This is a genomic window from Dysgonomonas hofstadii, from assembly GCF_014196915.1.
Classification (GTDB): Bacteria; Bacteroidota; Bacteroidia; order Bacteroidales; family Dysgonomonadaceae; genus Dysgonomonas; species Dysgonomonas hofstadii.
Map to the genome: position 1 here is coordinate 173,014 of NZ_JACIEP010000002.1, position 57,671 is coordinate 230,684.

A 57,671-nucleotide genomic window follows, 5' to 3' on the forward strand; every position below is an offset into this window, starting at 1 on the left:
TGCGAAATATATAAGGTAGTTCCACGTTCATACAGGGATCTGCCTTTGCGCCTTGCCGAATTCGGAACTGTGTACCGCTATGAACAAAGCGGGGAACTTCATGGACTGACCCGTGTTCGTGGATTCACTCAGGATGATGCGCATATTTTCTGTACTCCTGAACAGTTGAAAGCCGAATTCCTGAAAGTAATGGATATCGTATTCATAATTTTCAAAGCGCTCGATTTTGAGAACTTCGAAGCTCAAATTTCACTGAGAGATCCCGAAAATAAAGAAAAATACATCGGTAGCGATGAAAACTGGGAAAAAGCAGAACGTGCCATTGTAGAAGCCTGTGCAGAAAAAGGTCTTCCTGCTAAAGTTGAGCTTGGCGAAGCAGCCTTCTACGGGCCGAAACTGGATTTCATGGTAAAGGATGCGCTTGGCCGCCGTTGGCAGCTGGGAACCATACAGGTTGACTACAACCTGCCCGAACGTTTCGAACTTGAATATACCGGTGCAGATAACCAGAAACACCGCCCGGTAATGATACACCGTGCACCGTTCGGATCGATGGAACGCTTTATAGCTGTCCTTATCGAACACACTGCCGGCAAATTCCCGTTGTGGCTGGCTCCCGACCAGGTCGTTGTATTGCCTATCAGCGAAAAGTTCAACGATTATGCATACCGGGTATCAGGTTATCTGAAACAACATGGAATAAGCTCGCAAGTTGACGACCGGAACGAAAAAATCGGACGTAAAATACGTGATAATGAATTGAAACGCATCCCTTATTTGCTGGTTGTAGGCGAAAAAGAAGCAGAAACTGAAGAAGTTTCTGTAAGAAAACAGGGCGAAGGTGATACAGGTTCAATGAAATTTATTAACTTTGCTGCCCGATTGAATGAAGAAATGGAAAAAATGATGAATGCATGGGAACATGAATCCTAAGTGTTCGTTATTTATATATTTGAAATTTAAAAATTTAAAATAAAAGATAAAGGAAAAGATTCTAACAGTTTTTGAATGAGGAACAACAGATTTAATCAACAAAAAAAAGAAGATTTACACAGAATCAACGGTAATATCCGTGCGAGAGAAGTCCGCTTGGTGGGCGATAATGTAGAACAAGGTGTTTATACAGTCCAGGAAGCCCTTCGCATGGCAGACGAACTGGAACTCGACCTGGTGGAAATATCACCGACAGCTGTTCCCCCTGTTGTTAAAATAATGGATTATCAAAAATTCCTTTATCAACAAAAGAAAAAACAGAAAGAAGCCAAAGCCAAATCGGTGAAAGTAGTGGTGAAGGAAATCCGTTTCGGACCGCAGACTGACGACCACGATTTCAACTTCAAGCTGAAACATGCTAAAAGCTTCCTTGAAGAAGGATCGAAAGTAAAGGCCTATGTATTCTTTAAAGGACGTTCTATCCTGTTCAAAGAACAAGGGGAAGTCCTGCTTCTTCGCTTCGCTACCGAATTGGAGGATCTTGCAAAAGTAGATCAGCTACCTCAATTGGAAGGAAAGAAGATGATCATGATGATGTCTCCGAAAAAAGCTCCTGTAAAACCGGCGGTAAAACCAAAGGAAGTTGAGAAGAAAACAGAAGCAGTAAAGAAGAATGAAGAAACCCAATCAGAAGAATAATCTATTACATATATTATTCGTGTATTAAACAAATTAATTAATTAACTGAGATGCCAAAACAAAAGACTAATTCCGGTGCCAAAAAGAGGTTCGCCCTTACCGGATCAGGAAAAATCAAAAGAAAACATGCTTTCAAAAGTCACATTCTGACTAAGAAAACGAAAAAACAAAAAAGAAATCTGACTCACACATCTACTGTAAGCAAAGTAGACGAAAAAGCAGTAAAACAATTGTTAGCGATGAAATAATCGCCTTTCGTTTCAAACAAAAGCAAGTTTTAAAAGATTTATTAACCGGATGTACGCAACAAAGAGTTTCTGAAACAAGAAACCGCTATCATTCAAAACATTGTAAATTATGCCAAGATCAGTCAATCATGTTGCATCACGCAACCGCAGAAAAAAAGTATTAAAACTAACAAGAGGTTACTATGGCGCACGTAAAAATGTGTGGACAGTAGCTAAAAACACATGGGAAAAAGGTCTTACCTATGCATTCCGTGACCGTCGCGCTAAAAAACGTAACTTCCGTGCATTGTGGATTCAACGTATCAACGCTGCCGCACGTATCGAAGGAATGTCGTATTCCCGCCTGATGGGCGCTCTTCACAAAAACGGCGTAGAGATTAACCGCAAAGTCCTTGCCGACCTTGCAATGAATCACCCTGAAGCATTTAAAGCAATCGTAGATAAAGTAAAATAAATATACTTTACATACAGAATAAAAAAGCAATCTCAAATGAGATTGCTTTTTTATTATCTGAAAATAAAAGATCATTTAGACCAGAAACGATAGCCAACACGTATTACCGGAGACAAATCAATATTAGGAATCTTATATTTAACTCCATCAAAATCCAGACTTTCACTTTTTCTGCAATAAACATGAAAAGCTGGTTGAACATAAAAATGATTACCTACGAAAAACTGATAACCGACACCTCCACCCGAATCTATGCTAAAAAGATCTTTTTTCATACCTGTATCTTTTCTCTCTATTTCAAATGTATGAAATTCGACATACCCGTACACCTCTAAATTCTTCCAGACATTGTAACCCAGGAAAACACCCGGAGAAGTTTTGTAATATCGCTTAAAATCACCTGAGGAGTTATTGACACCCACTTTTTCCGCATCATATTTACCTCCGTTTATCACGCTGACTCTTACCCTGAACTTATCGTACCTGTACCCTACTCCGACATGAAAACCTCCCGTGATAAACATCGGGAACAAACTTTCCACTTCCAGAGCCTGCCTGGTAGGAGTACGCTTATCAACACTTTCCTGTGCTAAAGAATTATTTGCCAATAAAAAAAATACGGATAAAAAGAAAAAAACACTCTCTTTCATAATTTGATATTTATTTGATTTACGAAACAAATATCAGCATATGAAACGATTCAGTTTCTCCGCATTTGTTACCAAATCATTACTTGGGAGAAAAGACCGAATTGCGGATTCTGCTTAATGACTTCGGAGCTACGCCCAGATAATTCGCAATATGATAAAGAGGTAATTTTTGAAGGATTCCCGGATAAGTATGCAATAACTTTACATAACGTTCTGTTGCCGACAATGTCTGCAAATCGATACTTAGCTGCACCAGTTTAACGTATGCCTGTTCTATCAGTATCCGGTAAAAACGCTCTAACGCAGGTATTTTATCAAACAGATTCAGAATATCTTTTTGCCTGACAATTAGAAGTGCAGAATCTTCTATCGCCTTTATATTCAGATGAGAAGGTAAGCTGTTTATGCGGCTGTGATTATTGGTTACCCATTCACCCTCCAATGCGAAATCAGTAGTTATTTCATTGGCATTATCCAGTGTTTTATAATAGATCAATGCTCCCTTATTCACATAGGCAAGAGAATCACAAATCATATCTTCTTTCAAAAAGAAATCATTCTTTTTGATTATAACTTCCTCAACTATATTTGTCAGCAGTTCCCATTCGCTAAATGTGAGATTAACAATCGAATAGATATTCGCTTTTAGTTTTTCCAAATCCGCATGCATACTATAACAATTAATTATTATCACGAATAAATATAATTAAAAATGTCCATTTTTTACAAGACCGGGAAATAAAGCTTAATTATCTTTATCTCTATTTGAATTATTTCTACTTTTACAACTATGGATTCTTTCGATTTCATACTACCCTCTCCTATTCTTGCTCCTTTTGTAAAACATTACTGGGCATTGAGAATAGATACTCCGTATGTTTCGGAAAGGGTAACTCCTATCGGCTGCGTGCAACTTGTTTTTCACCGGAAAGACAAGATGTATTCACATACCGGTAAGGAAGAACAACCTCTGGCTTTCATCGGAGGACAATGTAACGAATTTGCAGACATCCAGTCTACCGGGAAAGTCGATATGCTGGTCGTATTGTTCCAGCCGCATGGTGCGAAAGCTTTCTTCAATATGCCGATAAATGAATTCAACAACCGGAATATATCTATCGACAGCCTAAATGACAGACCATTAGTACAATTGGCAGATCAGATACAAAACACTTCTGACAATAAGATTGCTATCGCACAAATAGAAAACTTTCTGGTTTCCAGACTGAGAAACTTCGATAATTACAATTACAAAAGAATGACTGAGGTTTTAAAGTCAATAAACAACACACATCAGGCCGGCATAAAACAACTGGCCAATAAAGCGTGCCTGAGCCATAAGCAGTTTAGCCGTATCTTCACAGAATATATCGGCACTACACCCAAAGAATTTACACGTATAATTCGTTTCCAGCGGGCACTATATACACTTCAAAACAATCCGGCAACAGACCAGGCCGGACTGGCATTCGATTGCGGTTTTTACGATCAGCCGCATCTGATAAAAGAGTTCAAGACCTTTTCGGGATATACACCCAATGAATATATGACGATCTGCGCACCATATTCCGACTACTTCACCCAAGTCTGAGGATGTCTGTTTTTTACAAGATTTGAAAAATTTGCTTATCTACTTTTGTGATGTCTTAATTGAATTACAAACCAAAACAGATTTTATGAAAAGATTAGTAGCATTCTTCGAAATCCCATGTTCCAATTTTCAAAGGGCAGTAAAATTCTACAAAAGCATTTTTAATATCGAAATGACAACTTTCGAGTGTGAAAATGAGAAAATGGCATTCTTTCCGGATGAAGACGGATTAGCTCCGGGAGCTATTTCGTGGGCAGAAGATTTTTCACCTTCACAAAACGGGATTCTTATCAGCCTGAACTGTGAGAATATATCCGAAACACTGGCATTAGCAGAAAAGAACGGAGGGAAATTGGTTATTCCAAAAACGAAAATTGAAGCAGAAAACCGTGGTTACTTCTGTGTGTTTTCAGACAGTGAAGGCAACCATATCGGACTGTATTCGGACAATTAATAAAAGAGGCTGTCCCAAAAGTAATTTCTGGTTTCTTTTTGTCATATTGAACGCAGTGAAATATCTCTTTTCGGGAGAGTTTAGATCCTTCGTTGCACTCAGGATGACAGAGAGAGTAACACTTTAACAGTGCAAAATCACTTTTGGGACAGCCTCTTTTTATTTCATTACAGACAATTGGTTATCAACGAGTTAAAGCCAATATTTATTTATTTGAATAACAGAGAGAAATATCCCTCAGGATAACTGACTAACTGCTGAACTTATCTTTCTTATCATTTGTTAATTGTATATGTATTATTTGTTAATCATAAAAATAACAAACATGAAATCAAAACTATCTGCTATGTTGCTGGCTATTGCCGCTTCGTTTATTTATCCACTTCCAACAGAGTCCTGCACAGGTATTACTTTGAATAGTAAAGAGGGAACTACCATCGTTGCGCGCACCATAGAATGGGGCGGAAGTAATCTGAACAGTCAGTATGTTGTTGTACCCAGAGGATATACCAACCAATCGTATATTCCCGGAGGAATTGGCGGCATGAACTTTACTGCCCGTTACGGATATGTGGGACTGGCTGTCGAACAAAAAGACTTTGTAGCCGAGGGATTAAATGAAATGGGGCTTTCAGCCGGGCTATTCTACTTTCCCTATTACGGAAAATATGAAAGTTATGATCCGGCAAAAAAAGAAAAGAGTATAGCTGACCTACAACTCATATCCTGGTTGTTGGGCGAATGTAAAACAGTAGACGAAGTAAAAGAGGCCGTTAAGAAAGTATGCGTTGTTAGTATTGATCCACGTGCATCAACTATTCACTGGCGATTTACTGACACATCGGGACGCCAACTTGTTCTCGAAATTATAAATGGTGTTCCCGTGTATTACGAAAATAAGTTGGGAGTACTCACAAACTCTCCGGGTTTCGAGTGGCATCTGACCAATCTCAATAATTATGTCAACCTTTTTACGGGTACAGCTCCTGCAAAACATCTGGGAAACATAGAAATAACATCCTTTGGTGCAGGCAGTGGCTTTCTGGGAATACCCGGAGACGTAACTTCCCCGTCGCGGTTTGTTCGTGCTGCTTTCTACCAGACATCAGCGCCACAGCAAGACACCGCTCTGAAAACAGTGCTTCAATGTTTTCAAATATTAAATAGTTTTGATATACCGGTAGGAATAGAGTTTCCAATAGGACAAGTGCCTTCTGACATACCAAGTGCCACACAATGGACTTCCGCCACCGATATGGAACACCGTATTATTTATTTCCGCACCATGTACAACAGTACCATCAGAAGTATCGACCTGAATACTATTGATTTTTTGAATGTCTCGTATCAGGCAATACCAATGGATATTAAAATGCAGCAACCTGTAGATATTATAAATATAAATTAGGAAGTAATCATTGAATAAATACCTCTCAACTGACCATTGGCTTCACCAATTATTTCGTTCTTTATAACAAGAAGAGGCATCTCAAAGTGAGATGCCTCTTTTCTCTATAAATTATATAATTAACACATTGTACAATTAACGGGTTTCAACTGCTGAAAAAAATCATTTCCTTTATCATCGACAAGGATGAATGCAGGGAAATCAACCACTTCTATTTTCCAGATAGCCTCCATACCCAATTCAGGATATTCAAGGCATTCAAGACTCTTGATACTGTTTTGAGCTAAAATCGCAGCAGGCCCCCCGATACTTCCCAGATAGAAGCCGCCATGCTTCTTACAGGCATCTGTTACCTGCTGGCTGCGATTACCCTTGGCGATCATAACCATACTACCGCCATGCGACTGGAACGAATCCACATAAGAGTCCATACGTCCGGCTGTCGTCGGCCCCATCGAACCACTAGCATACCCTTTCGGTGTTTTAGCAGGACCTGCATAATAGATTGGGTGATCCTTAATATATTGCGGTAGTCCCTCACCTTTATCAATTCTTTCCTGCAATTTTGCATGAGCTATATCACGGCCTACAATGATTGTTCCGGTGAGTGACAAGCGTGTAGAGACCGGATATTTTGTAAGTTCGGCCAGTATTTCCTTCATCGGGTGGTTCAGGTCGATCTTAACTCCTCCGGCTTCTCCGGCCTGCCTGTATTCCTCAGGAATCAGACGTCCCGGATTATCTTCAAGCTTTTCCAACCATACTCCGTCCTTATTGATCTTCCCTTTTATGTTACGGTCTGCCGAACAGGAAACTCCCATCCCGACAGGACATGATGCCCCATGGCGAGGCAAACGGACCACACGTATATCGTGAGCGAAGAATTTACCTCCGAACTGTGCGCCAAGGCCAAGTTGCTGCGCTGCTTTTAACAATTTCGCTTCCATTTCCAGATCGCGGAAGGCACGTCCGCCCTCGTTACCCGAAGCCGGTAATTCATCATAATATTTAGTCGACGCCAGTTTAACCGTTTTCAGGTTTGTTTCTACCGAAGTGCCACCAATCACAAAAGCAATATGGTAAGGTGGGCAAGCTGCAGTACCCAGCGATTTCATTTTCTCAATCAGGAAAGGTTCCAGTTTTTCAGGAGTAAGCAATGCTTTCGTTTCCTGATAGAGATATGTTTTATTGGCAGATCCACCGCCTTTAGCTACAAACAGGAATTTATATTCATTCCCCTGAATGGCATAAAGGTCGATCTGGGCGGGAAGATTCGTGCCCGTATTTATCTCTTTATACATATCCAGCGGGGCATTTTGCGAATAACGGAGATTATCTTCGGTAAAAGTATTATATACACCTCGCGACAAGGCTTCTTCATCATTCGCACCTGTAAACACATTCTGACCTTTTTTCCCCATAATAATGGCTGTACCCGTATCCTGGCAGAAAGGAAGAATTCCTTTTGCCGAAATTTCAGAATTACGCAGGAAAGTAAGAGCTACGAATTTATCATTGTCACTGGCCTCCGGATCGGAAAGTATTTTAGCCACCTGTTCCTGATGCTCGGGACGAAGCAGGAATTCCACATTATGAAAAGCATGTTGAGCCAGTAATGTAAGAGCCTCGGGTTCTACTTTCAATATTTCCTGTCCTTCAAAGTTTGCCGTAGACACATAGTCTTTCGATAATAGATAATACTCTGTCGTATCTTTCCCCAATGGGAACGTTTCCTGATACTTAAACGGAGGAGTTGCCATATTTAATTTACGTTTTTAGTTTGATACGCAAAAATACTAAATTAGTATCACCTTTTCAAGAAAGAAAGGTTTATAAAAGATAAAAAAGAAAGTGGTTTTATACTAAATTATAACTGAACAAATGTCATTCCCGAAAAAACTTGTATCTTTGTAATGTATTATATAAATTAGGGTAATTATATTGAAACTGAAGAAATAGGTTAAACATACACAAATGAATACAAAAAAATATATCCTGTTATTATCCCTGATGATGATGCTTCCCTTGTTTGCAGCAGGGCAAAGGATGAGATTCGTCACAAAAAGGGAGGCCGAGCAGTTGGGCCAAAAAGAATATAAAGCCAGTACCGGGGAAGTTACAAAAGTGGTAAACACCGTAGGTAGCGGACTCGACGATGAATACTCGCAATTTCTGTTCAGAAAGACAGGGAATGCTGAAGTCGATTCCATTTTTTCGGACATAAATTCCAATTATGACAATCTTGAAGAAGCAGCGCTCGACATCGACCGCCTGCTACGGGAAGTAGACCTCGACAGAAAAACCAATAGTGAGACCAACGAAGCGCTACAATTTTGGATAGCACGCAGAAACAGGGAACGGAAGAAAAAAGAACAGGAGGCCGGCAAAGTCGCTGACAACCTGCTCAAAAGAGATCCTTCGGTAGAACAATTAATCAGAGACAGATATCGTTTTGGCAACCAGCCTACCTTTTATATAAACGGTGTGGAAGTAGACAACAGTGTCGCTAACAAGCTATATCCGGGAGAAATCATAAAACGTGATATCCGCACCAAAGACACAGCCTCGGGAAACCCAAATGGAGAGATATGGCTGACTGTTACCGACAAGGCCCTAAAACGGGTAAAGATTCCATTAGAACTTACATATAATTATTTGTATGAGGAGGCCGAAACAGCACCTGCTAAAGAACTGGCTACCTACCTCGAAGAAAAAGAAAAAGAACGTAAAAGGATTGAAGCAAAATCACTGCCTGTCGTAAGAAGAGAAAAAACTTCGAGCGGAGAATATGTAGACATACCGGCTTCAGGACAATCAGGAACTACTGTAATAAAAAGCCAGGTAGAGGAAACGGAACAAGCCCGGGACTCGAGGACACAGGTAATATCCAGATCTGTAAACGATCAGGTTGTGTTTGGCAGAGAAGATCAACCTCAAACATCGCAACCAGCCTCAAACAGACAATCACAACCTGTTATAAAAAGAGAAGTGGAAAGCAATCCGGCTAATACTCTGCCGCAAAACAACCAATCTCAACAACAGGCAAAACAAAAGCAAGAAGTAAAAAATGAGCAGTCGTCTAAAAAGTCGGTAAGAAAAATAAAACAGGACAGAGAAAGACGCTACGACGAGGACGGCCTTGAAATATATGAAGATTAATCTTTAAGTAATTTTTCAATAATAACAGGAAAGTGCGTATACTCCAGTATATGCACTTTTTTTGCGACATCCTCATAACTATCCGATGGAAGAACAGGACATTTAGCCTGAAAAACGACAGCCCCTTCATCATAGTTTTCATTTACATAATGAATTGTAATACCCGATTCTTTCTCGCCGTTTTCTACAACAGCCTTATGCACATTATCGCCATACATCCCCTTTCCTCCGTATTTAGGTAAAAGAGCCGGATGAATGTTTATTATCCCATCAGGATATGCATTTATAAGATTTTCGGGAACCTTTAGAAGAAAGCCCGCAAGAACGATAAAATCAATTTCTCTCTCTTTCAGAATATCAAGCACTTTATCTGTAGTTTCAAAATCGTTTTTAGAGAAAGTGACAGACTCTATTCCATAGCTTTTTACCCTCTCATGCACAAAGGCATCCTTCTTGTTTGAAATGATTAACGCAATATTTACTATTTCATCATTCGCAAAATATTTAATGATATTTTCAGCGTTAGTTCCTGATCCTGAGGCAAAAATGGCTATATTTTTCATTTAATCAAATTATACATATCTGCACACAAACAAAAATAATGTGCAATTTTAACTATTTTATAAGGAAAATATTTGTTTCGTATGCATAAAAAAACGTTACTTTGCACCGACAAAATTAAAAATAAAAATTTATTATTAATCAAAACTAAGAATTATGTCAGAAGTAGCATCAAAAGTGAAAGCAATTATTGTTGATAAATTAGGTGTTGAAGAGTCTGAAGTAACTGATACTGCAAGCTTTACAAACGACCTAGGCGCAGATTCACTTGACACAGTAGAATTAATCATGGAATTCGAAAAAGAATTTGGCATTTCTATTCCGGATGATCAGACTGAAAAAATCGCTACAGTAGGAGACGCAGTTTCTTACATTGAAGCAAATGCAAAATAATCTTTTTTCCAATAATTAATTATGGAATTAAAAAGAGTAGTAGTAACAGGTCTGGGCGCGGTATCTCCTCTTGGCAACGATGTAGAAACTACATGGAAAAATGCCATTGCAGGGATAAGCGGGGCTGGACCTATTACTCATTTTGACGCGTCAAAATTTAAAACACAATTCGCATGCGAAGTAAAAGACTACGATCCATCGAAATATATGGACCGGAAAGAGCTTCGCAAATGCGACAGATATACACAACTGGCTATCGGTTCTTCAGAAGAAGCCATTGCGGATTCGGGACTCGACTTTGAAAAAGAGAACTGCGACCGGATCGGGGTTATCATGTCTGCCGGTATTGGTGGTATCAGAACTTTCGAAGAGGAAGTAGGATATTACTATACACACGAAGAGATGGGACCTAAATTCAATCCGTTCTTCATTCCCAAGATGATCTCGGATATAGCAGCAGGTCTGATATCAATACGCTACGGACTAAGAGGACCAAATTACGGTACAGTATCGGCATGCGCATCATCAACACACAGCGCTATATCTGCATTTGACCACATTCGTTTGGGCAAAGCAGATGTTATGGTGGTTGGTGGCGCAGAAGCTGCCATATCTGCATCGGGTGTAGGCGGATTCAATGCTATGACTGCACTATCTACCCGTAACGATTCTCCTACGACAGCTTCGCGCCCATTTAGCGCCAGCCGCGACGGATTCGTTATCGGTGAAGGTTCAGCTTGTCTTATCCTTGAAGAATTGGAACATGCTTTGGCTCGCGGTGCTAAAATATACGCTGAAGTAGTCGGTGGAGGTATGTCGGCCGATGCTTATCACCTTACAGCTTCGCATCCTGAAGGATTGGGCGCTAAATTAGTGATGAGAAATGCTTTGGTTGATGCGCAGATAGATCCGACTGAGATGGACTATATCAATGTTCACGGAACATCTACCCCGGTAGGCGACCCGTCAGAGATTAAGGCTATTAAGGAAGTATTCGGCGATCATGCCTATAAACTAAACATCAGTTCCACTAAATCTATGACAGGCCACCTTCTTGGAGCCGCCGGAGCATTGGAAACTATGTTTTGTGTTTTAGCCATACAGAATGATATTGTCCCTCCTACCATCAACTTCACAGAAGGTGATGAAGATCCTGAAATCGATTATAAATTAAACCTGACTTTCAACAAAGCTCAGAAGAGGACAGTTAACGTTGCTTTATCGAATACATTCGGATTCGGAGGACATAATGCTTGTGTTATAGTAAAGAAGTTTAAGAAATAAGTCATCGTGCTTAAAAAGATATATCGAGAAATAAGGCTTCTTCCCAAAAAAGGGAAGGAGCCTTATTTGTCTTTTTATAAGATACTGGGCTTCTATCCTTTCAATATAACTTTATACGAACAGGCTTTATTACACAAATCATCTTCCATAAAACTAAAAGATGGGAAATGGATAAACAATGAGCGCCTCGAATTTCTTGGAGATGCTATACTGGATGCCATTGTTGCCGATATTGTATTCAAAGAATTTGAGTACAAGAAAGAAGGATTCCTTACCAATATGCGTTCAAAAATCGTTCAGCGCGAAACCTTAAACAAACTGGCTCTCGAGCTGGGTATAGACAAGTTGGTGAAGACCTCTGCAAAAAACACTGCTCCGAATACACATATGTACGGCAATGCACTGGAAGCATTGATCGGGGCTATCTATCTGGATCAGGGCTACCGGGCTGCAAAAAAATTCGTATTCGAAAAGCTGATAACACAATATCTAAACATAGAAACAGTCGCCGAACAGGAAGCTAATTACAAATCACGCCTGATAGAATGGAGCCAGAAGCAGAAGATCTCTGTTAGCTTCGACCTTATCGACAGCTTTGTAGACGAACACAATACTCCGATATTTAAGACTGCCGTCATGATCTTAGGAGAACGGGCCGGACTTGGAACCGGATACTCTAAAAAAGAATCGCAACAAAAAGCAGCAAAAGAAGCATACAATAAGCTGCACAAGAACACTGAGTTCAGGAGTCACATATTTGAACTGCATTACACCCAGCAACAAAAACACAGCGAGCAATATGTGAAGACATCCGAGAAAGATACAGATCAACAATAATTATACACCAATATACTTTATTGTAGAATAACTTTTATTCTACCGCTTCCTCTTTTTCTTACATTAGAAAATTCTAATTATCTATTTGAATTAAAATACTGATATTTATTTTCACATTAACAGAAAAACAATAACTTTGCCTTTCAATTTAATATAAAATACAAAAATCATCAATAAAAATGAGTTATTTAGTCAAGCCGAAGCAATACCATGCGATACTCGACCTGCAACAAACCGAGATGGGCATTAAACAGATTAAGGACTTTTTCCAGCAAAACCTGTCTTCAGAATTAAGGCTCAGGAGGGTAACAGCTCCTCTGTTTGTACTAAAGGGAATGGGTATTAACGACGACTTGAATGGCGTGGAGCGGGCTGTGAATTTCCCTATAAAAGACATGGGAGACGAGCGTGCAGAAATTGTACACTCCCTGGCTAAGTGGAAGCGGTTGACTCTGGCTGATTATAAGATAAATGAGGGCTTTGGCATATACACAGATATGAATGCCATACGTGCCGACGAAGAACTGGGCAACCTGCATTCACTATATGTAGACCAATGGGACTGGGAAATGGTAATGTCTCCCAAAAACAGGGATATTGAATTCCTGAAAGAAATAGTAAGACGCATATATGCAGCGCTGGTACGCACCGAATATCTCGTTTATGAGATCTTCCCGGCTATTGCACCTATCCTGCCTTGCGAAATCACATTCATACATTCAGAAGAATTACTCAGGATGTATCCCGACCTGTCTGAGAAAGAACGGGAAAACAAAATCGCTCAAAAACACGGTGCTGTCTTTATTATCGGGATTGGTGGTATGCTAAGTAACGGAAAACCTCACGACGGGCGCGCTCCTGACTATGACGACTGGACTACCCGTTCTGAAAACGGATATCATGGTCTGAACGGAGACCTGATTGTCTGGAATCCTGTATTAAGACAGGCCATGGAGCTCTCTTCAATGGGCATCCGTGTTAACAAGGAGGTTCTGCTTGAGCAACTTAGACTTACCGGACTGGAATCACGGAAAGAGCTTTATTTTCACAGACGCCTGATCGATGGCGAGTTACCTCAGTCCATAGGAGGAGGAATCGGACAATCACGCCTTTGTATGTTCTACCTGAGGAAAGGGCACATTGGAGAAATTCAGGCAGGCATATGGCCAGCCAAAATGCGTAATGAGGCCGAAGCATTAGGTATGCCTTTGATATAGGATCAACTCAGAAACAGGTAATTAGTTACCATATATATTTAATTCGAACAAAAGAACTGCCATTGGGTAGTTCTTTTGTTTTGAAACTGAATAATATACCTTTTTTGAAAGAAATAGAAAAAAGGTGAAATTATGATAATAGGTGACATATATAATACAGAAAGAGGAAAAGTGAGTTTTTTTAATGAATAAATTTCCTTAACTTTATATCCGTAGAAGGATGCCCGGAAAGAAGGCATCCTTTATTTTTGATATGAAACTTGCTTAAAAATATAAAATGACATGAATATGGATAATACAATTACCATTCACTGCACAAACACCAACACATACAAAGAATTTCCGGCAGGTACGGATCTGATTAATATCCTGAAAGAATTTAATATCAACTCCAGATTCAAAATTGTAAATGCAAAAGTAAACAACAAGACCGAGCCACTCACATACCAGGCATACCATAATAAAACTGTTACGTTTGTTGACATGACAGACAACTCAGGTATGAGAACTTATGTTCGTTCTTTATGTTTCCTTCTGGCCAAAGCCGTTGGCGAACTATATCCCGAAGCCCAACTATACCTCGAACACCCTATTTCTCTTGGATATTTTTGCAGGATCAGCAATGGCGACACGCACGTCATCAACGAAGAGGTGATAAATGCCATAAAAACCAAGATGCAGGAATACATAGAGGCCGACCTACCTTTCGAAGGCGTGGAAGAAGAGACTGTAAAAGTTGTGGAAATGTTCCGTGACAGGGGATTCGACGATAAGGCTATCCTTCTGGAAACCTCCGGTGAGTTGTATTCTAAATATTACCGTATGGGCGATACCGTCGATTATTTTTACGGTTGCCTAGTCCCGTCATCAGGATATGTCAATTTGTTTGGTCTGGAAGAATATAATGACGGCTTACTGCTTCGTGTCCCTAACCGTTCCAATCCTGTCGTGCTGGAACCGGTAATATCACAACCTCAAATGTATAATGTATATAAAGAGCATCTTACATTTTTGAATATTGTCGGTCTGGATAATGTAGGCGACATGAACAAGGCCAACCTGTTAGGAAGAATGCCCGATGTGATCAAAATATCGGAAGCTTATCAGGAAAAGACCATTGCAAATATAGCCGAAAAGATAGCTCACAAAACAAAAGACGGAGTTAAGATTGTTCTAATATCCGGTCCGTCCTCGTCAGGAAAGACCACGTTCCGATTGAGACTCGAAGTTCAGTTAATGGTAAATCTCGTAAAACCCGTGGGCTTATCTTTGGACGATTATTTTGTGGACAGGGAAATGACTCCGCTGGATGAAAACGGAGGATATGATTTCGAATCTCTATATGCTCTGGATATCGACAAATTTAACGAAGATCTGGAAAACCTATTGAAAGGAGAAGAGATAAATTTGCCGACATTCAATTTCACAACGGGAAAAAGAGAGTATAAAGGAAATAAACTGAAACTGAAAGAAGATTCTGTTCTGGTAATAGAAGGAATACACGGATTGAATCCCGAGTTGACATCATCTATACCTGATTATCAGAAATTTAAAGTATATGTATCGGCATTGACTACCATCTCCCTTGACAACCACAACTGGATACCGACAACAGACAACCGCCTGCTGCGCCGTCTGATCAGGGATTACCGTTACAGGGGTTATTCGGCCATAGACACTATTTCGCGCTGGCCGAGTGTACGCAAGGGTGAAGACAAGTGGATATTCCCCTATCAGGAAAATGCCGATGTGATGTTCAACTCTGCTATGATGTACGAATTTGCCGCCTTACGCCTTTATGCCGAGCCTATCTTATCTCAGGTACCGAATAGTGCGCCTGAATATGCAGAGGCTCACAGGCTGCTGAAATTCCTCAAATATTTCAATTATATTAATGACAGGGAATTACCTCCAACATCTTTGTTACGGGAATTCCTGGGAGGAAGTAGTTTTAAATATTAGAATTTAGAAATTTATAAGCTGACTTATAAAAGAATTGAGTATATTTCGAAAAAGTATATCAAAATTAATTTTTGATATACTTTTTTCTTTTTCAAGACTAAGACCAGATTATGAAAACAACTCTGATTTCCACTTTTTTCCTTTTATTATTATACGGTTGCCAACCATCTTTACACCATATAGATACAGGTCACACTTTAGAATATAGGCTTGGAGATAAATCTTTATTTACATATAATTATGCTACCGTATATCCTCCTGCAGGAGCTGATTCAGTCTATCAGCGCAGCGGTTTTTTCCACCCTGTTAATAGCATTAATGGCGAAACCCTTACGAATCTGTCACCTCCCGACCATTATCACCATTACGGACTTTGGTATGCATGGACCAAAACCACTTTTGAAGGTAAGGAGATCGATTTCTGGAATGTGGGTAAGAGACAAGGAACAGTATCCTTCAGGAAATTTACCGATATATCTGATTCCGGATTCAGTGCTATTCTCGATCATATTGCATACCCTGATTCTCTTTCCACGCAAAAAGTAATGAAAGAAAATCTGAAAATAAAGATAGGGAAAACACCCATCTCCGGCTATTATATCGATTATACAACAACTCTGCAATGTGCGACTGATAGTCCGGTAACTTTGGAGCAATACAGATACGGGGGACTGGTAATTCGTACACGCGAAGACTGGACACCCGCCCGGGCTGATTTCCTGACATCCGAAGGCTTTACACGAAAAGATGCTGATAATTCGGACGCACGCTGGGCCTACTTCCAAGGAAAAGCAGATAAGGATGATGCGTGCATTCTCATTTTGTCACATCCGTCTAATCTGAATCATCCGGAACCATTACGGGTATGGGACGAAAATGCAAACGCCGGAACGGGAGATATGATGTGGAACTTCTCTCCTACCAAAAAGCAGTCATATACTTTAACTCCTTCTGAAAAACTGATATTACATTACCGTATTTTCATCCTTGATCAATTAATAAGTCCCGATGATGCAGAGAAACTATGGCAGGTATTTTCGAAAGAACAACATTAATAATTGAGATTGTTAAAACCTGACAAACCTGACACTTCGCTACGCTCCGTTCAATGTGCTGATTAGTAAATATGCCAATGTGCCAATGATGGTAATCAACAAAGAATTCCAGTTCTTTTTTTACTTTGTGTATCAAAAAAGTTACAATCAACAATCGCCGAAGCGAAGGCGAGGCAAACCTGACAGATTGTTCAGTTAACAGTTAACAAAAAATACTTATAACTTCTCTCCCATCGGATTACAACCAACGGTCAACGGAGAGAAACGTAGTAAAATCCACAAAAACGAAAAACTTGTTTACTTGTATCTCGTTTACTTGTCAACTTTATCCATGTCAAAGATCGCTTCTGCCAACTACTGTCTACCGGCTACTCGTATTATATTATACAGATAAATTTCTCCAAAAAAATACAACCTCAACGACTGATTGATATTAATAACAAAAAATGGCTACCCATGCAATTGGATAACCATTTTTATTTAATATCGCTATTTTTTACTTCCTCAAAATATACTTATCTGCTAACTCGCCGGTAATTTTATTACCTTCCATGTCAAGCATTATCAATGTATTTTCTCCAACGAAATACTTACCCGATTCACCGTCCAATCCTTCAAGAGTAATGGTGTTTCCTGCATCATTCCAGGTATATTTTCCTTTATCCTCGAATGTTTTATCGCCTTTACCGATATACTTCATTGTTTTCACATAAGTACTGTCCGACAATGTTACAGATACAATTATGCCTGAAGCATCTGCCGCCGGAATCTCGCCTTTATAAGTACCTTTGTAATCAAGAGAGTTCTTTGCATTATGCTCATCCTTCACGTTCTTAGCGATTTCTGTGAATTCTTCTACAGAAGCTTGTTCTTCCTGATTTTTTTGAGTATTGCCGCCACAGCTTGCCAGAAGCCCTGCTACAGCAATCATCATTACAATTTTTTTCATTTTTGTTTACTCTTTTTTCTGTTCACTATTATGTAATTTAACTTCGTAGCCCAATTTCTCAATTGCAGCCTGAAGTTTTTCGACTGTCGTCTGGCTCTTTTTGAATTCTATTTCAACTGTTTTTTTCGCAAGATCAACTTTCATATTGGTAACCCCTTTTTCGAATGCGATATTGTTCTCAATCCGTTTCTGACAATTTTCACATGTCATCGACACATCGAAAACAACTTTTTCCTTATCATTCGCCGGTTTTTTATTTTGTCCGAAAAGCGTCATACTCGCTCCTAACGCTAATAATATCGTAATTACAAAAATCCTTACATTCATAGTTTTAATACTGATTAGTGTTTATATAATAACGTTTTTAAAAGAATAAAGTTTACAAAAATACATTTTTAGCCCATATCACAAAGACATGTGATAAGATTTCGATCGCCAAATGCATTATCTACACGGGCTACATTTATCCAGAATTTGTTCTGTTTTACGAACTCCAACGGATAAGCAGCTTTTGATCGTGGATAGGCATGATTCCATTCGTCGCCACACACTTCATATTCAGGATGGGGCGCATTTACCAGCACATTATCTTCCTTGGTGTATGTTCCGTTTTCCACTTCTTTTATCTCTTGCCATATCTGATTCATTGTATCCACAAAACGGTTAAGTTCTGCCAGACTTTCGCTTTCAGTCGGCTCTATCATTAATGTTCCATGTACAGGAAAAGAAAGTGTCGGCGCATGATAACCATAGTCCATCAGGCGTTTGGCAATATCCGATTCCGTAATACCGGAAAAATCTTTCACATTGCGGCATTCGAGGATAAGCTCGTGCCCTACCCTGCCGGTGATGCCTCTGTACACCACACCATAAGTATCTTTGAAGCATTCGGCCAGGTAATTGGCGTTCAATATGGCAATCTTGGTAGCATGTGTAAGACCTTCTGCTCCCATCATACGGATATAACCGTAAGTGATAGGCAATATCCCTGCACTACCATAAGGAGACGAAGCCACTGTATTCACTGTACTACCGTCCAGTTCAGGATGGTGAGGAAGGAACGGGATCAGATGCTCAGCCACACAGATAGGGCCTTCTCCCGGTCCGCCACCACCGTGAGGAATAGCAAATGTTTTATGCAGGTTCAGGTGGCAAACATCAGCGCCTATAAAGCCCGGATTAGTCAGTCCTACCTGCGCGTTCATATTCGCGCCGTCCATATAAACCTGTCCTCCGTTGTCATGAACCACTTTGCACATTTCCTTGATCTCCCTTTCGAAAATACCATGTGTAGATGGATATGTGATCATACAACCTGCCAGATTATCTTTGTGCTCTGCTGCCTTTGCCTTTATATCTTCGAGAATCACATTTCCCTGATCATCACAGGCAACCGTTACTGTTTCATAACCGGCCTGTATGGCTGATGCAGGATTTGTTCCGTGAGCAGAAGCAGGAATAAGGATGATATTACGATGTCCCTGCCCGATACTATCCTGATACTTCCGGATAGTCATCAGCCCGGCATATTCACCTGCCGCGCCCGAATTAGGTTGAAAACTGACTCCCGCAAACCCTGTGATCTCCTTCAGGAATTCTCCCAATTGGGTTATCAGCTCGGTATATCCCTGAGTTTGGGATTCCGGCGCAAACGGATGGATATTCTGGAATCCGCCCAGTCCTAAAGGTAACAATTCCGATGCAGCATTCAGTTTCATAGTACACGACCCTAACGAAATCATAGATTGTGCCAAGGAAATATCTTTACGATCGAGACGTTTGATATAACGCATCAATTCGGTTTCTGTATGATACATATTGAATACTTCATGCTGTAAATATTCGCTCTTACGCAGGAAGTTATCTTTGATAGCCATTTTTTCAGGCAGATCGTCTATCATATACACCTTCATACGCTCGACCGCAAGAGAGAATACAGCTAACAACTCATGAGCCTTGTATTCGGTAATTGTTTCGTCAACACTGATACCCACCTCGCCACCTTCGAAATAGCGCAGGTTAATATCCCGCATTTCGGCTTGTTCACGCAACGCATACTGAGAAAGTCCGCCAGGTAAAGCAATCTTCAATGTATCGAAGTATTGCTCATTCAGAACTATATAACCTAGCTCCTTCAACTCATCAGCGATCAGTGCTGTTGCCGAATGAATTCGCTTAGCGATATTCTTCAATCCTTTTGGCCCATGATATACGGCATAGAAACCGGACATAGTAGCCAACAGAGCCTGAGCCGTACATATATTGGACGTCGCTTTCTCGCGTTTGATATGTTGTTCGCGGGTTTGCAAAGCCATGCGATAAGCCGGTTTACCATAGGCATCTTTAGAAAGTCCGATGATACGTCCCGGAATATTACGTTTGTAATCTTCCTTCGTAGCAAAGAATCCGGCCGACGGGCCACCGTAGAACATAGGAATACCAAACCGCTGGCTGCTTCCGAAGGCAATATCTGCGCCCCATTCTCCCGGAGGGACAAGCAATGTAAGCGCCATCAGGTCGGTAGCGACTGCTACTTTACAGTCGACGGCATGCGCTTTTTCGGTAAATCCTTTATAGTCGACAACATTTCCATTCGAATCGGGATATTGGATAACTGCCCCGAAGAATCCGTCTTTCAGGTCTATTATTTTATAATCTCCGGCAACAACTTCGATTCCCTGTGGAGCCATACGTGTGTTGATAACAGCCAGTGTTTGAGGAAATATATTTTTATCTACGAAAAGCTTGTTAGCGCCATTTTTTATCTGGTCGCGGCTACGCAGATTGAACATCATTGTGGCAGCCTCAGCTCCGGCAGTTGCTTCATCGAGCAATGAGCAGTTAGAAAGAGGCAGGGCAGTCAGGTCGCTCACCATTGTCTGAAAGTTCATCAGAGCTTCGAGGCGGCCTTGCGATATTTCTGCCTGATAAGGCGTATATGATGTATACCACACGGGGTTTTCGAATACATTCCGGTAGATAGGTGCAGGACATACTGTATCGTACCAACCCATACCTATGTATGATGCGCAGATACGGTTTTTTGATGCCATCAAAGCCATTTCCTCAGCATATTCGTGTTCGCTCAATGCTTCGGGAAGCCGCAGGCTTTGCTGTAATTTTATATTTTGAGGAATAGTCTGATCGATCAGTTCATCCAGAGAGCGAACTCCGATCTTTTCCAACATTACTTTTTCTTCTTCTGTACTGATGCCAATGTGGCGATGCTGAAATCTTTCGCTTTTCATGTGTATCTACTCTGTATTAGGTTATTACTGTAAATAAAAATTACTTTTAATTTCTTCTCTTATGGTGGTTAGTGGACCATGTCCGGAATAAACAATGGTATCGCCCGGCAAAGTCAACAGTTTCCCCTTAATGCCATCGATCAGTTGCTGATGGTTTCCTCCCTCAAGATCGGTACGACCTACACTGCCCCTGAACAAAGCATCCCCGACAAAAACACAGCCGGCATCCTGATTGTAAAACACAATGCTACCCGGAGAATGCCCCGGCACTTCGAGTACGATCAACCGTTGATTACCAAAAGTTACCACATCATTTTCATTAAGATATTTACCTATTTTAGGTATTTGGGAAGCTTCATCATTAAATCCGAACATTTTCAGCTGTTCAGGAAATTTCTCCAGAAGGAATTCATCTTTTATATTCGCTTCCGGTTCCAAGTGAAACCGTTCGTATATAAAATTATTACCAAATACATGATCGAAATGCAAATGCGTATTCAACAGGTGCTTTACGATAAGATCATTATCAAGAATAAAGTCCAGCAACAACGCTTTCTCTTCCTGAAAAAAACAGCCCGGATCGATAATCACACATTCTTTCGTGTCATCGTAGGCTACATATGTATTTTCCCTGATGGGATTGAACTCAAATATTTTTACTTTCATATTTTGTTAATTTGACTATCTGTAAAAAAACGGTTATAAAGATACTTCTTTTAGAATATAAAACTAATGATTTTTGCTTAGAACTTGTGTTATAAATATACAAAAAGGCAGCACCTTAATGTAAGGTACTGCCTATTGTATTAACTTATTAGAATTCTTTCAGTTTTCTGTTTTCACTTCTTCTTTTTCTGTTTTCACATCCTCTACTGCTTTGAATAACTAATACTTAGGCTATAGACACCAATCGCTATTTTAATTCTGTAAACTTTTTCTCAATTTTCATTAACCATTTTTTACGCGTTTCCACTGAAACACTTTTAACCATATTAAGACTAATCCATTTACGATTAGGACATCCTATTTTCCAAAGCGTTCCTTTCAATAATGAATTTTTAATAGCATTTCCAAATATCAGCTTATAAATAGTAGAAGGAGTATTCATGGTTGTAATGACTGTTACTCCCTTAAGTTTTTTTAGTCGAAAAATCATGCTTGTCGATTTTCCGTAATCGTAAGCGATTCCAGGAAATATCACTTTGTCAACAAAGCCTTTAGTTAGTGCAGGCATTAATTCCCACCAAATAGGAAAAATAAACACAAGATGCTCCGCTTCTTCCAACCTCTTTTTATACTCCGTAACTTGTGGATCAAGCATGGTATAAGCATCTTCGGCATTGTTTCTTGCTTTCGCAAAGGCAGCAAGATCCTTCCCTCTCATTACAGGGTCAAAATTGTCCTTATCCAAATGAATTAAATCAATTTGGTGACTACCCTTTTCTAATCCTGATTGTACCGCTTCTAAAATAGCGTTGCAATAACTCTTTTCATATGGATGATTAAATACGATTAAAGTTTTCATATATTTTGAATTTAACTATTTCTTTTTTCTATTCCATCCCAATCCTTTCATCATCAATGAGAATCGGGTAATGATATGAATCAATACAAATACTATCATAACAAGACCAAGCCTGTAGTGCCATATCCCGGCAGAGGAATTTCCACCCTCAATAAAGAAAACAAGAATAACTCCTGTAATTATCTCTATCAGAAACAATACAGATAGGATTGTTGTGATTTTACTTTTTTTACCGATACCATTTTTTATCAAACTCTTATACCATCCCCAATGTGCTTTTACATGAAGTCCACCAAATAAAAGTGATAAAATGGCTGTGATAACATGAAAATGTGTCCAATGCGTCCATGTATCATGTCCGCTAATGTGTCCTGCTACATGCAATTTTAACCCGCTGTATATTACGAGCGCAAACACAGGTATCAGGATTAAATCTACTATGAATATAGGCTTCCCTTTTATGAGTGAAATTTTCCTCTTCATACTTTTATGTGTTAATTTTGGCAATTTTACGAATTGCATCACATTGGCATACTTTGACACATTTGTTGCAACCTGAACAACTTTCAGTTTTTTTGAGTACAATATGTTTATGCCACAAAACAACCATTTTACTTAGAATTTGACTTGTGCAAACATCTATGCATTTCCAGCATGCAATACACTTGCTGGTATCTAATTTTATGAATTTGGTTGATTTTGTTCTCATTCCGCATCTGTTTTATGTTAATGCAAAGGAATGAAATTGGCAGAAAAGCGGAAATAGACAAACAGAGGGGATGCTTGGACTATTTAAGGTATTTTGCCCTAAACTGTGTCGGCGATAATAACGATGCTTTGGAAAACATACGGGTAAAGTAAGCCCAGTCTTCATACCCAAGTTCAAGAGCGATTTCTTTGACGCTCATGGTTGTATGAAACAACAAGCGTTTAGCCCGAACAATAATTTCGTTACGAATACATTCTCTGACGGTTAGTCCTGTTGTTGTCTTAACCGCTTCATTTAGATATATGGGGGAAATATTTAACTTAGCCGCATACTGCGATGGACTTTTCAATGACTGATAATTAGCAGATAACAGCGTCTTGAATTGAAAAGTAATAATAGTTGTGCGTTTATTAGCCTGAATGGGAAGACCTTTTTGATATACTTCCGCAATTATCCCTATATAAGACGATAGCAAATCATGTAACACACCCAGACTAACCGATTGATTTTCAACAGAAAACCTTCGTTCCAAAATAGAAATACAATCCTGCAAGTCATCTATTGTGGATTCGTTCGGTTCTATTTGGCTTTTGGAAAGAGAGCTTCTCTCAAATATCTCCTTATACTTGTCTTTTACATGCGAACGGTCTACAATTAATACCCATGCACTGGTATCTATGCTATGGTCTACTAAAAGATGTACTTGTCCAGGTAAGATATAATAGACTGTATTTTCTCTTAGTTCGTATTCTTTAAAATCTATCAGCAGTTTAGCATTGCCTTTTTCAATGAAAAAGAAAATGTAATAGTCATCTCGATGGGCATAGTCTATATTTAGATTATGCCCATCTTTTGACATATGCTTTAGTTTGGCTATTGCTCCATCAAATTTTTCCGATATTTTATGTATTGGAATTTTATTCATAAAACATATAAGATACAGTGCAAAGATAACTTCATATTAATGAAGTTACTCTATTTTTTAGGATAAGTTATATTCTGTCGGTTATCTGCTTTTCCAAACTTTCCAATTTATGCGATAGTATTTCCATGTCTTGGCTGATCTTTTCTTTTGTTATCTTAGCATAAATTGGGGTGATTTTAGTATTGGTATTCCCCATTATTGGGCTAACACAGTCGGTTGTCCTCGTTTGTCCGCTTCTTGCTTTTTGTTCAGACTTTTATTTTAGAGAATAGTTAGTGCGCAAAAAAAGCATCCCACAAAATGGAATGCTCTATATGTTAATCATTTAACTACAAATCAATAAGCTGCAGTAAAACGCTTACGTGAGAACTTATGATTTTCTATTTCGTCTATCACGGCAACGGCAAGGTCTTCGACCGACAAGGTCGATTCTCCGTCTTTACCAAATACCGGCTCGTCTGTTCCCAGCCTGTATTTGCCTGTCCTTCCGGTTTTTATACCCTGATGCATATTGATGGCCGGAGAGAACATAGTCCAATCCAATTCCGTCTCTTTCTTTAACACATCAAGGTAATCTCTTGCGGCAGTAGCTCCGGGTTTTATACTTTCGGGAAAATCGTCTCCATCGACAATTTGTTTGCCATCAATATACAGGCTCCCGGCTCCCCCAATGACGACATAACGCTTAACGCCGGCTTCTTTTACCGCTTCCTGAATGATTTCCGATCCTTTCATAAAATCATTATAAATATCAGGATTTGCCCAGCCTGCATTAAACGCGCTTAATACAACATCGTTACCTTTCAATACATTTGTTAACGCTTTGGCATCAGTCACATCTACGGCTACTGTTTTGGGATTTCCATCCTTCACTGGTATTCTTGCCGTATTACGCGCTATCGCCGTTACTTCATAATTCCTATGCAATAATTCTTGTAATAGAGCCGAACCTACAAATCCTGTGGCTCCAATTAATGCTACTTTCATATTTTTTCTTTTTTGATGATTATTCATTCATAGTATATATAACAACCAACAATAAGAAAAAGTTAAAAAACAACTAAATCATCACATATACGATTTTCTTTGTCTTGAAATATTCCTCCTCAAAGAACATGGAAAGGTCATCCGCCTCTGCTAATTTTTTGAAAGGCTTCATCTCACCCTCAAGGTTTCCTCCTTTCAGACAGATTACACCATTTGGCAGGGCATTGTGTTGTTCCGGAGAAATATTTTTGCGGACTATTTTTACCAGGTCGGGTAATGCCATTACGGCACGGCTGACTACAAAGTCGAACTTCTCCTTTATTTCTTCGGCGCGGCTATGCTTGAATTGTATATTTTTTAGTCCTATTGCATCAGACACTTCCGTAGCAACCCTTACCTTTTTACCAATACTGTCAACTAACAGAAACTCACACTTCGGAAACATGATTGCCAATGGAACACCGGGAAAACCTCCTCCTGTACCCACGTCCATGATCTTAGTACCATCGGTGAATTTTATAAGCTTGACAATAGCCAGAGAATGCAATACATGATGGGTATACAGATTTTCAATATCCTTGCGGGATATGACATTTATTTTGGAATTCCAGTCGGCATACAAATCGTACAATGCACTGAATTGTTCTTTCTGAGTATCGGATATATCCGGGAAATATTTAAGGATAACGTCTATATTCATTATTATTTACCTGAAAGATGAGAAATCGGAGAATTGGCTTTCAATACAGATATCACTTCTTCGTAAGGTATAAATACACGTATCTCGCCCAACGTGAATGCAGCACATTCGCCCGGATTGAAAATATAGGTAATACCTTTCTTGTCTACATAAAAATTATCATTGGATGTAATATCTTCAATACCCCAATAGCCAAACTCCAGAAGATCATCAGCCTTCTTAACATTATTCTGAGCGACTATCTTATCCACAATAGTAGAGTTAAGAACTTTCTTATAGTCTGCCACAAAAATATCCGGCTCACCAAGCCTGTTTCCGGTCTGAAGGTCAATCACGACATTGCGATAAGCAGTGGAAGAATTAGCCCCTCCTTTATAGTCCATGGATGATATCTGATAGGACAGAATGCCCGACATGTCATATATTATTTTTGTATCCAGAGTCTTGTAATACGAGAAATAGTCTTCTGTATCTCCGGAATCTTCCCAATTAGGAAACTGTTCCTTTGCATCACGCTTATAATTCTCGATATAATCTGTCACATATTTCTGGACAGCTTCTGTTGGTGTCAGTTTCTCATATGCTTCGTCTTCCATCAAGGCAAAATTGAGCTCCCCCTGCATTTTGGCCAAGACTTCCGGAGCCTTATACTCCACCGGATAAATATATTTTATTTTCAGGGAACAGGATGGCTTTGTGGAATCATTATCAAGATGATATATCCTGGCCTCCGAAATCGAATCATATACAATTCCATTAGGTGTATCTACCTGTTTATCTGTCTTACAGGAAAAAAAAACCATAAAGACCAAAATAAAAAAACTGTGGGTAATAAATCTGACTTTCATACAAATTGCCATTATCTTTATTGGTACAAATATACGATAAAAAGAAAATATGCTATTTTTTCCTCTGAAATTTCTATAAAGAAAAACAGATTTGAATTTCTGCTTACTATTTAAACAACAGCTATCTCTCATAGTTCATGAAAGATAGCTGCAAATTTAAACAAAACGTATTTATAGATATTTTTTATTAATATCAATCAGCAGTCAAAGAATTAAGAAAGATGAATGCTATTATCTGCTCAATTACCACTAAGTGGCTTAGATACTGACAACTACTCGATTATTTTAACTACTGATTCGAATTATTAGTATATCCTTTTTGATTTGCTAGTGCCAGAATCGATTCATTAATGGCTTTACCTAAGTCATCCGCAGAGGTGTCACCGCCCTCCTTCATCTTCTGTTCATCGATATACTCCTGGCGTTTCCTGGCCAGGTCATTGATCTCTTTCTGGATGGTAGCACGTTCGGCTTCTTTTTCTTTTACAAGCTTTTCGATTTCAGCCGTCGATTTATCCTGATACTCTCCCGGTAGTTCCGATTTTTTGATCCGGCTAAATACTGTCTTATCTTTCTTCGCCATGTCTACCAAATCCCACGAACTGTTATCATAGGCAGCCGCAGATTTGCTTACGGCACGTTCCGCCATATTAGATTTCGACATTTTCAGAGCATTAGCATCCTGTGCCACCTGATTGGATTGAAAATAATACCTGTCACTACCATAGCCCACATAAGTAGAATTCAATCTTTCATTGCAACGGCTTATCCTGTCATCGTAAGGCGTATCATAATAGCGGATTTTTGCATTATGATCTATATTGAAAAACCGCCCCTTCCCCCTGATTGCTCCGTCGCGCCACATTCCTCTGATGCCGGATTCACGATCACCGCAATGAATGGTATGCACATATATATCTTTATCCAATGCACGGTCTATGGCCGACTTATACGAAACTCTCCCTTGTGTGAAAGGTTCATTGCCGGCAATATATATAAGTTTCATATCTGCGCTGTGATTTCCCCATTCCAGCTTGCTCACAGCCTGATCTATCACAGCCCCGCAATATTCCAGCCCTCCATAAGTAGTCAAAGAGAATAATTTTTCAGAGATCAAATCCAGATTGGTGGTCAGCGGTGCGACTTGCCGTATATAGCTGTCCCGCTCCTTCAATCTGTCGTTACCATATTCATATAAAGCGATCTCTATCTGAGGAATTTCTCCTTTATACCTCAATGTGGTGAGAGTATTCACTATATTCCACAGGCGCGACTTTGCCTGCTCTATCAATCCGTCCATACTACTCGACGTATCCAGAAGTATGGCGACCTGAATTCTTGTACCCTTGTGTTGCTGATCATCTGTTTTGTTTGTATTTGCAAAAGCCATTGTTGCTAAAACAAATAACAATGAAGTTAATAGTGTAAGCTTTTTCATAATTTATTGTATTTTTATTGGTTGCTAATTCAAATGTAGAATGTTAAAAAACAATATTCAGGGCAAAGTGGGTGAACTGCCATTTTGAATTGGTGAAATATGAAGGATAAATATTTTAAAAGTATTTACTTTACAAACTGAATGATAGGAAACAATATATGCGCATAAAATATCTGTTTATATACTTAATAATTTTCGTTTCTCCGGTATGTCTGGCACAATCGGAAAACGATAGGAAAAAGGTAAGCAAACAGGAAACTGTAAAGGAAAGTCTGTTGCAAGTATCTGAATCTATCGAAAAAGGAGAATCGGATGAAACGATAGCCGCCAATTATGAAAAACTGGCCAAAGACTTATCGGCACAGGGAGACTATGCCAGAGCCGAAGATTATCTGAACAGGGCAAAAAAACTATATGAAAAACTAAAGAATAAAGAAAAGATAGCCGAAATTGACCGTGAACTGGGCAAAGTCCAGGAGGCTCAAAAGAAGTTTGAAGTTGCAGCGGTAAGTTTTCAAAGAGCAGCTTCGAATGCAGTAAGCCCGACGATGCAAAAAGCCAATTACGGCGATGCAAAAAGAGTTAGACTCCATGACAATCCGCAATCTCAAAAGCTTTATTTGGGCCAAAATGCAGACTTGTTCGCAAAAGCAAATAAAAAGGATGAGCTGGCTTTCAATTTCCAACAGCAGGCTGAAGTGAGCCGTAGCCTTAATGATCCGGATGCTGCTCTTGGTTTTTTGGATATGGCATTAAAAGAAGTAAAAGATCAACCCGCCACATCATGGACAATAAAACAGGAAATTGCCGACACCTACCTAGCCAGCAATCAGCCGGGTAAAGCGATAGAAATAAATAAAGACCTGTTGGCCGAAGCCCGCAAAGTTAATAATCCTGTTGCTGAAGTTAAGCAACTTCAAAACCTTTCGGCAACCTATCTGGAAGCAAATCAGCAAAAGGAAGCACTCAAAGTATTGCAGGAGGCCTATAATGTCGCCGTAGATAACGGACAGACCCTGAATGCTAAAAACAGCCTGGAATCTCTGGTAGAACAATACACGAAAACGAAACAGCCACAGAAGGCACTGGAAGCTTATGCTGATTTTATGAACCGGCTCGAAAGTCTTGTGAAAGGAGACAGTACATTGATCGACGACAAGTTCTTCCATGTACAGGAAGAGAAAATTGTACAACTGGAAAAAGAAAGAGCTTTAAAAGATGAATTGATTCTGAAACAGAATAAATTCAACTATGTACTGATCGGTGTTATCATCCTTATCCTTATATTTCTCCTGTTTATAGGAAAAACGCTTTATTCGATAAAGAAAAAGAATAAGCGGATAGCCCTGCAATCGCTGCGCCGTGAGATGAATCCGCATTTTATCTTCAATAGCCTGAACAGTGTGAATCAGTTTATTGCACAGAACAACGAACTGGAAGCAAATAAGTACCTGTCATCATATTCCAAGTTAATGCGTAATATTATGGAGAATTCCAATAAAGATTTTATTCCGTTATCTGTAGAAATAGATCAGATGAAGGAATACCTCGATCTGGAGTATATGCGTTTCCATGATAAGTTTACCTACCAAATCGATGTAGACGGCTCTCTGGATGCCGATTCTATACTTATTCCCAATATGATTATACAGCCTCAACTGGAAAACGCTATCTGGCACGGGCTTCGTTATAAGGAAGAAATGGGATTGCTTACACTTACTTTCAGACCGGAAGACAATAAGCTATCTGTTATAATAGAAGATGATGGTATAGGTATAAAAAAGAGTCAGGAGTTAAAAACACAACATCAAAGAAACCATAATTCGCGAGGGCTGAATAATACGCACGAGCGTATCGATCTGCTCAATAGCCTCTACAATACCGAAATATCCATAGATATTAGAGAAAAGGAAGCTCCGCATTCGGGAGTGATTGTTACACTGCAACTTCCATTAATAGTGAAAAACAAATGAATACCTTACAAAGAATAAAAAGCGTAATTGTAGAAGACGAATCGGCTGCCCGTGAAGCTCTGAAAAACTACCTTGCCAAATACTGTCCGCAAATTGAATTGGTCGGCGAAGCCCACAATTGCAAAGAAGCGATTCCTCTTTTGCACGATCTGGAGCCTCAATTGGTATTCCTGGACGTGGAAATGCCGTTCGGTAATGCCTTTGATGTGCTCGAAGGATGCAAAGACCTGTATTTCGAAACAATCTTTGTAACAGCTTTTTCAGAATATTCCCTGCGCGCTCTCAATCAAAGCGCTGCATATTATTTGCTGAAACCTATCAGTATCGAAGAACTGATCCTGGCTGTCAATAAGGTACAACAGCACATTATCAACAAAGAAATATTCAACAGGAACAAAATACTGGTAGAGAATTTCAGAGAACCCACCACTGAAAAACAACAGGTCATACTCCCTACTCTCGAAGGCTTTGAGGTAGTAAAGATGGAAGATATAATCCGCCTGCAAGGAAACGGCAACTTCACCGATATATACCTCCGTGATAAAAGTAAAAAAATGGTCTGCCGATTTTTGAAACACTTCAGCGAGATACTCCCCTATCCCTTCATCAGGGTACATAAATCGCATATTATAAATACCAACTACGTAAAATCATACCATAAAAATTCAGGAGGATACCTCACTCTGGAAGACGGAACCGAAATAGAAATATCGCTGAGCTACAAGGAAGAATTTCTTCGCATATTCAAAGGATAGATATCTGTATACTTATTAAAAATCAAGAAAATATCCTTAACAACTTCATTAAATAAAGAAAGGTATTTATAAAAAGAAGAATTATGGCTAACTTGCAGCCGTTTTTGGCATAACTCCCGCAAGAGCTATGCTTTTAAGGTCGCAGACCTATTTATTGTCCATCCACGTATAACATCTATTTATTTGTTATAACTGAAAAATGCGACATTAAATCAAATCTTTTACTCATTTACTAAATACTCTTAGATGAAGGACTTTATTATACTAATAAAACGGTTTATCCCCCCATACAAAAAGCAGGTAGGATTAAATATCTTTTTCAATATACTGAGTGCATTCCTCAATGTATTCTCTTTTATGTTCATCATCCCTATTCTGCAAATATTATTCAAAATAGAGATAAACAATTACGAATATATACCTTTCGACACCAGCAGCATTGGTTCCATGTTCAATTTCGGTGTCATCAAAAATAATTTCTATTGGTATATAACCGATCTTATGGATAAATATTCGGCCAGTACTGCACTTCTCGTACTTGGACTGTTCTTCGTTACGATGACACTATTTAAAACTCTAACCGTCTACCTGAGTGGTCATTTCATAGTTTCTGTCCGCACAGGGGTTGTAAGAGATATACGTAAACAAATAAACGACAAGATACTCTCCCTACCATTAGGCTTTTTCTCTAACGAACGGAAAGGTGACATCATGGCCCGTATGACAGGAGATGTAGCCGAAGTGGAAAACTCCGTCATGAGTTCCCTTGACATGGTGAGCAAAAACCCTATCCTTATAGCTATATATCTGGGAACAATGCTTTTTACCAGTTGGCAACTCACAGTCTTTGTTTTCATACTCCTTCCCTTGGCTGGTTATATAATGGGAAAAGTAGGTAAAAGCCTCAAACGAAAATCGGTAGAAGCACAAAACCAATGGGGCGGATTGATGTCTCAAATAGAAGAGACACTTAGTGGACTTAGGATCATTAAAGCATTTAATGCCGAAGAGAAAATGACCGGCCGTTTCGATAAGTCCAGTAATATATTCAGGGATATGTCGAACCGTATAGCCCGTCGCCAGATGATGGCTCACCCCATGAGTGAATTGTTGGGAACTATTACGATTGTTGTTATTCTATGGTATGGAGGCTCCCTTATTTTGGGAAATGATAGCATGATAGAGGCATCCAGTTTCATATTTTACCTCACGGTTTTTTATCTTATCATACAGCCTGCCAAAGACCTTTCCAAATCGGTATATGCTATCCAGAAAGGGATGGCATCAGTAGAACGTATCGATAAAATACTAAAGGCTGAGAACCCGATTAAAGATCCGGCAAACCCTAAACAACTTGCATTCAACAAAGAAATCTCTTACAGAAACGTTGAATTCAGATATGAAATCAATTGGGTAATAAAAGATGTAAGTCTTACTATTCCAAAAGGGAAGACCATCGCACTTGTCGGTCAGTCCGGATCGGGCAAATCTACCATGGCAGACCTCCTTCCCCGCTTTTACGATGTGAACAATGGGGGTATCTATATCGATGATGTGAATATTAAAGATGCCAGAGTACATGATGTACGAGCCTTGATGGGAAACGTTAATCAGGAAGCCATCCTGTTTAACGATACATTCTTCAACAATATAGCCTTTGGTGTGGAAAACGCGACAATGGAACAGGTAGTAGAAGCCGCAAAGGTTGCCAATGCACATGATTTTATTATTGCCACAGACAACGGGTATAATACTAATATAGGAGACCGCGGAGGCAAGCTTTCGGGTGGACAGCGTCAACGTATCAGCATAGCCCGTGCTATCTTGAAAAACCCACAGATCCTTATTTTAGACGAAGCAACTTCGGCACTAGATACCGAATCGGAACGACTGGTACAGGACGCATTGGAGAGACTGATGAAAAACCGTACCACGCTTGTAATAGCGCACCGGCTTTCTACTATTAAAAATGCCGACGAAATATGCGTAATGCACGAAGGTAAAATAGTGGAAAGGGGTCAACATAATGAGCTATATAATCTGGACGGATATTATCGCAAGTTGTGCGATATGCAGCAATTTTAATCTGGAGCAATGGGAAAGAACAAGCTAGCTAAATTTGCCAATATGGAGGAATACCCGCATGTATTCCAATATCCTTTTTCGATATTGCAGGAAAAGGGTTTTGAGATGAAGGGCAAATGGAACGAACTGTTTTTCAAGAACAATAATCCAATTGTACTGGAACTGGGCTGTGGTAAAGGAGAATACACTGTAGGACTGGCAAAACTTTTCCCGGAGAAGAACTTTATCGGTGTAGACATAAAGGGAGCCCGTATGTGGACTGGTGCAAAACAGGCACTTGAAGAAAACCTTCCGAATGTTGCTTTCCTGCGTACCCATATCGAACTGATAACTCATTTCTTCGCACAGGGAGAAATAGCTGAAATATGGATCACTTTCCCCGATCCGCAAATGAATAAGGTGAATAAGCGGATGACTTCTACCCGCTTTATGAAGTTATACAGGCAGATCATTTCCGATAATGGAATCATCCACCTGAAGACTGACAGCCACTTCATGTACACATATACCAGAGCAATGGTAAAGGAGAATTCGTTACCTGTGCTTTTCGATACCGATGACCTGTATCACTCCGGTTTAGCCGACGATATTCTTAAAATACAAACCTTTTATGAACAACAATGGCTGGCACGGGGTTTAAACATAAAATATATCAAATTCGAGTGCTCTGAGCGCGACAACTGGATTGAGCCCGATATAGAAATCGAAAAAGACGACTATCGCAGTTTCGGGCGCAGCAACATACTAAATCAATCAACTGAAAATGGCTAATATATATCCAAAACTGATTCTCGACGCACTGCGTAACGTGCGTTATCCCGGTACAGGGAAAGATATTGTGGAAATGGGTATGGTTTCTGATGATATCCATATCAATGGTATGAAAGTAAGCTTGTCTTTACTTTTCGAGAAGCCGAATGACCCGTTTATCAAATCAATAGTGAAAGCTGCTGAAACGGCTATCCTCACTTATGCCGATCCCGACATTGAAATAAAGGGAAACATCGAAGTAAAAACACCACAGGCAGAATCTGCGAAGCCTGCAAAACTTTTACCTACGGTAAAAAATATAATCGCCATATCATCCGGAAAAGGAGGTGTTGGCAAAAGTACAGTTTCGGTCAATCTGGCTGTATCTTTAGCTAACAAAGGCTATAAAGTAGGCTTGCTCGATGCCGATATCTTCGGCCCGTCACTTCCGAAAATGTTTGATGAGGAAGAAGCCCGTCCCTATCTCGAACCTATCGATGGAAAGGAATATATCGTTCCTGTGGAAAAGTATGGGGTGAAAATGCTGTCTATTGGTTTCTTTGTCAATAAAGACGATGCCGTGGTATGGCGTGGAGCAATGGCAGGAAACGCCTTGAAACAACTGATAGCCGATGCCAACTGGGGAGACCTTGATTATTTCCTCATCGACTTTCCGCCGGGAACAAGCGATATACATCTTACCCTTGTGCAAACACTGGCCATTACCGGAGCAGTCGTAGTAAGCACACCGCAACAAGTGGCACTAGCCGATGCACGTAAAGGAATCAATATGTTTATGAACGATAAAGTGAATGTCCCCATTCTCGGACTGGTTGAAAATATGGCATGGTTCACGCCTGCCGAACTGCCTGAAAACAAGTATTACATCTTCGGAAAAGACGGAGGTAAAGATTTGGCGGAGGAAATGAATGTTCCTTTACTCGGCCAGATACCAATCGTACAAAGCATCTGTGAAGGAGGAGATAAAGGTGTTCCCGTTGCCCTGAATGAGAATACAATCACAGGCATGGCTTTCTCCCATCTGGCAGACAATTTCATTAAGTCGGTGGAAAAACGGAATAGTGAACTAGCGCCTACTCAGAAAGTGGAGGTGCATAATAAATAACATAAAAGATAAAAGGACAACGACAGAACGCTTGTCCTTTTTAATTTAGTATCTTTGTATGTAACAAACACTGATTCATATACCTAAATAATCTATCTGTATGCAACTGATCGACGGCAAAGCCATCTCGGCACAAATGAAGAAAGAAATAGCAGAAGAAGTCGCACAAATCAAAGCCGCAGGAGGAAAAACGCCTCACCTTGCAGCCGTGCTTGTCGGCCATGACGGAGGCAGTGAAACCTATGTAGCCAGTAAGGTGAAAACCTGTGAAGAAGTCGGCTTCAAATCTTCTCTTATCCGCTTCGAAGAGAGTGTGAGCGAAGAAGAGCTATTGGCTTGTGTCAACAAACTGAATAACGATGCCGATGTGGATGGATTCATCGTGCAATTACCATTACCGAAGCATATATCGGAGCAAAAAGTCATTGAAGCAATCGATCACCGCAAGGATGTGGATGGATTCCACCCTATCAATGTAGGCCGCATGTCAATCGGGCTTCCTTGTTTCGTTTCAGCCACTCCGGCAGGAATACTCGAACTGTTGAAACGCTACGAAATACCAACACAGGGTAAACATTGCGTGGTACTCGGGCGCAGCAACATTGTAGGAAAACCCGTTGCCAACCTGATGATGCAGAAAGGTTATCCGGGTGACGCAACTGTAACCGTTTGCCATAGCCGGACTCCCAATATCAAGGAAATATGCCTTAGCGCCGATATTATCATTGCTGCGCTTGGTGTTCCCGAATTCCTGAAAGGCGACATGGTGAAAGATGGCGCAGTTGTTATCGATGTAGGCACGACCCGTGTACCCTCCACAGAGACCAAATCAGGATTCAGATTGAAAGGGGACGTGGCTTTTGAAGAAGTATCGCCCAAAGCATCCTACATAACCCCAGTTCCGGGGGGTGTAGGCCCGATGACTATTATCTCGCTGATGAGAAATACTCTACTGGCCGGAAAGAAAGAGATATATAAATAGCATACCAGTACTATAAGCGAAAAGGGGCTGTCCCAAAAGTAATTTTTGATTTCTTTCTGTCATCCTGAACGGAGTGAAGGATCTTCTTTTGAGAGTTGAGATTCTTCGTTACACTCAGAATAACAAAAGAAAGTAACACTTTGACAGTGTAATCTTACTTTTGGGACAGCCTCTTTTTATCTACTGTCTATATCTTCTCTATAATAATAGCAGTTCCCCCACCCTCTGCCAGATTCAGTTCAATCAGAGAATCGGATGTGACTTCTATTTCCTGAATATCCACAGGATAAGGATTATTCTGATAATTAGTATCTTTATCATCCCTGAATATTCTGGCCATATATCTTGCTCCCTTATCCAGAAAATCCAGTTTCAGGGACAATTCTCTTTTTTCCGCGTTTGTAATACTGCCTATATACCAGTTTTCGCTATCCCTGCCTTTTCTTGCAATGGTAATATATTCTCCTATTTTAGCATGAGGTATAACTGTCTTCGACCAATTCGTCGGACAGTTCGTTATAAACTCAAACGGAGCAGGATTACTCTCATAATTTTCAATCATATCGGCAGCCATCTGCAAAGGGCTGTACAATACCACAAACAAAGCCAACTGCTTAGCCAGTGTTGTACGGACTCTGGTCTGAGGCAAAACGGGATTGTCAAAATTAAAGATCACGGGCGTGAAATCCATCGGCCCTGCCAATCCACGGGTGAAAGGAATAACAGTGGTATGTTCCGGCGGATTACCTCCATCGGTAGACCATGCGTTCCATTCCTGTCCCCTTACCCCTTCCTGTGTCATCAGGTTTGGCCATGTACGTTGCAATCCGGTAGGCATCACAGGCTCATGGTTGTCTATCATAATGTGATGTTTGGCCGCTGTTTCTATCACCTTCCGGTAATGACGCACCCCATACTGGCTGCTATGCATCTCTTTGCCGTCGAGTTTTCCACCTACATAGCCTGTTTTCACAGCATTCACCCCATACTTTTGGTAATAAGCAAAGGCGCTATCCATCTGCGATTCGTAGTTTTTTGTCTGTCCTCCCGTTTCATGATGTCCTATCAGTTTCACGTTTTTGGCAGCCGCATAATCGGTTATCTTTGCTATATCGAAATCAGGGTATGGAGTAGTGAATTCAAATGATTTCCAATCTTCCCAACCTTTATTCCATCCTTCGACCAATACTCCCTGAAAGTTATGCTTAGCGGCAAAATCAATATATTTCAATGTGTTCCCGGTTGTAGCTCCATGCTTCGGTCCTTGTTCCCATGTGTATTTTTTCATGTGCATGCCCCACCAAATACCAATATAGCGTCCCGGCTGAATCCACGAAGTGTCTTCTATCTTAGACGGCTCATTCAGGTTCAGCATCAGACGGGAAAGCATGAGATCGCCCGCATTATCAGCAATGATCATCGTACGCCAAGGCGTAGCGTGCGGAGTTTTCATAAACACCTTTTCGCCTGTAGACCACGGGGTAAGATAAGTCCGCAAAGTAGTAGAACTACTATCCGGATATAAATTCATTGCGGCATAATCGGTCAGATTTGCTTCATGAATAGCCAGAAACATACCGTCTGCTGTTTCCATTGTAAGAGGTGTGCAAACAGTATCTAATTGATTCATCTCCGATGATGTATATAATCCTTCATAGAACTCGGTATTATAAGGAATAGACCATGCTTTGTGATTTGCGGCCAAAGCAAATTCAGTCAATTCATCCATAATCACAAAGTCTTTCAGATTCTCCTGTTCCGGGAACTCATAGCGAAAACCAAAGCCATCATTGAAAATTCGGAAGACAACCGAGAATTTTCTTTTCAATCCGTCTTTTTCCTCAATGTTTAGTTTCAGCTCATTATAAGTATTATCGACGGTTACTTCTTCGCCCCAGGGCTGATCCCATTGTTCACTGAACGATCTTTCTTCGGTAGTGGTTATCCGGAAATTATCTTTCAGCGAACTGTCTTTCAAGACAAATCCGAGATACGACTTATCCAGAATAACCTTATTGTCTTTTTTCAGGGTATAGTATAACCGTCCGTCATCCAATCCCGTATTCAGCTGTATAGAGCCATCCGGCGACTGAACCGAGTTATTGCCCTGATGCGAACAGGACAATAACAGGATTACTGAAAGAAACGGTATCAAAAATCTTAATTTCATTTATTATTGCATTTAATATTTCATATCAATCGATAGCCAGATAAAAGTTGACAAAGTTGACAGATATTTTAATTTTTTATTTTTTCCTGTCATCCTGAGGAACGAAGGATCTAAATGCAGATACTTCGGTTCGCTCCAGCATGACAAGTAACAAAACCTGACAATTAGCAATCGCCGAAGCGAAGGCGAGGCAAACCTGACACTTTTGGCTCTTTCCATTCTTCATTTTTAATTCTTCATTTAAACATTGGCATATTAAATTTATCCTATAGATAAACTTCTCTAATTCCGATTATTTTACAAAAACTTCGTACCCATTCTCCAGCAGGGTAATGCCTTCTTCTGCGGAAAATTCCTTATAAGTATTATTCAGATAATCTTTGAATCTGCCGGAAGGGACATCTTCGGTAAACTTAAACCGCACAGCCACTTTACCCAGATTGAGTATTACAAGCACTTCATTATCTCCTTTTGTACGCGAATAGACGAATACCTTTTCGTTATTGGTAGGATATATTTTCAATGCTCCACGATTGGCTCCATCTTCTAATGCAGGTTGGGTACGCTTCAGTTGTGTCAGTTTTTTGAACAGGTTCAGATATATACTGTTTGCCGGATCCCATTGTACAGGCGACAGTTCGAACAAGCTCATCGCCTTATTCATTCCTATTTCCTGCCCGTTGTATATTAACGGCATATCATAAATAGTAAATGAAAGAACGGTTAATGGCAATACACTATTCCCGTAACGGGTAAACTCCGTACCATCGTGTGCATTCAGGTCGTGGTTGGTCAGGTAAACCATACGCCCTTTGTTTTTGTACGCGGAATTATTGAATAGCTTTTCGCATTCGCTTACTAGTTCCGGCACATTATTATTACTTCCAAAATTATTCATTGCGGTATTAAAACCCCAGGCATAATCATAATCAAATGCTTCCATATAATCGGGATTGTCCCCTTCGCAAAGCCATGTGATTTTTTTCACGGCATCTACCTGTGTACGGGCTTCTTTCCAGAATGACAGCGGAACAAAAGTAGCCGCATCACAACGGTAGCCATCTATATCAAACTCAGATACCCAGTATTTCATTGCGTCTATCATAGCTGCGCACATATTAGCGTTGTTATAATCAAGTTGTACAACATCCGCCCAGTCGTTCGGTGAATACGGGCGTTGTCCATCTTTTTCAGCATAATAATCGAGATGCTCCGTTACCCAGCTATGATCCCATGCTGTATGATTCGCCACCCAGTCCATCCATATCTCCATACCGGCCGCGTGGGCTGCGTTGATCAACGATTTGAAATCTTCGGAAGTCCCGTAATTAGGGTCGATTGCTTTATAATCCTTAACCGAGTAAGGGCTACCGAGCAATCCTTCGCGGTTTTCCACACCTATCGGATGAACAGGCATCAGCCATAGGATATCCACTCCCAGTTCTTTGAGCCAGGGCAGATCTTTCTCAAGACCTTTGAAATTCCCCTCCGGTGAATAGTTGCGAACATTCACTTCGTATATAACCTTATTGTGAGCGGTTATCGGTTTTACTTCGGCGTTGGGTATATCCACCCACATATCCTCATCGTCATCGCTGCAACTGCTGAATGTAAGAAATGATATCAGCGTCAGCATCAGTATTTTTATTGTGTCCATTATATTCTCTTTTAGATATATTATCCTGCTTGTTTCTTGATTACGTAATGACCTGTGATGTCATTGAAATATATACGGTATGTACCCGCAGGAGCTGTTGCACCGGGACCGTCGAATATACCCTGCCCAAACGGAATGTCGGCAGGTTGGGCACCCCAGTTCTTACCCCAGTCACGGTCTCCTCTGAATTTAACCGTAGTAGAATTATCGAAAGTGAATACTCCGTTCCACTGGTGGGAGTCATAGGACGAGGCGTCCATAAGCGGCTCATTATCCCATGCGCAGAAGTCACCGATAGGGCCCATCATCGAATATGTTTTTATTTCAGATGCATCATATGGTTCTATTTTCCATGTCATATTAATAATATCAATAGTAACTGTGGCATATCCTTCTATATAGAACGCGCCTTTGTCTCCGAAATCCAATACTCCGTCCGTACCTGCACAATACATATTATCGTAACTACCCAGATATTCTTCTCCGCAGAATTTAAAATAAGATCCTGCGCCGAAATTTCCTGTATAGGTATACACCCCACTCTCCGGATTATTATCGTTCCGGTACATAATATATCCGGTATTATTCGGATCCCATCCGTTCATATCGCCGATGATGTATACATAAGGCGGCTCTTTTAACGGTACAAATGGAGAAACTACCAGAAGAGCCGCTTCTGAATAAACAACTATATCATTACCTGTTGCCTTGATCCTGAAACTGATAGTCTGAGCTTCTTCGTTTTCTTCTCCGGCCAGCTCATTGAATAATGAGCGTAAAGTTTCAGTATATATATCTGTGTAGAGCCCTGTTGTAGTTGCCACGGTCACCGGATCGGAGAAGTTACGATCTACCAGATCGGCTTCTACTTCATAAGTGATCGGATCAACAAAAATGGGCGTTCCTGCTTCTGAGAAGAATTTTGTCTTTGTCCAGTTCATCCTGAACAGATAAGGATTTTCCCCCTCTTTCGGTTCGGGCAGCGAATAGTTTGTAGTTTCGAAGCTGCTGATCACCGATACGGTCGCAGGAAGCTCGATTGTATTTGTATTGTTGTCATCGTCGCTGCATGCCGGCAAAAAAGCCAGCATACAGAACAAAGCAAATATATATTGTATCTTTTTCATGTTTCTATAAGATTTTTCTATTATTTCTTAATGATCACATAATGTCCTGTCAGGTCGTTCAGTATCGCGTAATACTCGCCTGTTTCGGCCAATGAGATATTATTATCGTGGGCAGTCGGGTTAAAGTCGGCCTTACCAAACGGACTGTCATCCGGATTAAACGGACACCAGCGGTTGTCCCAGCTATGGTTCGCACGGAATTTCACACCATATTCGATAATATCGAGATTGATATTTATCTTCCAGATATGAGGATCGTATGCCATCGGCGTCATAGCGGGTTCTGGATTAGGACTTCCCGATCCCCAGCCACAGAATGCGCCGACAAAATTGACCATTGTAAATTGTGTGGCTCCGGTCATATCATAATCTACAATGCTATATGTCATATCCTTCAGATTGATCGTAATGGTCTTATAACCTTCTGTCTCATTATAGAAAGAACCGACTTCGCTTTCTTCATAAACCATTGTAGTTTCATCTTTGCGGCAATATGCTTTGTATGAACCTAAAGACTCTTCAGGAATAAACTTAAAGTAGCATCCGGCCTGTATACGTCCCGTATAGGTGTATATACGTTCTTTCGGATTGCTGTTATCCTTGAACATCATAAAATCGGTATTCCTGTTATCCCATCCATTCATATCACCCAATAAGTATATGAACTGAAGATCTTCGGTCGGATAATATGGAGTCACAGTCAATGCGATCTTATTATCAGAGATTGATTCCCCTGCCAGGTTCTGCCCGTAATTCACTAAAAGGCGGAGTTCAATATCTATCGGTTCATCCGGTGTTGCCTCTAATCCTTTTAGTAAAAGCTGATTAAAATCTTTGATGTAGATATTAGCTGCCAGAGAAGTAGTCACAGTTACGGTTTGTGCTGCGGCAAAATTATTACCTGCTTTGTCAACCTGTAAGGTATAATTGACCGGAGCAGCCGGAACAGGATTTGTACTGCCATCGAGATGAAACAATGTTTCAGTCCATGTTACTGTAAACAATAATGGGTTTCCGTCTTCCGGTTCAGTAAGGGTATATTCACTTGTAGGAAAATCGTCCAGTATGCTGGGGATAACTTTTGTCAGAACCGGAGATGTATCATCATCGCTGCAAGCCATAAAACCAAGCATACAAAGAAGGCCAATTATATATATCTTATATGTTTTCATATATTTATCTTTTTAGTAACCTGTATTTTGTTTCAGATTCGTGTTAGCTGTCAGTTCGGTAGCCGGAAGCGGGTAAAGGTTGTACTTATCGTCGATGTTAGGCACACCGTTATAGATTCCGTTTTTCCATGGCCAGTTATAATTTTTTGTAAACTTATTGAAGCGGATCAGGTCGGTACGGCGATGACCTTCCCAATACAATTCGCGGGAACGCTCGTCCAGAATAAAATCCAATGTCAGTTCCGAGTCGCTTATGGCAGGAATTCCCGCCCTTTCGCGCAATTCTTTGATGAATTCGAGCGCCTTTGCTTTTGTACCACCCTGTCCTCCACGAAGCACGGCTTCAGCATACATCAGGTAGGCATCTGCGAGACGGTAGACGGGAAAATCCGTATCGGCAAACATTCCGTTCGAACCCGCTGTCCCGTCACTCTTTTTATTGGTGAACTTGATAACCGACCATCCCATATTGAAATCGTACCATTGTGTGGTTTCCTGTGTCCGGTTTTCTTTCCAGAACAAAGCCCGTTTATCATCGCCACTAAACAGAGAGGAGAATGACTCTTTAGCCCTGATACCCGACCATGCCTGAGTGAACCCGAAATTATCGCCGGGCATCATATCCGATTTGTAGGATGCTGCAAGCAGGAATGTGGTTCCCCCGTATGTGGTTGCTTTCTGGCCATCATAAACCAAAGGAAAGATTATTTCAGGCGATTTTTCATTATCAGCCCCGAACATATTCTTATATACAGGATCGATCGTGAATCCTGCATCCAGTACCTTATTCAGATAAGTAAGACATTCATCGTATTTTTTCTCTCCGATATATACTTCCGCATTCAGATACATTTTTGCCAGAACCATCCATGCAGTAGGATCGTTTACCATTCCGTAATGGGCCTTATCGGCAGCCGGAAGCTTACCTTCCACGTCCTGTAATTCCGATTCTATCCATGAAAAGAAAAATGCACGGTCTTTCTGCTCTACAATACTGTTGGCTCCTACCGGCACATTTTCATCTATAAACGGGATATTGGCATACAGATCCATGAGGAAGTAGTAACTCATCGCACGCAAGACTCTGGCTTCGGCCCTGAATCCAGCTATCTTAGATTTTAATTCGCTATTCACATTACGACTGTCAAGTTTAGCATCAGTGGTTTCACGTAAATATTCATTTGCATAAGCTATATTCAGATAGATACGTGTATAATTGAGCGCAATGAAATTGTTGCTGGAAGTCCACTGAATAAATTGTAATCCGCGCATAGTTTCATTATCCCAGGCCCCGATTACTTCATCGGTACCAAGCTGTTGCAGATTCCAGTAAGAACGCAGGAAAGTAGCTTCGCCCTGGTCATCCGCATTCATATCGGGTAGTCCCGAAGGCCCTTCATTTCCCGACAAGGTCATACCCGCATATATTTTTGCCAGAAACTGTTCGTAAGCCGCCGGGTCTTCCCATGCTTTCTCGGGAAGCAGTGTGTTATCAGTCAGAGGCTCTGTATCGAGGTCTCCAAGACAAGAGGAGAAGGCCAACGGCAGGCATGTAAATATCAATAACAGTCTATATATTTTTTTCATGATCTCAGAGATTTAAAAATTAAGATTTACACCTAACATAATTGTTACAGGACGTGGATAAACATTTCCGTCATACCCTCCAAACACTTCCGGATCGAGCCCTTTATATTTTGTAAATACGAACGGATTCTGCACCGTGCCATAAATACGGCCATTGAGAGGAAATTGTTTCGACTGTTTGAACGACCAGCCCAACACGATATTATCTATGCGGAAAAATGATGCATTCTGTACATAATAATCGGATAATGACTGCCCGGTCTGGAAATTGGTATCGAAAGCGCTGCTCACACGGTTCGACAAGAACTCATTTGTATAAACAGATGTAGCACTTATACCTGCATTATTCGCTGCCACGGCATTGTAGTTATAGTTTCCAAGGCTTCCGTGTCCGGCAATGGATAAATCCCAAGCTTTCCATGTCAGTTTTGTATTCAGCCCGAAGGTCCAGTCGGGAGTCGGATTTTTATAAGCACGCAGATCCTGTTCGTTTATTTGTCCGTCATTGTTCTGGTCTTTATAAAATCCTTCGACCGGTTTCCCCTCTTCGTTGTAGATTTGCTCATACACATAATACATATTGGCAGCCTGTCCTACCATGTGTACATTCATGCCCACACGGCGCTTTGTATCTTTATCATCGCCCGCACTCAGTTTGGTGATCTTATTTTTATTGTAGGCGAAGTTTGTACCTACTTCCCACGTAAGGTCTTTTGTTACAACAGGGCTTGCGTTGATCGCGAATTCAAATCCTGTGTTTTCGAGGTTTCCTATGTTGGAAGCCACATATTCACGGAAATTCGTTCCTGCCGTAGTTTTGGTTTCCGCATTGATCAGGTCTTTTGTCTTGCGATGGTAAATATCTATCGAACCTTCTATCCTGTTTCTCAGGAATCCATAGTCGATGCCTGCATTATAAGTAGTGGTTGTTTCCCATTTCAGGTCGGGATTGAATGCTTCGGGGCGCAACAGAGATACCCAGACTGGCACTCCGTTATTGTATCCACGAAGATAATTAGCCTGATCGCCCACTGTATTCTGGTAAGTCGGCATATACGGATAATCCCCCTGATTGATATCCTGCTGGCCGGTCATCCCCCACCCGAGACGAAGTTTCATATTGCTGATCGCATCCACATCTTTCAGGAAACTTTCTTCCGACATTCTCCACGCCAAAGCCACAGATGGGAATAGCGACCAACGATTGTCTTTATGGAAACGGGACGAACCGTCGTTACGAAGTGTAAATGTCAGCAGATATTTATCCAGTATGCTATAATTGAGACGTCCGAAGAATGAAATAATATAATGTTCTGTTTCGTAATTGCTTTCACTTACCAATTCCGGATCTCCGTACGCATCATACCGTGTGATACGATGCCCTATATTACTACCCTCGCGCCAGTAGTGTTGCCACGAATATCCGCCCATCACATCGAAACGGCTGCCAAGGAAATTGAGATCTTTGGCATACTGTGCATAAAAATCTAAAGTAGAATTGCGTCTTTTCTGATCCCATGACGAATCGTATCCTCCATACATATAATCGGACGGTGAGAATTCGGAGATCCATTTTGTACCGTCACTTTTGGAATAATCCATCCCTAGATTGAGATTCAACCGCAGTTCTGGCAGAAAATGTAATTTATAATCGAACTGGGCATTTCCTATGAAATTGTATACATCCGATTTATCTTTTGTCATTTCCAGCATCGACACAGGGTTCTTTGTCGCCACCTGAATGATATTATCGTCTTTACCCGTCCATGTATAGAAACCGCCAAACGGACTATTATCGTCATATACAGGTTGTGATGGATCCATCACTAAAGCTGCTCCGATAGCTCCCTGATCGGCAAATCGATTGTTTACATACATTCCTCGTCCGTTCAGGCTTATTTTCAGATGATCGTCGAAAAGAGTAGGTGTAAGTGAGAAACTTCCTGTATAGCGTTCCATTTTGGAAGTCTTCAAAATACCGTTCAAATTGGTATACCCAAACGATACCCGGTATGGAAGCACCTCATTGGCTGTACCATATACACTGATATTATGCTCTGTATTTACAGTGGTGCGCAATATTTCGTCCTGCCAGTCAGTATTGGCTTTACCCAGTTTTTCCTGCATTTCCCCATAGGTAGATAAGCCAGAATAAGAATTGTCGATAAAGGCACGAAACTCATCGCCGCTTAATACATCTATTTTCTTCTTAGGTGTGCTTACCGATACGTTTCCGTCGTATGTTATCCTGATCTTGCCTGCTGTTCCACGCTTGGTGGTGATAAGGATAACCCCATTGGATGCACGGGAACCATATATAGCGGTGGCCGATGCATCTTTCAGTACGGTAAACGATTCTATATCGGTAGGATTGATGGTACTCAATATATTTCCAACACCACCTAATCCCTGGTTATCGATAAATACTCCATCGATCACTATCAGTGGATCGTTACTGGCTGTTAGGGACGAACCTCCACGAATACGGATTGAAGCACCTCCACTGGGTGATCCTCCTTCGGAGGTGATGGTTACCCCTGCTACTTTTCCCACCAGCATATCCTGCGCATTCGGAGCGAATCCTCTTGTCGATGCATCGGCTTTTATACTGGTCAATGCACCTGTAGCATCCCCTTTACGCACTTGTCCGTAACCGATAACCACAACCTCATCCAACAGTTTGTTATCCTCAACTAATGTGATCAGCAATTCAGGTTGCCCCTGATAGACGATCTCCTGAGTTACATAGCTGATATAAGAAAAAACAATAGTTGCTCCATTATTTACATTGAACAAGGAGAATTTCCCGTCAATGTCTGTCATTACACCATTGGTAGTGCCTTTAACCGACACGCTTACCCCGATCACAGGCTCCCCGGTCTCATCTTTGACTATCCCTTTCACTGCACCCTGCTGCGCAAAAATATGTTGCGAGAAGAATACGAGAAGAATAAATACAAAAAAATGAGTGATTTTTTTAGTTCTTAATTTCTTTTTCATGTGTATTAGTAATTCTAATATAAAGGATATTATATCCTACTAAGATTTATAACTAGTTTGATTTTGTGCATTTAGATCAATGCAATACTCATGCTTTCATGTTCCTTTTTCATTTATATTGTTTTCGATGGTACAGAAACAAAATTAAACGGACATATTTATAAATATATGTAAAAGTAAACGTGAAGTAAAAATTAACACATAAAAAACACACATAACTAATTAATTATAAAAAAGTTAAAAGAAATATCATTTCAATAAAATGTAAAAACTGAATTTAGAAAAAGGATGAATATTGTGGTAATCTGACAGGAATCTATTAAAAATTATTCAGACAAATATGTTTTACTTTCTCCTCAAAATCTTCTTCCGGATTTAAGGCCTTCGATTTTACCTTGCTGCGGTAATTATAAACCGTCCGGGGTGTATAGTGTAAAAATGTCGCTATCTTATTCGTGTCTTTTATACCCAGTTTTATAAGTGCAAATACACGTAATTCCTGATTGAGGGATTTATCCTGACTTACGGCATATCGTTCTTCTGTCCGTAAAAGGTTATTAAATTCTTCAATAAAAGCAGGATATATATTAAGGAATGCTTTATCAAAATTGGTATATAATTCTTTTAGTTCCTGAGCGGAATTCTCTGTCTTGGATGTCAGTTTCAACAGGTCAGCAGTTTGTCCCGATTTTATTTTCCTGTTGACCGTTATTTTAAAGGCTTCCAGTTTTTCTATATATTCCGTGCAGATATCCAGAAAGTTACTTATAAACTGTTCTTTGATATGATTGGCTTCTGCCAGCGAAATATTTGTTTGCTTTTGCTTCTTATTTGCATCCTGCAAAACTACATTCAGCTCGTTCAGACGAGAATTTATTTCTTCTATATGCTGCTTGGCTTTCGAGAGTTTTCTCATTTGCAGTACAACAAATATAATGGCAACCAATAAAATAACCGATAATATACTTACCGCAATAAGCAATACCCGCAGCTTCTGTTGCTGTGCTTCCCTATCCAGTTGATAAGCCTTATCTATGATAGGTAATAATTTAGATGTCTGTATATTACGTAGACGAGCATTATAAAAATTCGCATCGTCGAGACTTTTCTTTATATAGCGGTTAGCCCGCCAGATATCACCATCCTCGAACAATAATACAGCTAATGTCCGCAAAGACAGATTCTCTTTTACAGGTACTTTTATATCTGTAATGGCAGAGAGAGCCAGATATTCCATTTCTTTCTCCCTGTCCCCTTTTTGTTGGTAATAATATGCCAGAATAGATGTTATAAGCGCGTATTCTTTTGTGTCGGTCTTTACTTTCGGAAAGTATGCGAATAATACCCTTTCGGCATTCTTAAAGTCTTTTATTTCTATATATCGCGTACCATAGTTGATGGCATGCTCGAAAGAATTGGTTTCCACCACTTGCAGAAGTGAGTCCTGATAAGTCTCTCTTTTTCTGACGAGTTCTCCTATATCATAATGATCCTGGTATTCGAGCCAATAGATATAAGCATCTGAATATGTGCGGTAATAATCTACGAGTTGATATTTTTTCAGTTCACCTCGCCTGATAGTGTTGAGGATTTCGATAGACTTGGTAAACATGCCAGCCCGGGCTTCACTCCTGGCCCATTGTATCTTGCTATCGTTTATCCAGTTCATGTTTTCCGTATCTTCTGCTATAGATGCCGCCTTCTTTGAATATATAATGGCCGAATCACAGATGAATGTTTCATACTCTTTGGCAATATTTAAACAAATAAAGTATTGATCCTCTTTGCGAATATTTTGATTATGGAACTGTTCTTTTAATTTTTCCAAATAGTCTTCCTTTTGTCGGGAGTATTCTTTTTCATTCTCTAATACCTTATCCAATTCTACTAACAAAGAATCGAGATTCGATCTGTTGGCAGATACAGATGTCGCCATAAACAGGATAAATATAATAGGAATAAAATATCTCATCAAAATATGGAGGTTTTTCAATAAATACTACCTATACAACAAAGATAGGAATATTTTTGAATAGCATTAGCATCACAAGAAAGGTGTATATTTTGTAGAACAACTAAACCTTTACTAAAAAGTGTCTATTTATAACACTATATATATCAATTAAATATAATTTTATTAAAATATTTTTCTAAATATCATTTGCAGTATTCAAAAATTTACATACCTTTGCCACGCATTTGAGAGAAAATGCAACCTTAATAAGGGCGTTTAGCTCAGCTGGTTCAGAGCATCTGCCTTACAAGCAGAGGGTCGGCGGTTCGAATCCGTCAACGCCCACCGAAAGGTGGAAATGTCGAAAGACAAGCAAAGCCAACAAAAGACAAAGAGTCTGATTATCAGTAGATAGTCAGACTTTTTTTATTTCCACGATTGACAAAACAAGACAAAAATTGACATGTTGAGACAACCTATCCGTGTACAAATCGTGTACAAAACAGACCTCAAAATTCTGTACACGATTTACGGGGTAACTTAATGATTTACATTGTCTTAATATGACATCTTTTGACCACTTTCAGGGTTCTTAATCTCTTGGTTTCGAGTAATAAATTTGTCGAATTAAAAGAGAAAAGAAATGAAAACAACTTTCCGTGTTTTATTTTTAGTTAGAAAAACCAGACTTAATAAAGATGGTTCAGCTACTATTATGGCTCGCGTCACAGTAGGTGGAGACTTTGTTGAATTTAACTCAAAGGTTACTGTTGATCCTACTTTATGGAATCCTATCGGGCGAGTAATAGGAAGAAGCAAAGATGCTAAAGATGCAAATGATATGCTAGACAAGGTCCGTGCAAACTTAAAGATGCACTACGATAATCTATATGACCGTGATGGTTATGTAACTCCTGAAAAACTACGGGATTCCTATCTTGGTATCGAAATACAACAATACACATTAATTATGTTGTACGACAAGAAAGTGGAACAGAAACGAAATCTTGTCGGAAAAGTTATCCGTGATACTACCCTATCCAAATATACAGCAACAAAGAAGCGTATAGAAGATTATCTGGAATATCAATATAAGAAGAAAGATATACCAGTCAGGGATGTAAACTTTCAGTTTGCACTTGACTATGAAACATATCTTCGTTCCAAATGTGATTGCGGACATAATTCTACAGTAAAACATCTGCGATACCTGAAACAGATACTATCAGAGGCTTTCAAGAATAGATACATCACAACTGATCCATTTGTAGATTACAGACTCGGATACAAATCTGTCGATAAAGAATATCTCCTGGAGTCAGAAATAAAGAAGCTCATGAGTCAAAAATTTGGGGCAAAAAGACTGGAAGAAGTGCGTGATGTTTTTCTCTTCCAGTGCTTCACCGGAGTCGCATACATAGATGCTGCTAATCTTACAGAAGATAATATTCAGGAGGATGAATTCGGGCAGAAATGGATTCGTCTCTATCGACAAAAATCATCTATCCAGGCCAATATCCCATTGCTGGAAGTACCTGAAATGATTCTTGATAAGTATAAGCATCTGGATGGGAAACTTTTGCCGATTCATACCAATCAAAAGATGAATGAATATCTCAAGGAAATAGCAAATCTGTGTGGAATAAAAAAACGGCTCAGCACGCATATGGCAAGACATTCTTTCGCCACGATAATGCTTACCAAAGGTGTATCGATAGAAAGTGTATCCAAAATGCTCGGTCATACGAACATTACAACTACTCAAATTTATGCTAAGATATTGAATCAAAAAATTAGAACTGAGGTGAATAAAGTTAGAGATGAATTTGATGATATGAAAGAGTTTTATCAATAAAATCTCCGTTTTTCTGTATAAATAACTCATTTTATAGGAAAAGGAAGTAATCCTGAAGACAGAGCTTTCATAGGACCTAAACCTTCAGCCTGATATAATCAAGTATTAGAAAAATGGTCAATGAAAGCTCTAATCTTAAAAGACACAACCTTCATGGGGCAATATAAAAGCTAAACTTGGAGATAGAAAGATATACAGATTCAAAGTTAGGGTATAAAAAGCTTAAAACAACTCAAATCTATGCTCGCATTTTGGATGAGAAGAAACAAGAGGTGACAAATAAGATACCTGATATAGAATAATGTAGAAAAGATTCTTTTATCTTTGCAATGAACTCTTAATACTTCAATATGTTTAATTTTAGAATGCATTTATGTTATTTTGTATCTGCGTGTATAATTCTAAATATTGTTTCATGCAAAAAAAATAATTCAATTGGAATGCTACAATTGACTAAAGTTGAGCAGATTGTAGAGTTGAACCCAGATAGTGCATTATTAATATTAGATTCAATAACTATTCCCCATGATTTAAGCAAAGAAGAATACAACAAATTTTTATTGTTACTTATTCAAGCTAAGGATAAAAGCTACAAAGATATATCTTCCGACACTCTGCTTTTTCAAGTAAAAGATTATTATCTCAAGAATAAAGATATAGACAACGCTGCATTAGCCTCATTTTATTGTGGACGGATTCTACAGGAACAAAAAAAGAACAACGAAGCTGTGGCATATTATTTGGATGCAGAAAAGTATGCAACACAAATAAATAACCAGAATTTAATTGGTTTAAGCAATAGCTCTATCGGTGGGCTATTGTCTATCCAATTTACACAGGATGAAGCTATTTTAAAGTTTAAAGATGCAATTCAAGCCTTTAGGAAGGCAAGCAATCAGAAAAATGAGATTATTAGCTATATAAATATAGGGAATTGTTTTCTTATTAAATCGATAAACGATAGCGCATTATATTACTATGGCGAAGCTTTAAAATATACAGACCTCTATCAACTCAAAAAAGAACAAATGAGTGTGAGGAATAACTTAAGTATTGCTTTTCAGGAAATAGGAAATTATGATAAATCATTGTATTATTTAAGAGAAGCTCTCACTTTTACATCTGATGATCTTGAAAGAACAAAGATATATTTAAATTTAGCAAAGACTTTTAAAGACAAGGATTCCATTTCGTATTATATTCAAAAGTCATTAGACTTTCAACAAGAAGAAAAAGATCCTTATTTGTCATCCAGCGCTTACAATGTATTATCAAGTCTGGAAGAAAAAAACATGAATTATAAGAAAGCTTTGGAATACCACAAAGCTTATACTAGTTATTTGGCGACTATACTGAATCAGAACGAAGACAATAGGGTGTCTGAAATCCAGAAAAAATATAATTTTGAATTGATCCAAAATAGATATAATAAATTAACTCTACAAAGGCTAAAGATCATTGTTGTGCTTTCGATATGCCTTTTCGTGCTAGCTCTTGTTGCTCTGTTTTATTACCGAAAATCTTACAAAAATAAGAAAGCCATGCTAATCGCAGAAAACGCTGCGATAGAATCCGAAAACAGGGCTCTTTGGCTAATCGATATGTCTAAATCATTTAATGATAAAGAAGCGTCTTTCAGAAATATACTCTTACATCATTTTGATATCTTAAAAAAGGCCGCTTTATTGGAAAGCCACTTGAAAAAAGGGGATGAGAATCAATATTTCATAAAAAAGATAAATGATATTGTTTATGGACAGGAAGCTTTAGACTGGAATGTCCTTTATCGAACAATAAATAATCTTCATAATGGTTTTTTTGATAAACTGCGTGAAAAGTATCCACAATTGGATGAAACAGAATTTAGAATTTGCTGCCTAATTTATACGCAGTTTAGTAGTTCCGAGATAGCAGTTATTACTCAGCTAAGCATAAATACCGTCCACATGAAAAGAACATCAATTCGTAAAAAAATAGGAATTGAGCATTCCGGAAACATATCGGACTATCTTCGTAGTAATATTATTTAAACAATCATCTTTGTAATTCTTTAGTTCTACTTTATTAAAATTCATATTGGACTTATATGTTAAAATAATAAAGCGTTCACATACAGAGACTTCAAATTTGCTTCTTAGAAAAAAACTCATATCTGACTTATTACCTATTTTCTCAAAATCAGGAATATCATAGATTTGATTCTAATTTATTAGAGTTCAACTAAACAAATTTCTGACATGAAACAAATAATATTGCTTGCTAGTTTAATTGCTTGCATAGGTTTATCTGCCAATCTAAAAAGCCTGCACATCCAAGAAACTGATACTGAAAAAGAAATTGACCTAATCGGATCATTGATATCTCCCCAAACAAGAATGCTGATTAAGCCTATAATCTTGTTTCAGCAAATGGACTGCCTACGTGTAAACTGTAGCAGTTCGTTGGGATATATAAGTGTTCTTATCTATAACAATACTGGTGATCTAAAATATCAAAAATGCATAAATACGTCTGTAGAAAGTCTCTTATATATTAGTACTCTCGGGCTAGAAGCTGGAAACTACACTGTAAAATTTGTCGATTCTAAAGATCAAAGTTTAATCGGGAATTTTATAGTTCAAGAATAATTTTTTTGAAAAGTTAGACTTCTGATAGGAATCGCTATTAAAATTATTCAAAATACTATTAATACTGAACTTTTCATCCGATAAATGGAAAAAGAGATTGTTATTGAAATTACTTCATGTATGTACATCATAGGAGGGAAAAATGAATGTTTTGCTTTTCCCAATGATAGTGTAGTAAAGATATGTAAGATTTCAATAGATGATATTTCTATACTAATATGTAATGGAACAGACTTTGTTCGCATAAATATACATGTAATCATAAATACAAAATATTTCATAAAATTAAATGAGAGAAGGAAAATAGTGATGAAAGACGGAACAATATTTAAAGTATCACGCCGTAATATTTCATTATTTAAATAATAGAAGTATATGTACATATGAATGACGGTGATGAGTATCCACCATTAGCTACTCGAAGTAATACTTAAATTATATATCTTATGAAATTTGAATTATTAGTTGCCCCTGAAGATGTTTTGACAACTGAAATGGATAATATCCGTGGTGGAAAGAGCGACAAGGATCAAATTGTCGTTTGTAGTGGTGACGGTATCGTTAAGAGCCAGGTTGCAGCAGATGATACGTTGAGCGTATTCTGATTCTGAACTTATTAGGTTAGGACGAGGGTGTTATTGCTAATAGCTATAGTGAGCCATCCTCGTTCATTTATATACAGCAAATATGATTTTTTATGGAATGGTCTAAATTCAATATATTATGTAAATCGCCGGAAGGCAGAAACTATTTGTATAATTCCCGTATGAATCTTTTGCTAAAATTACCGGAAGATACATATGCTTCACTTTGGAAAAACCAACAAAATTTTTCATTGGATAAATTAAAAGGAGATTTAGATGAAGAAAGTTTGGATTTCTTTATCAAAAACAAAGTTATTGTGGATTCAGGCGAAGATGATAATTTTCTATTGCAAAAGAAACTATTAAGGTATAAAAGAAGTCTGGATGAGAAAAATGTTGGATTTGTAATAGTCCCGACATATGGTTGTAATTTTAAATGTCCATATTGTTATGAGTCGAATCTACCAATGGATATAATGTCAGAAAGAGTGGAAGACCAATTAGTTAGATTTATTAAATCATTTGGAATAAACGAGTTCCCAATTTCATGGCATGGAGGGGAACCCCTTTTAGCTTTCCGTCGAATAAAAAGTATTCTATATAAATTAAGAGACGAAAACATTAAACTTTCAGATCATAAATTAGTAACTAATGGCTTTTTACTTGATGATGAAAAATGTGCTTTTTTTAATGATTTCAATCTGCAATCCATCCAAATAACAATTGATGGATTGGAAGGCACTCATAATATGAGTCGAATTCATAAATCAGAGATACCAACATATGATATTATAATACAAAATATAGAAAGAGTATTCAGATTGATGCCTAACTGTCGTGTAATAGTGAGGGTAAATGTTCACAAAGGAAACGAAGAAGAGTTTCCTGTGCTACACAAGCAATTAAGAAAAAGGTGGGAGGGACAAAACTTTGAGATTTCGATGAAATATGTTAACGACCACAACAATGGATGCAAGATTGCTTGTTTAAAAGATCAAGATAAAATTCGATATATTGAGAAATTAGTAAAGAAAGATAATTTTTCATCACTTTCATTGTATCCAAAACCAAAACTTAGCGGCTGTACTGCAACTTTCCTCAATTCTTATGTAATCGGAACAGGGGGAGAGTTATATAAGTGCTGGGTAGATGTCGGAAAATTGGAACGGGCAATAGGAAACATCTTTGATAACAATAGAAATATCTCTCTAATATCAGAGTATATTTTGGGGACTGATATGTTCTCGGATAAAAAATGTCTATCATGTTCTTTTTCCCCAATATGCGACGGGGGATGTAATCTCCGTAGGTTAAATTTCAAGCAAAATAATATCAAATATGATGTATGTCCTATTAGAGAAGAAGATTTTGGTACAATATTAGATCTATATTATAACCAAAAGTTCCCAGCACAAAGTATATCTCAATAGTCTATTGTAACATTGTCATCTTTTCTTTCGTCCTTTTTAATATAGAATCTATTTAGAACACATTAATATTACCAAAATGAAACTCTTTTCCTATTATATTGTATTTCTTTCTTTATTATTGAGTCCAATTCAGTTATCTTTTAGCCAGACAATGCTTAAAGGTAGAGTTGTAGATAATAAAAATGAAAGTGTCGATTATTATCTGGTAAAGATATTATCTGATCCGGATTCTACAGTCATACTTACGGGTTCATTCATTACAGAAAATTTTGAACTTGAAATTGCAGGAAAAGGAAAGTATATCTTGGATGTTTCATCGATGGGATATAGCAAACAACTATATCCTTTTTCTGTCACAGAAAAAGATAGTATTGTAAACTTACCGGTTATTTCATTAAACAATTCTTCTTACAACCTGAATGAAGTTGTAGTAACAGGAAGAATGCCATTGGTTACATACAACAACAATAAGTCAATAGTAAATATAGAAAATAGCGTATTGAGCGATGCCGGTTCTATTACTGATATGTTGAGCAGGACACCGGGACTTATTTCAGATGTCGGAGGACAAATATCTGTTATGGGGAAAGGTAGTCCTATTATTTATATTGACAATAAGGAAGTTGTCAACAAAGACGAATTAAACACGCTCCAATCAAATGATATAAGTAAAGTTGAAATTATGAGGAATCCTTCATCCAGATATAATGCTTCCGGCCGACCGGTCATTATTATAAGGACAAAGAGATCAAGAAAAGATAATACGATGATTCAACTCTATAATAATTTGACTATCGCAAGAAAAGTGAGTGACAGGGGCGGTTTACAGATAACTCAGAATACAGGCAGATATTCAGGTCTTTACAGTTACTCATATGGCGTATATAATCAGAAGCAATATGCTGATTATTTCCAAACAATATATAATAAGGATTATACAATGGATAATATTTCAAATGCCATTCAATCTTATTCCAACAAAAATCACAATCTTTTTGCCGGTATAGACTATCAAATCCGTAATAATGATTATTTAGGACTAAAATTTGCGGGAAGTTTCACTGATGATACCAGAGATGAATATAGAAACCAAAAGATTACTAAAAGTAATATATCCGAGAACATAATAAGAGATCTTAATTCTGTCAAAAATAAAAACGACGATTATTATACTATTGACTTCAACTATACAATGAACAGAGATTCTGTTAATACACTGAATCTTAATGCAAGTTATGCACATAAGAAATATTCGGAAAAAACGAATATGGACGAGATTGATATAATTAGTACAGACTATGCGCGGTCTTTAATTAATTCACAAAACAAATATGATGTATATTATCTGTCGGCAGATTATCAATTTGAAGTTATGGGGATAACTTCACAACTTGGAGGTAAATATTCAAAAATAAAAAACAATGGATATAGTGAAAACCACAATCTGAATACGACTAAATTAAACTCTTATGACAGTAATATTACTAACGAAGAAGTTTCAGCAGCCTATCTTAATTTTAGTAAGAATATTAGAGGATTAACAATTGAAGCGGGTATCCGCTATGAATATACAGACTCAAAAATTAAAACTTCAGAGAGCTTGGAGCATAACAGGCTGACCTCGAGTAAATTTTTCCCAAATCTAGGGCTAAACTATGTTATTTCTCCTAAAGCTGAATTAAATATCAATTATAATAAATCCATCAGCAGGCAGCTTTTTTCACAAATCAATCCGAATGTGATTTATCTTGATTCGTTATCCTATATTATAGGAAATCCGTATTTAAAACCTTCATATTCCGATAATTTCGAAATTGGTTTAATTCTCTGGAAGAAACTGAACTTCACAGCGAGTGTTGAAACAGAAAAAAATCCTATCATATTTGTCGGCATTAACGATGATAATAATACTGATATTACACGATTTACTTATATGAATCTGAATAAAGCAAAATTTTATAATACAGGATTATCATATTCAATAACAAAAGGCAATTATACTTTAGCATTAAACTCTAATCTAATGTTTCCTGATATGACAATAAATTATATGAATAGAGAGAAGAAGATAAGAAAGATGATGTCCTCTTTTACATTCAACAATAGTTACAATATTCCAAATATCGATATTACTGTTTTTCTTAACTTTAATTATAGGGGACCGGGTGATTATGAGATCAGACGGTTTACAGAGCAACATAGCCTAATCGCAGGTGTTCGCAAAAATTTCTTAAAAGACAGGCTGAAAGCAACTATAACTATGTATGATATTTTACATAAGAATAGTGGAGGTAATTACGATACAGAATATGGAAATATTTCAGAGGGCATGAGAATAAATCAGGACACAAGATTCTTGAGAATCAGTTTGAGTTATACCTTTAATAATATAAAAACAAGAGTTAAGAGCAATTCTGCCAACCAGAAAGAATTAAATAGGCTTTACTGAATCAGTATATGAGGAAATTTCCATTTATACAACAACATGATTCGATGGACTGTGGCCCGGCTTGTCTTAAAATGATTTCTTCATTTTATAGTCAAGAGTATTCTATAGAAATTCTTAGGGATTTATGTTGTATAGCCAAAGATGGTGTTTCATT

The 57,671-nt window shown here is 38.9% G+C and carries 50 protein-coding genes, 1 tRNA gene and 1 pseudogene (2 of these 52 only partly in view); 28 read left to right on the plus strand and 24 right to left on the minus strand.

Translation table 11 applies throughout. The features are described from left to right. From thrS to rplT, 4 genes are all read left to right on the plus strand, one after another. A protein-coding gene (gene thrS, locus GGR21_RS02730; RefSeq protein ID WP_183305643.1) for a threonine--tRNA ligase crosses the window boundary here: on the plus strand, positions 1-933 show its end. Its footprint begins 1,020 nt before the window's first position; only the last 933 of its 1,953 coding nucleotides appear in the window; its start codon lies beyond the left edge, outside the window; the stop codon is at positions 931-933. A 75-nt stretch (positions 934-1,008) separates the two neighbouring features. Next, positions 1,009-1,632: a translation initiation factor IF-3 gene (gene infC / locus GGR21_RS02735; protein ID WP_183305644.1), complete on the plus strand. Its 624-nt coding sequence runs from the start codon at positions 1,009-1,011 to the stop codon at positions 1,630-1,632. Between the two features lie 50 nt (positions 1,633-1,682). Then, entirely contained in the window at positions 1,683-1,880 is a 198-nt protein-coding gene (gene rpmI, locus GGR21_RS02740; RefSeq protein ID WP_183305645.1) for a 50S ribosomal protein L35, read from the plus strand. A 109-nt stretch (positions 1,881-1,989) separates the two neighbouring features. Further along, entirely contained in the window at positions 1,990-2,334 is a 345-nt protein-coding gene (rplT, locus tag GGR21_RS02745) for a 50S ribosomal protein L20 (RefSeq protein ID WP_183305646.1), read from the plus strand. Between the two features lie 71 nt (positions 2,335-2,405). Here the strand turns inward: rplT and GGR21_RS02750 are convergent, their stop codons facing one another. Both GGR21_RS02750 and GGR21_RS02755 read right to left on the minus strand, forming a co-directional pair. Then, positions 2,406-2,984, minus strand: coding sequence for a porin family protein (locus GGR21_RS02750; RefSeq protein ID WP_183305647.1), 579 nt, complete (start codon positions 2,982-2,984; stop codon positions 2,406-2,408). 79 nt (positions 2,985-3,063) lie between these two features. Then, the gene (locus GGR21_RS02755) at positions 3,064-3,654 is read right to left on the minus strand and encodes a Crp/Fnr family transcriptional regulator (protein WP_183305648.1); all 591 of its coding nucleotides are present in this window, start codon (positions 3,652-3,654) and stop codon (positions 3,064-3,066) included. 120 nt (positions 3,655-3,774) lie between these two features. Between GGR21_RS02755 and GGR21_RS02760 the strand changes: the two genes are divergently transcribed. The 3 genes from GGR21_RS02760 (at position 3,775) to GGR21_RS02770 (ending at position 6,437) form a co-directional block, all read left to right on the plus strand. Then, the gene (locus tag GGR21_RS02760; RefSeq protein ID WP_183305649.1) at positions 3,775-4,575 is read left to right on the plus strand and encodes an AraC family transcriptional regulator; all 801 of its coding nucleotides are present in this window, start codon (positions 3,775-3,777) and stop codon (positions 4,573-4,575) included. Positions 4,576-4,660: 85 nt separating this feature from the next. Beyond that, on the plus strand, positions 4,661-5,029 hold the full coding sequence (locus GGR21_RS02765; protein WP_183305650.1) for a VOC family protein: 369 nt from the start codon (positions 4,661-4,663) through the stop codon (positions 5,027-5,029). 325 nt (positions 5,030-5,354) lie between these two features. Then, positions 5,355-6,437, plus strand: a complete 1,083-nt coding sequence (locus GGR21_RS02770; RefSeq protein ID WP_183305651.1) for a linear amide C-N hydrolase — start codon at positions 5,355-5,357, stop codon at positions 6,435-6,437. A 119-nt stretch (positions 6,438-6,556) separates the two neighbouring features. On the opposite strand, the gene GGR21_RS02775 is transcribed toward GGR21_RS02770, so the two are convergent. Then, the gene (locus tag GGR21_RS02775) at positions 6,557-8,197 is read right to left on the minus strand and encodes a fumarate hydratase (RefSeq protein WP_183305652.1); all 1,641 of its coding nucleotides are present in this window, start codon (positions 8,195-8,197) and stop codon (positions 6,557-6,559) included. Positions 8,198-8,411: 214 nt separating this feature from the next. Here GGR21_RS02775 and GGR21_RS02780 point away from each other — a divergent pair, with 214 nt between their 5' ends. Next, a complete protein-coding gene (locus GGR21_RS02780) occupies positions 8,412-9,596 on the plus strand; it encodes a hypothetical protein (RefSeq protein ID WP_183305653.1) in 1,185 nt (394 codons plus the stop codon). On the opposite strand, the gene purN is transcribed toward GGR21_RS02780, so the two are convergent. Then, positions 9,593-10,159: a phosphoribosylglycinamide formyltransferase gene (gene purN, locus GGR21_RS02785; protein ID WP_183305654.1), complete on the minus strand. Its 567-nt coding sequence runs from the start codon at positions 10,157-10,159 to the stop codon at positions 9,593-9,595. The genes GGR21_RS02780 and purN overlap by 4 nt on opposite strands. A gap of 154 nt (positions 10,160-10,313) precedes the next feature. On the opposite strand from purN, the gene GGR21_RS02790 reads away from it, so the two are divergent. The 6 genes from GGR21_RS02790 (at position 10,314) to GGR21_RS02815 (ending at position 16,905) form a co-directional block, all read left to right on the plus strand. Beyond that, on the plus strand, positions 10,314-10,550 hold the full coding sequence (locus GGR21_RS02790) for an acyl carrier protein (RefSeq protein WP_006798850.1): 237 nt from the start codon (positions 10,314-10,316) through the stop codon (positions 10,548-10,550). Between the two features lie 21 nt (positions 10,551-10,571). After that, complete coding sequence (fabF, locus tag GGR21_RS02795) at positions 10,572-11,834, plus strand: beta-ketoacyl-ACP synthase II (RefSeq protein ID WP_183305655.1); 1,263 nt, start codon at positions 10,572-10,574, stop codon at positions 11,832-11,834. 6 nt (positions 11,835-11,840) lie between these two features. Beyond that, entirely contained in the window at positions 11,841-12,671 is an 831-nt protein-coding gene (gene rnc, locus GGR21_RS02800; protein ID WP_183305656.1) for a ribonuclease III, read from the plus strand. 179 nt (positions 12,672-12,850) lie between these two features. After that, positions 12,851-13,888: an aspartate--ammonia ligase gene (gene asnA / locus GGR21_RS02805; RefSeq protein WP_183305657.1), complete on the plus strand. Its 1,038-nt coding sequence runs from the start codon at positions 12,851-12,853 to the stop codon at positions 13,886-13,888. 288 nt (positions 13,889-14,176) lie between these two features. Further along, entirely contained in the window at positions 14,177-15,850 is a 1,674-nt protein-coding gene (locus tag GGR21_RS02810; RefSeq protein WP_183305658.1) for a nucleoside kinase, read from the plus strand. 110 nt (positions 15,851-15,960) lie between these two features. Then, positions 15,961-16,905 (plus strand): DUF6807 domain-containing protein, encoded by a 945-nt coding sequence (locus tag GGR21_RS02815; protein WP_183305659.1) that lies wholly within the window; start codon positions 15,961-15,963, stop codon positions 16,903-16,905. Positions 16,906-17,401: 496 nt separating this feature from the next. On the opposite strand, the gene GGR21_RS02820 is transcribed toward GGR21_RS02815, so the two are convergent. The 13 genes and pseudogenes from GGR21_RS02820 to GGR21_RS02875 form a co-directional block, all read right to left on the minus strand. After that, positions 17,402-17,854, minus strand: coding sequence for a copper resistance protein NlpE (locus tag GGR21_RS02820; protein ID WP_183305660.1), 453 nt, complete (start codon positions 17,852-17,854; stop codon positions 17,402-17,404). Between the two features lie 6 nt (positions 17,855-17,860). Further along, positions 17,861-18,181 (minus strand): heavy-metal-associated domain-containing protein, encoded by a 321-nt coding sequence (locus tag GGR21_RS02825; protein ID WP_183305661.1) that lies wholly within the window; start codon positions 18,179-18,181, stop codon positions 17,861-17,863. Positions 18,182-18,249: 68 nt separating this feature from the next. After that, positions 18,250-21,102, minus strand: coding sequence for an aminomethyl-transferring glycine dehydrogenase (gene gcvP, locus GGR21_RS02830; protein WP_183305662.1), 2,853 nt, complete (start codon positions 21,100-21,102; stop codon positions 18,250-18,252). Between the two features lie 24 nt (positions 21,103-21,126). Continuing rightward, a complete protein-coding gene (locus tag GGR21_RS02835; RefSeq protein WP_183305663.1) occupies positions 21,127-21,768 on the minus strand; it encodes an MBL fold metallo-hydrolase in 642 nt (213 codons plus the stop codon). 247 nt (positions 21,769-22,015) lie between these two features. Continuing rightward, a complete protein-coding gene (locus GGR21_RS02840; RefSeq protein WP_183305664.1) occupies positions 22,016-22,627 on the minus strand; it encodes an NAD(P)H-dependent oxidoreductase in 612 nt (203 codons plus the stop codon). A 15-nt stretch (positions 22,628-22,642) separates the two neighbouring features. After that, entirely contained in the window at positions 22,643-23,110 is a 468-nt protein-coding gene (locus tag GGR21_RS02845) for a DUF4405 domain-containing protein (RefSeq protein WP_183305665.1), read from the minus strand. 4 nt (positions 23,111-23,114) lie between these two features. Further along, positions 23,115-23,336: a 4Fe-4S binding protein gene (locus GGR21_RS21105; RefSeq protein ID WP_183305952.1), complete on the minus strand. Its 222-nt coding sequence runs from the start codon at positions 23,334-23,336 to the stop codon at positions 23,115-23,117. A gap of 79 nt (positions 23,337-23,415) precedes the next feature. Further along, entirely contained in the window at positions 23,416-24,261 is an 846-nt protein-coding gene (locus GGR21_RS02855) for an AraC family transcriptional regulator (RefSeq protein ID WP_183305666.1), read from the minus strand. Between the two features lie 67 nt (positions 24,262-24,328). Continuing rightward, positions 24,329-24,469 (minus strand): annotated as a pseudogene (locus GGR21_RS20860) (site-specific integrase); the annotation flags it as partial. A gap of 128 nt (positions 24,470-24,597) precedes the next feature. After that, on the minus strand, positions 24,598-25,248 hold the full coding sequence (locus GGR21_RS02860; RefSeq protein WP_183305667.1) for an NAD(P)-dependent oxidoreductase: 651 nt from the start codon (positions 25,246-25,248) through the stop codon (positions 24,598-24,600). 73 nt (positions 25,249-25,321) lie between these two features. Beyond that, positions 25,322-25,942 carry a 16S rRNA (guanine(527)-N(7))-methyltransferase RsmG gene (rsmG, locus tag GGR21_RS02865; protein WP_183305953.1) on the minus strand — a complete coding sequence of 207 codons (621 nt, stop codon included), beginning with the start codon at positions 25,940-25,942 and terminating at the stop codon, positions 25,322-25,324. An 8-nt stretch (positions 25,943-25,950) separates the two neighbouring features. Beyond that, on the minus strand, positions 25,951-26,796 hold the full coding sequence (locus GGR21_RS02870; RefSeq protein ID WP_183305668.1) for a DUF3298 and DUF4163 domain-containing protein: 846 nt from the start codon (positions 26,794-26,796) through the stop codon (positions 25,951-25,953). 289 nt (positions 26,797-27,085) lie between these two features. Beyond that, positions 27,086-28,234 (minus strand): vWA domain-containing protein, encoded by a 1,149-nt coding sequence (locus GGR21_RS02875; protein ID WP_183305669.1) that lies wholly within the window; start codon positions 28,232-28,234, stop codon positions 27,086-27,088. A 158-nt stretch (positions 28,235-28,392) separates the two neighbouring features. Between GGR21_RS02875 and GGR21_RS02880 the strand changes: the two genes are divergently transcribed. From GGR21_RS02880 to folD, 6 genes are all read left to right on the plus strand, one after another. Then, positions 28,393-30,207: a tetratricopeptide repeat-containing sensor histidine kinase gene (locus tag GGR21_RS02880; protein WP_183305670.1), complete on the plus strand. Its 1,815-nt coding sequence runs from the start codon at positions 28,393-28,395 to the stop codon at positions 30,205-30,207. Then, the gene (locus GGR21_RS02885; protein ID WP_183305671.1) at positions 30,204-30,962 is read left to right on the plus strand and encodes a LytR/AlgR family response regulator transcription factor; all 759 of its coding nucleotides are present in this window, start codon (positions 30,204-30,206) and stop codon (positions 30,960-30,962) included. The genes GGR21_RS02880 and GGR21_RS02885 overlap by 4 nt, the downstream gene beginning before the upstream one ends. 246 nt (positions 30,963-31,208) lie before the next feature. Then, a complete protein-coding gene (locus tag GGR21_RS02890; RefSeq protein WP_183305672.1) occupies positions 31,209-33,047 on the plus strand; it encodes an ABC transporter ATP-binding protein in 1,839 nt (612 codons plus the stop codon). A 9-nt stretch (positions 33,048-33,056) separates the two neighbouring features. After that, entirely contained in the window at positions 33,057-33,818 is a 762-nt protein-coding gene (gene trmB / locus GGR21_RS02895; RefSeq protein ID WP_183305673.1) for a tRNA (guanosine(46)-N7)-methyltransferase TrmB, read from the plus strand. After that, complete coding sequence (locus GGR21_RS02900) at positions 33,811-34,923, plus strand: Mrp/NBP35 family ATP-binding protein (protein ID WP_183305674.1); 1,113 nt, start codon at positions 33,811-33,813, stop codon at positions 34,921-34,923. The genes trmB and GGR21_RS02900 overlap by 8 nt, the downstream gene beginning before the upstream one ends. A 100-nt stretch (positions 34,924-35,023) precedes the next feature. After that, the gene (gene folD / locus GGR21_RS02905) at positions 35,024-35,905 is read left to right on the plus strand and encodes a bifunctional methylenetetrahydrofolate dehydrogenase/methenyltetrahydrofolate cyclohydrolase FolD (RefSeq protein WP_183305675.1); all 882 of its coding nucleotides are present in this window, start codon (positions 35,024-35,026) and stop codon (positions 35,903-35,905) included. Between the two features lie 187 nt (positions 35,906-36,092). Here the strand turns inward: folD and GGR21_RS02910 are convergent, their stop codons facing one another. From GGR21_RS02910 to GGR21_RS02940, 7 genes are all read right to left on the minus strand, one after another. Next, on the minus strand, positions 36,093-38,075 hold the full coding sequence (locus tag GGR21_RS02910) for a glycoside hydrolase family 97 protein (protein ID WP_183305676.1): 1,983 nt from the start codon (positions 38,073-38,075) through the stop codon (positions 36,093-36,095). A gap of 292 nt (positions 38,076-38,367) precedes the next feature. After that, positions 38,368-39,732, minus strand: coding sequence for an alpha-amylase family glycosyl hydrolase (locus GGR21_RS02915; protein WP_183305677.1), 1,365 nt, complete (start codon positions 39,730-39,732; stop codon positions 38,368-38,370). Between the two features lie 20 nt (positions 39,733-39,752). Further along, positions 39,753-40,859 (minus strand): SusE domain-containing protein, encoded by a 1,107-nt coding sequence (locus GGR21_RS02920; protein ID WP_183305678.1) that lies wholly within the window; start codon positions 40,857-40,859, stop codon positions 39,753-39,755. Positions 40,860-40,879: 20 nt separating this feature from the next. Next, entirely contained in the window at positions 40,880-42,031 is a 1,152-nt protein-coding gene (locus GGR21_RS02925) for a SusE domain-containing protein (protein ID WP_183305679.1), read from the minus strand. 12 nt (positions 42,032-42,043) lie between these two features. Then, the gene (locus GGR21_RS02930) at positions 42,044-43,618 is read right to left on the minus strand and encodes a RagB/SusD family nutrient uptake outer membrane protein (RefSeq protein WP_183305680.1); all 1,575 of its coding nucleotides are present in this window, start codon (positions 43,616-43,618) and stop codon (positions 42,044-42,046) included. A 12-nt stretch (positions 43,619-43,630) separates the two neighbouring features. After that, positions 43,631-46,618 (minus strand): SusC/RagA family TonB-linked outer membrane protein, encoded by a 2,988-nt coding sequence (locus GGR21_RS02935; protein WP_183305681.1) that lies wholly within the window; start codon positions 46,616-46,618, stop codon positions 43,631-43,633. A gap of 319 nt (positions 46,619-46,937) precedes the next feature. Continuing rightward, positions 46,938-48,590, minus strand: a complete 1,653-nt coding sequence (locus GGR21_RS02940; protein WP_183305682.1) for a DUF6377 domain-containing protein — start codon at positions 48,588-48,590, stop codon at positions 46,938-46,940. Between the two features lie 252 nt (positions 48,591-48,842). On the opposite strand from GGR21_RS02940, the gene GGR21_RS02945 reads away from it, so the two are divergent. The 8 genes from GGR21_RS02945 to GGR21_RS02980 form a co-directional block, all read left to right on the plus strand. Beyond that, positions 48,843-48,917: transfer RNA gene (locus tag GGR21_RS02945), tRNA-Val, on the plus strand. A 298-nt stretch (positions 48,918-49,215) separates the two neighbouring features. Continuing rightward, positions 49,216-50,427: a site-specific integrase gene (locus GGR21_RS02950; RefSeq protein WP_183305683.1), complete on the plus strand. Its 1,212-nt coding sequence runs from the start codon at positions 49,216-49,218 to the stop codon at positions 50,425-50,427. Between the two features lie 440 nt (positions 50,428-50,867). Beyond that, complete coding sequence (locus GGR21_RS02955) at positions 50,868-52,457, plus strand: tetratricopeptide repeat protein (protein WP_183305684.1); 1,590 nt, start codon at positions 50,868-50,870, stop codon at positions 52,455-52,457. Positions 52,458-52,664: 207 nt separating this feature from the next. Then, on the plus strand, positions 52,665-53,054 hold the full coding sequence (locus GGR21_RS02960; RefSeq protein ID WP_183305685.1) for a DUF3244 domain-containing protein: 390 nt from the start codon (positions 52,665-52,667) through the stop codon (positions 53,052-53,054). A gap of 446 nt (positions 53,055-53,500) precedes the next feature. Next, positions 53,501-53,659, plus strand: coding sequence for a hypothetical protein (locus tag GGR21_RS02965; protein WP_183305686.1), 159 nt, complete (start codon positions 53,501-53,503; stop codon positions 53,657-53,659). 92 nt (positions 53,660-53,751) lie between these two features. Beyond that, a complete protein-coding gene (locus tag GGR21_RS02970) occupies positions 53,752-55,068 on the plus strand; it encodes a radical SAM/SPASM domain-containing protein (protein WP_183305687.1) in 1,317 nt (438 codons plus the stop codon). Positions 55,069-55,144: 76 nt separating this feature from the next. Next, complete coding sequence (locus GGR21_RS02975) at positions 55,145-57,517, plus strand: TonB-dependent receptor domain-containing protein (RefSeq protein ID WP_221232889.1); 2,373 nt, start codon at positions 55,145-55,147, stop codon at positions 57,515-57,517. Positions 57,518-57,525: 8 nt separating this feature from the next. Next, a protein-coding gene (locus tag GGR21_RS02980) for a peptidase domain-containing ABC transporter (protein ID WP_183305689.1) crosses the window boundary here: on the plus strand, positions 57,526-57,671 show its beginning. Its footprint extends 2,065 nt past the window's final position; 146 of the gene's 2,211 nt are visible here — the first part of the coding sequence; its start codon is at positions 57,526-57,528; its stop codon lies beyond the right edge, outside the window.

What these genes read in the sequence shown, in the direction of transcription:
- infC (WP_183305644.1), top strand. Translation starts at nt 1,009, where the DNA reads ATGAGGAACAACAGATTTAATCAACAAAAAAAAGAAGATTTACACAGA.
- GGR21_RS02955 (WP_183305684.1), top strand. Translation starts at nt 50,868, where the DNA reads ATGCTACAATTGACTAAAGTTGAGCAGATTGTAGAGTTGAACCCAGAT.
- GGR21_RS02815 (WP_183305659.1), top strand. Translation starts at nt 15,961, where the DNA reads ATGAAAACAACTCTGATTTCCACTTTTTTCCTTTTATTATTATACGGT.
- GGR21_RS02880 (WP_183305670.1), top strand. Translation starts at nt 28,393, where the DNA reads ATGCGCATAAAATATCTGTTTATATACTTAATAATTTTCGTTTCTCCG.
- GGR21_RS02975 (WP_221232889.1), top strand. Translation starts at nt 55,145, where the DNA reads ATGAAACTCTTTTCCTATTATATTGTATTTCTTTCTTTATTATTGAGT.
- GGR21_RS21105 (WP_183305952.1), bottom strand. Translation starts at nt 23,336, where the DNA reads ATGAGAACAAAATCAACCAAATTCATAAAATTAGATACCAGCAAGTGT.
- GGR21_RS02845 (WP_183305665.1), bottom strand. Translation starts at nt 23,110, where the DNA reads ATGAAGAGGAAAATTTCACTCATAAAAGGGAAGCCTATATTCATAGTA.
- GGR21_RS02935 (WP_183305681.1), bottom strand. Translation starts at nt 46,618, where the DNA reads ATGAAAAAGAAATTAAGAACTAAAAAAATCACTCATTTTTTTGTATTT.
- GGR21_RS02870 (WP_183305668.1), bottom strand. Translation starts at nt 26,796, where the DNA reads ATGAAAGTCAGATTTATTACCCACAGTTTTTTTATTTTGGTCTTTATG.
- GGR21_RS02910 (WP_183305676.1), bottom strand. Translation starts at nt 38,075, where the DNA reads ATGAAATTAAGATTTTTGATACCGTTTCTTTCAGTAATCCTGTTATTG.
- fabF (WP_183305655.1), top strand. Translation starts at nt 10,572, where the DNA reads ATGGAATTAAAAAGAGTAGTAGTAACAGGTCTGGGCGCGGTATCTCCT.
- GGR21_RS02835 (WP_183305663.1), bottom strand. Translation starts at nt 21,768, where the DNA reads ATGAAAGTAAAAATATTTGAGTTCAATCCCATCAGGGAAAATACATAT.
- GGR21_RS02930 (WP_183305680.1), bottom strand. Translation starts at nt 43,618, where the DNA reads ATGAAAAAAATATATAGACTGTTATTGATATTTACATGCCTGCCGTTG.
- rplT (WP_183305646.1), top strand. Translation starts at nt 1,990, where the DNA reads ATGCCAAGATCAGTCAATCATGTTGCATCACGCAACCGCAGAAAAAAA.
- GGR21_RS02965 (WP_183305686.1), top strand. Translation starts at nt 53,501, where the DNA reads ATGAAATTTGAATTATTAGTTGCCCCTGAAGATGTTTTGACAACTGAA.
- GGR21_RS02970 (WP_183305687.1), top strand. Translation starts at nt 53,752, where the DNA reads ATGGAATGGTCTAAATTCAATATATTATGTAAATCGCCGGAAGGCAGA.
- GGR21_RS02940 (WP_183305682.1), bottom strand. Translation starts at nt 48,590, where the DNA reads ATGAGATATTTTATTCCTATTATATTTATCCTGTTTATGGCGACATCT.
- GGR21_RS02875 (WP_183305669.1), bottom strand. Translation starts at nt 28,234, where the DNA reads ATGAAAAAGCTTACACTATTAACTTCATTGTTATTTGTTTTAGCAACA.
- gcvP (WP_183305662.1), bottom strand. Translation starts at nt 21,102, where the DNA reads ATGAAAAGCGAAAGATTTCAGCATCGCCACATTGGCATCAGTACAGAA.
- GGR21_RS02825 (WP_183305661.1), bottom strand. Translation starts at nt 18,181, where the DNA reads ATGAATGTAAGGATTTTTGTAATTACGATATTATTAGCGTTAGGAGCG.
- GGR21_RS02925 (WP_183305679.1), bottom strand. Translation starts at nt 42,031, where the DNA reads ATGAAAACATATAAGATATATATAATTGGCCTTCTTTGTATGCTTGGT.
- GGR21_RS02755 (WP_183305648.1), bottom strand. Translation starts at nt 3,654, where the DNA reads ATGCATGCGGATTTGGAAAAACTAAAAGCGAATATCTATTCGATTGTT.
- GGR21_RS02790 (WP_006798850.1), top strand. Translation starts at nt 10,314, where the DNA reads ATGTCAGAAGTAGCATCAAAAGTGAAAGCAATTATTGTTGATAAATTA.
- GGR21_RS02750 (WP_183305647.1), bottom strand. Translation starts at nt 2,984, where the DNA reads ATGAAAGAGAGTGTTTTTTTCTTTTTATCCGTATTTTTTTTATTGGCA.
- GGR21_RS02770 (WP_183305651.1), top strand. Translation starts at nt 5,355, where the DNA reads ATGAAATCAAAACTATCTGCTATGTTGCTGGCTATTGCCGCTTCGTTT.
- GGR21_RS02900 (WP_183305674.1), top strand. Translation starts at nt 33,811, where the DNA reads ATGGCTAATATATATCCAAAACTGATTCTCGACGCACTGCGTAACGTG.
- GGR21_RS02855 (WP_183305666.1), bottom strand. Translation starts at nt 24,261, where the DNA reads ATGAATAAAATTCCAATACATAAAATATCGGAAAAATTTGATGGAGCA.
- GGR21_RS02765 (WP_183305650.1), top strand. Translation starts at nt 4,661, where the DNA reads ATGAAAAGATTAGTAGCATTCTTCGAAATCCCATGTTCCAATTTTCAA.
- GGR21_RS02950 (WP_183305683.1), top strand. Translation starts at nt 49,216, where the DNA reads ATGAAAACAACTTTCCGTGTTTTATTTTTAGTTAGAAAAACCAGACTT.
- trmB (WP_183305673.1), top strand. Translation starts at nt 33,057, where the DNA reads ATGGGAAAGAACAAGCTAGCTAAATTTGCCAATATGGAGGAATACCCG.
- GGR21_RS02760 (WP_183305649.1), top strand. Translation starts at nt 3,775, where the DNA reads ATGGATTCTTTCGATTTCATACTACCCTCTCCTATTCTTGCTCCTTTT.
- GGR21_RS02860 (WP_183305667.1), bottom strand. Translation starts at nt 25,248, where the DNA reads ATGAAAGTAGCATTAATTGGAGCCACAGGATTTGTAGGTTCGGCTCTA.
- asnA (WP_183305657.1), top strand. Translation starts at nt 12,851, where the DNA reads ATGAGTTATTTAGTCAAGCCGAAGCAATACCATGCGATACTCGACCTG.
- GGR21_RS02885 (WP_183305671.1), top strand. Translation starts at nt 30,204, where the DNA reads ATGAATACCTTACAAAGAATAAAAAGCGTAATTGTAGAAGACGAATCG.
- GGR21_RS02780 (WP_183305653.1), top strand. Translation starts at nt 8,412, where the DNA reads ATGAATACAAAAAAATATATCCTGTTATTATCCCTGATGATGATGCTT.
- purN (WP_183305654.1), bottom strand. Translation starts at nt 10,159, where the DNA reads ATGAAAAATATAGCCATTTTTGCCTCAGGATCAGGAACTAACGCTGAA.
- GGR21_RS02960 (WP_183305685.1), top strand. Translation starts at nt 52,665, where the DNA reads ATGAAACAAATAATATTGCTTGCTAGTTTAATTGCTTGCATAGGTTTA.
- folD (WP_183305675.1), top strand. Translation starts at nt 35,024, where the DNA reads ATGCAACTGATCGACGGCAAAGCCATCTCGGCACAAATGAAGAAAGAA.
- GGR21_RS02810 (WP_183305658.1), top strand. Translation starts at nt 14,177, where the DNA reads ATGGATAATACAATTACCATTCACTGCACAAACACCAACACATACAAA.
- rpmI (WP_183305645.1), top strand. Translation starts at nt 1,683, where the DNA reads ATGCCAAAACAAAAGACTAATTCCGGTGCCAAAAAGAGGTTCGCCCTT.
- GGR21_RS02775 (WP_183305652.1), bottom strand. Translation starts at nt 8,197, where the DNA reads ATGGCAACTCCTCCGTTTAAGTATCAGGAAACGTTCCCATTGGGGAAA.
- GGR21_RS02890 (WP_183305672.1), top strand. Translation starts at nt 31,209, where the DNA reads ATGAAGGACTTTATTATACTAATAAAACGGTTTATCCCCCCATACAAA.
- GGR21_RS02840 (WP_183305664.1), bottom strand. Translation starts at nt 22,627, where the DNA reads ATGAAAACTTTAATCGTATTTAATCATCCATATGAAAAGAGTTATTGC.
- GGR21_RS02820 (WP_183305660.1), bottom strand. Translation starts at nt 17,854, where the DNA reads ATGAAAAAAATTGTAATGATGATTGCTGTAGCAGGGCTTCTGGCAAGC.
- GGR21_RS02920 (WP_183305678.1), bottom strand. Translation starts at nt 40,859, where the DNA reads ATGAAAAAGATACAATATATATTTGCTTTGTTCTGTATGCTGGCTTTT.
- GGR21_RS02915 (WP_183305677.1), bottom strand. Translation starts at nt 39,732, where the DNA reads ATGGACACAATAAAAATACTGATGCTGACGCTGATATCATTTCTTACA.